This is a genomic window from Enterobacter sp. BIDMC 30 (genome assembly GCF_000534355.1).
GTDB lineage: Bacteria > Pseudomonadota > Gammaproteobacteria > Enterobacterales > Enterobacteriaceae > Enterobacter > Enterobacter ludwigii.
The window spans coordinates 4,166,242-4,223,912 of the sequence record NZ_KI973169.1 but is presented as its reverse complement, the minus strand read 5'-3'; the positions used below and the strand labels follow the sequence as shown (position 1 = coordinate 4,223,912).

At 54.8% G+C, this 57,671-nt stretch carries 52 protein-coding genes (2 of these 52 only partly in view); 26 read left to right on the top strand and 26 right to left on the bottom strand.

The features are described from left to right. From murG to mutT, 10 genes are all read left to right on the top strand, one after another. On the top strand, positions 1-379 hold the end of the coding sequence (gene murG / locus L466_RS02565) for an undecaprenyldiphospho-muramoylpentapeptide beta-N-acetylglucosaminyltransferase (RefSeq protein WP_032681667.1). It extends 686 nt beyond the left edge of the window; 379 of the gene's 1,065 nt are visible here — the last part of the coding sequence; its start codon lies beyond the left edge, outside the window; it ends in the stop codon at positions 377-379. Positions 380-437: 58 nt separating this feature from the next. Next, positions 438-1,913 (top strand): UDP-N-acetylmuramate--L-alanine ligase, encoded by a 1,476-nt coding sequence (gene murC / locus L466_RS02570; RefSeq protein WP_014168630.1) that lies wholly within the window; start codon positions 438-440, stop codon positions 1,911-1,913. Beyond that, positions 1,906-2,826 carry a D-alanine--D-alanine ligase gene (locus L466_RS02575; RefSeq protein WP_020882578.1) on the top strand — a complete coding sequence of 307 codons (921 nt, stop codon included), beginning with the start codon at positions 1,906-1,908 and terminating at the stop codon, positions 2,824-2,826. The genes murC and L466_RS02575 overlap by 8 nt, the downstream gene beginning before the upstream one ends. Before the next feature lies 1 nt (position 2,827). Next, positions 2,828-3,670, top strand: a complete 843-nt coding sequence (gene ftsQ / locus L466_RS02580) for a cell division protein FtsQ (protein ID WP_014168632.1) — start codon at positions 2,828-2,830, stop codon at positions 3,668-3,670. Beyond that, entirely contained in the window at positions 3,667-4,923 is a 1,257-nt protein-coding gene (gene ftsA / locus L466_RS02585) for a cell division protein FtsA (RefSeq protein WP_006173845.1), read from the top strand. The genes ftsQ and ftsA overlap by 4 nt, the downstream gene beginning before the upstream one ends. Positions 4,924-4,985: 62 nt before the next feature. Beyond that, positions 4,986-6,137: a cell division protein FtsZ gene (gene ftsZ / locus L466_RS02590; protein ID WP_008501978.1), complete on the top strand. Its 1,152-nt coding sequence runs from the start codon at positions 4,986-4,988 to the stop codon at positions 6,135-6,137. Between the two features lie 101 nt (positions 6,138-6,238). Beyond that, complete coding sequence (lpxC, locus tag L466_RS02595) at positions 6,239-7,156, top strand: UDP-3-O-acyl-N-acetylglucosamine deacetylase (protein WP_014168633.1); 918 nt, start codon at positions 6,239-6,241, stop codon at positions 7,154-7,156. Positions 7,157-7,439: 283 nt separating this feature from the next. Beyond that, positions 7,440-7,943 (top strand): secA translation cis-regulator SecM, encoded by a 504-nt coding sequence (gene secM, locus L466_RS02600; RefSeq protein ID WP_072126512.1) that lies wholly within the window; start codon positions 7,440-7,442, stop codon positions 7,941-7,943. 60 nt (positions 7,944-8,003) lie between these two features. Continuing rightward, positions 8,004-10,709: a preprotein translocase subunit SecA gene (gene secA / locus L466_RS02605; protein ID WP_014168636.1), complete on the top strand. Its 2,706-nt coding sequence runs from the start codon at positions 8,004-8,006 to the stop codon at positions 10,707-10,709. 57 nt (positions 10,710-10,766) lie between these two features. Beyond that, positions 10,767-11,159 carry an 8-oxo-dGTP diphosphatase MutT gene (gene mutT, locus L466_RS02610; RefSeq protein ID WP_014168637.1) on the top strand — a complete coding sequence of 131 codons (393 nt, stop codon included), beginning with the start codon at positions 10,767-10,769 and terminating at the stop codon, positions 11,157-11,159. Position 11,160: 1 nt separating this feature from the next. Here the strand turns inward: mutT and yacG are convergent, their stop codons facing one another. The 3 genes from yacG to coaE are packed head-to-tail and all read right to left on the bottom strand — an operon-like array spanning position 11,161 to position 12,728. Beyond that, positions 11,161-11,355, bottom strand: coding sequence for a DNA gyrase inhibitor YacG (gene yacG, locus L466_RS02615; protein WP_020882580.1), 195 nt, complete (start codon positions 11,353-11,355; stop codon positions 11,161-11,163). A gap of 9 nt (positions 11,356-11,364) precedes the next feature. After that, a complete protein-coding gene (zapD, locus tag L466_RS02620; protein ID WP_014168639.1) occupies positions 11,365-12,108 on the bottom strand; it encodes a cell division protein ZapD in 744 nt (247 codons plus the stop codon). After that, positions 12,108-12,728, bottom strand: a complete 621-nt coding sequence (coaE, locus tag L466_RS02625; protein ID WP_032681665.1) for a dephospho-CoA kinase — start codon at positions 12,726-12,728, stop codon at positions 12,108-12,110. The genes zapD and coaE overlap by 1 nt, the downstream gene beginning before the upstream one ends. A gap of 228 nt (positions 12,729-12,956) precedes the next feature. Between coaE and L466_RS02630 the strand changes: the two genes are divergently transcribed. Further along, positions 12,957-14,000 (top strand): GMP reductase, encoded by a 1,044-nt coding sequence (locus L466_RS02630; protein WP_014168641.1) that lies wholly within the window; start codon positions 12,957-12,959, stop codon positions 13,998-14,000. A gap of 33 nt (positions 14,001-14,033) precedes the next feature. Here the strand turns inward: L466_RS02630 and hofC are convergent, their stop codons facing one another. From hofC to nadC, 4 genes are all read right to left on the bottom strand, one after another. Next, on the bottom strand, positions 14,034-15,218 hold the full coding sequence (gene hofC / locus L466_RS02635; RefSeq protein ID WP_032681663.1) for a protein transport protein HofC: 1,185 nt from the start codon (positions 15,216-15,218) through the stop codon (positions 14,034-14,036). Continuing rightward, complete coding sequence (gene gspE, locus L466_RS02640) at positions 15,208-16,590, bottom strand: type II secretion system protein GspE (RefSeq protein WP_032681661.1); 1,383 nt, start codon at positions 16,588-16,590, stop codon at positions 15,208-15,210. Before gspE ends, hofC begins: the two co-directional genes overlap by 11 nt. 10 nt (positions 16,591-16,600) lie before the next feature. After that, the gene (gene ppdD, locus L466_RS02645) at positions 16,601-17,038 is read right to left on the bottom strand and encodes a prepilin peptidase-dependent pilin (protein ID WP_032681660.1); all 438 of its coding nucleotides are present in this window, start codon (positions 17,036-17,038) and stop codon (positions 16,601-16,603) included. Between the two features lie 173 nt (positions 17,039-17,211). Next, positions 17,212-18,105 (bottom strand): carboxylating nicotinate-nucleotide diphosphorylase, encoded by an 894-nt coding sequence (gene nadC / locus L466_RS02650; RefSeq protein WP_032681658.1) that lies wholly within the window; start codon positions 18,103-18,105, stop codon positions 17,212-17,214. An 87-nt stretch (positions 18,106-18,192) separates the two neighbouring features. Here nadC and ampD point away from each other — a divergent pair, with 87 nt between their 5' ends. After that, positions 18,193-18,744, top strand: coding sequence for a 1,6-anhydro-N-acetylmuramyl-L-alanine amidase AmpD (gene ampD, locus L466_RS02655; RefSeq protein ID WP_032681656.1), 552 nt, complete (start codon positions 18,193-18,195; stop codon positions 18,742-18,744). A gap of 9 nt (positions 18,745-18,753) precedes the next feature. Beyond that, positions 18,754-19,608 (top strand): beta-lactamase regulator AmpE, encoded by an 855-nt coding sequence (gene ampE, locus L466_RS02660; protein WP_025205391.1) that lies wholly within the window; start codon positions 18,754-18,756, stop codon positions 19,606-19,608. Between the two features lie 18 nt (positions 19,609-19,626). Here ampE and L466_RS02665 read toward each other — a convergent pair whose 3' ends face one another. From L466_RS02665 to aroP, 3 genes are all read right to left on the bottom strand, one after another. Beyond that, a complete protein-coding gene (locus tag L466_RS02665; protein ID WP_032681654.1) occupies positions 19,627-20,577 on the bottom strand; it encodes a glycoside hydrolase family 43 protein in 951 nt (316 codons plus the stop codon). A gap of 10 nt (positions 20,578-20,587) precedes the next feature. After that, a complete protein-coding gene (locus tag L466_RS02670) occupies positions 20,588-21,985 on the bottom strand; it encodes a glycoside-pentoside-hexuronide (GPH):cation symporter (protein WP_014168649.1) in 1,398 nt (465 codons plus the stop codon). A gap of 164 nt (positions 21,986-22,149) precedes the next feature. Then, on the bottom strand, positions 22,150-23,520 hold the full coding sequence (gene aroP, locus L466_RS02675; RefSeq protein WP_014168651.1) for an aromatic amino acid transporter AroP: 1,371 nt from the start codon (positions 23,518-23,520) through the stop codon (positions 22,150-22,152). A 537-nt stretch (positions 23,521-24,057) separates the two neighbouring features. Between aroP and pdhR the strand changes: the two genes are divergently transcribed. The 4 genes from pdhR (at position 24,058) to lpdA (ending at position 31,142) form a co-directional block, all read left to right on the top strand. After that, positions 24,058-24,822, top strand: a complete 765-nt coding sequence (pdhR, locus tag L466_RS02680) for a pyruvate dehydrogenase complex transcriptional repressor PdhR (RefSeq protein WP_013095596.1) — start codon at positions 24,058-24,060, stop codon at positions 24,820-24,822. A 123-nt stretch (positions 24,823-24,945) separates the two neighbouring features. After that, the gene (gene aceE / locus L466_RS02685; protein ID WP_014168653.1) at positions 24,946-27,609 is read left to right on the top strand and encodes a pyruvate dehydrogenase (acetyl-transferring), homodimeric type; all 2,664 of its coding nucleotides are present in this window, start codon (positions 24,946-24,948) and stop codon (positions 27,607-27,609) included. 14 nt (positions 27,610-27,623) lie between these two features. Beyond that, entirely contained in the window at positions 27,624-29,519 is a 1,896-nt protein-coding gene (gene aceF, locus L466_RS02690) for a pyruvate dehydrogenase complex dihydrolipoyllysine-residue acetyltransferase (protein WP_014168654.1), read from the top strand. A 198-nt stretch (positions 29,520-29,717) separates the two neighbouring features. Beyond that, positions 29,718-31,142, top strand: a complete 1,425-nt coding sequence (gene lpdA, locus L466_RS02695) for a dihydrolipoyl dehydrogenase (RefSeq protein ID WP_020882589.1) — start codon at positions 29,718-29,720, stop codon at positions 31,140-31,142. Positions 31,143-31,194: 52 nt separating this feature from the next. Here lpdA and L466_RS02700 read toward each other — a convergent pair whose 3' ends face one another. Both L466_RS02700 and L466_RS02705 read right to left on the bottom strand, forming a co-directional pair. Further along, positions 31,195-31,986: a DUF2950 family protein gene (locus L466_RS02700; protein WP_020882590.1), complete on the bottom strand. Its 792-nt coding sequence runs from the start codon at positions 31,984-31,986 to the stop codon at positions 31,195-31,197. A gap of 10 nt (positions 31,987-31,996) precedes the next feature. After that, positions 31,997-33,526, bottom strand: a complete 1,530-nt coding sequence (locus tag L466_RS02705; RefSeq protein ID WP_032681650.1) for a DUF3300 domain-containing protein — start codon at positions 33,524-33,526, stop codon at positions 31,997-31,999. Between the two features lie 413 nt (positions 33,527-33,939). Between L466_RS02705 and acnB the strand changes: the two genes are divergently transcribed. Next, entirely contained in the window at positions 33,940-36,537 is a 2,598-nt protein-coding gene (acnB, locus tag L466_RS02710) for a bifunctional aconitate hydratase 2/2-methylisocitrate dehydratase (protein WP_020882592.1), read from the top strand. A 188-nt stretch (positions 36,538-36,725) separates the two neighbouring features. Beyond that, a complete protein-coding gene (yacL, locus tag L466_RS02715) occupies positions 36,726-37,088 on the top strand; it encodes a protein YacL (protein ID WP_014168659.1) in 363 nt (120 codons plus the stop codon). Positions 37,089-37,119: 31 nt separating this feature from the next. Here yacL and speD read toward each other — a convergent pair whose 3' ends face one another. The 3 genes from speD to L466_RS02730 form a co-directional block, all read right to left on the bottom strand. Next, positions 37,120-37,914, bottom strand: coding sequence for an adenosylmethionine decarboxylase (gene speD / locus L466_RS02720; protein WP_014168660.1), 795 nt, complete (start codon positions 37,912-37,914; stop codon positions 37,120-37,122). Next, positions 37,915-38,784 carry a polyamine aminopropyltransferase gene (gene speE / locus L466_RS02725; protein WP_014168661.1) on the bottom strand — a complete coding sequence of 290 codons (870 nt, stop codon included), beginning with the start codon at positions 38,782-38,784 and terminating at the stop codon, positions 37,915-37,917. A gap of 116 nt (positions 38,785-38,900) precedes the next feature. Next, complete coding sequence (locus tag L466_RS02730; protein ID WP_014882582.1) at positions 38,901-39,248, bottom strand: YacC family pilotin-like protein; 348 nt, start codon at positions 39,246-39,248, stop codon at positions 38,901-38,903. Between the two features lie 145 nt (positions 39,249-39,393). On the opposite strand from L466_RS02730, the gene cueO reads away from it, so the two are divergent. Beyond that, positions 39,394-40,953 carry a multicopper oxidase CueO gene (cueO, locus tag L466_RS02735; protein ID WP_032681649.1) on the top strand — a complete coding sequence of 520 codons (1,560 nt, stop codon included), beginning with the start codon at positions 39,394-39,396 and terminating at the stop codon, positions 40,951-40,953. Between the two features lie 96 nt (positions 40,954-41,049). Here cueO and L466_RS02740 read toward each other — a convergent pair whose 3' ends face one another. After that, positions 41,050-43,440: a glucose/quinate/shikimate family membrane-bound PQQ-dependent dehydrogenase gene (locus L466_RS02740; protein WP_032681647.1), complete on the bottom strand. Its 2,391-nt coding sequence runs from the start codon at positions 43,438-43,440 to the stop codon at positions 41,050-41,052. A gap of 207 nt (positions 43,441-43,647) precedes the next feature. Between L466_RS02740 and hpt the strand changes: the two genes are divergently transcribed. Beyond that, positions 43,648-44,184 (top strand): hypoxanthine phosphoribosyltransferase, encoded by a 537-nt coding sequence (gene hpt, locus L466_RS02745; RefSeq protein ID WP_025205381.1) that lies wholly within the window; start codon positions 43,648-43,650, stop codon positions 44,182-44,184. Positions 44,185-44,285: 101 nt separating this feature from the next. On the opposite strand, the gene can is transcribed toward hpt, so the two are convergent. After that, positions 44,286-44,948 carry a carbonate dehydratase gene (gene can / locus L466_RS02750; protein ID WP_020882596.1) on the bottom strand — a complete coding sequence of 221 codons (663 nt, stop codon included), beginning with the start codon at positions 44,946-44,948 and terminating at the stop codon, positions 44,286-44,288. 107 nt (positions 44,949-45,055) lie between these two features. Here can and L466_RS02755 point away from each other — a divergent pair, with 107 nt between their 5' ends. The 4 genes from L466_RS02755 to L466_RS02770 all read left to right on the top strand — a co-directional run bounded on the left by L466_RS02755 (position 45,056) and on the right by L466_RS02770 (position 48,606). Continuing rightward, entirely contained in the window at positions 45,056-45,982 is a 927-nt protein-coding gene (locus tag L466_RS02755; RefSeq protein WP_014168668.1) for an ABC transporter ATP-binding protein, read from the top strand. Further along, on the top strand, positions 45,979-46,749 hold the full coding sequence (locus L466_RS02760; RefSeq protein ID WP_014168669.1) for an ABC transporter permease: 771 nt from the start codon (positions 45,979-45,981) through the stop codon (positions 46,747-46,749). Before L466_RS02755 ends, L466_RS02760 begins: the two co-directional genes overlap by 4 nt. A gap of 105 nt (positions 46,750-46,854) precedes the next feature. Then, complete coding sequence (locus L466_RS02765) at positions 46,855-47,295, top strand: PTS sugar transporter subunit IIA (protein ID WP_020882597.1); 441 nt, start codon at positions 46,855-46,857, stop codon at positions 47,293-47,295. 63 nt (positions 47,296-47,358) lie between these two features. Beyond that, the gene (locus L466_RS02770) at positions 47,359-48,606 is read left to right on the top strand and encodes a polysaccharide deacetylase family protein (protein WP_014168671.1); all 1,248 of its coding nucleotides are present in this window, start codon (positions 47,359-47,361) and stop codon (positions 48,604-48,606) included. A gap of 40 nt (positions 48,607-48,646) precedes the next feature. Here the strand turns inward: L466_RS02770 and panD are convergent, their stop codons facing one another. The 9 genes from panD to thpR form a co-directional block, all read right to left on the bottom strand. Beyond that, on the bottom strand, positions 48,647-49,027 hold the full coding sequence (gene panD, locus L466_RS02775; RefSeq protein WP_014168672.1) for an aspartate 1-decarboxylase: 381 nt from the start codon (positions 49,025-49,027) through the stop codon (positions 48,647-48,649). A 57-nt stretch (positions 49,028-49,084) separates the two neighbouring features. Beyond that, positions 49,085-49,936 (bottom strand): pantoate--beta-alanine ligase, encoded by an 852-nt coding sequence (gene panC, locus L466_RS02780; protein ID WP_032681645.1) that lies wholly within the window; start codon positions 49,934-49,936, stop codon positions 49,085-49,087. Positions 49,937-49,947: 11 nt separating this feature from the next. Then, entirely contained in the window at positions 49,948-50,739 is a 792-nt protein-coding gene (gene panB / locus L466_RS02785; RefSeq protein ID WP_020882599.1) for a 3-methyl-2-oxobutanoate hydroxymethyltransferase, read from the bottom strand. Positions 50,740-50,861: 122 nt separating this feature from the next. Next, positions 50,862-51,341: a 2-amino-4-hydroxy-6-hydroxymethyldihydropteridine diphosphokinase gene (folK, locus tag L466_RS02790; RefSeq protein WP_032679634.1), complete on the bottom strand. Its 480-nt coding sequence runs from the start codon at positions 51,339-51,341 to the stop codon at positions 50,862-50,864. Beyond that, on the bottom strand, positions 51,338-52,735 hold the full coding sequence (gene pcnB / locus L466_RS02795) for a polynucleotide adenylyltransferase PcnB (RefSeq protein WP_071842211.1): 1,398 nt from the start codon (positions 52,733-52,735) through the stop codon (positions 51,338-51,340). The genes folK and pcnB overlap by 4 nt, the downstream gene beginning before the upstream one ends. A gap of 42 nt (positions 52,736-52,777) precedes the next feature. Continuing rightward, positions 52,778-53,668 (bottom strand): tRNA glutamyl-Q(34) synthetase GluQRS, encoded by an 891-nt coding sequence (gene gluQRS / locus L466_RS02800; protein ID WP_032681644.1) that lies wholly within the window; start codon positions 53,666-53,668, stop codon positions 52,778-52,780. A 59-nt stretch (positions 53,669-53,727) separates the two neighbouring features. Next, positions 53,728-54,183 (bottom strand): RNA polymerase-binding protein DksA, encoded by a 456-nt coding sequence (dksA, locus tag L466_RS02805; RefSeq protein ID WP_001155232.1) that lies wholly within the window; start codon positions 54,181-54,183, stop codon positions 53,728-53,730. Positions 54,184-54,359: 176 nt separating this feature from the next. Continuing rightward, positions 54,360-55,064 carry a DNA/RNA nuclease SfsA gene (gene sfsA, locus L466_RS02810; RefSeq protein ID WP_014168679.1) on the bottom strand — a complete coding sequence of 235 codons (705 nt, stop codon included), beginning with the start codon at positions 55,062-55,064 and terminating at the stop codon, positions 54,360-54,362. Then, entirely contained in the window at positions 55,054-55,608 is a 555-nt protein-coding gene (gene thpR / locus L466_RS02815; RefSeq protein WP_014168680.1) for an RNA 2',3'-cyclic phosphodiesterase, read from the bottom strand. The genes sfsA and thpR overlap by 11 nt, the downstream gene beginning before the upstream one ends. Before the next feature lie 73 nt (positions 55,609-55,681). Between thpR and hrpB the strand changes: the two genes are divergently transcribed. Then, positions 55,682-57,671, top strand: partial view of an ATP-dependent helicase HrpB gene (gene hrpB / locus L466_RS02820; protein WP_032681642.1) — the 5' portion only. It continues 440 nt past the right edge of the window; only the first 1,990 of its 2,430 coding nucleotides appear in the window; its start codon is at positions 55,682-55,684; its stop codon lies off the right edge, out of view.

The following is a 57,671-nucleotide window of genomic DNA, read 5'->3' as shown; positions in this document are numbered from 1 at the left end:
CGCCGATGAAGGCCAGCCGCAGCATAAAGTGACGGAATTTATCGACGACATGGCCGCAGCGTATGCCTGGGCCGATGTCGTGGTCTGCCGCTCTGGCGCATTGACGGTGAGCGAAATTGCCGCCGCCGGGTTGCCGGCTCTGTTTGTGCCGTTCCAGCACAAAGACAGACAGCAGTACTGGAATGCGCTGCCGCTTGAGAAAGCCGGCGCCGCGAAAATATTTGAACAGCCACAATTTACCGCCGATGCGGTCGCCACCACCCTGGCGGGCTGGAACAGAGAGGCATTACTGGAGATGGCGCAACGCGCACGCGCGACCGCTATTCCTGATGCAACGGAACGGGTGGCAAAAGAAGTGAGCCTGGCAGCCCAGGCTTAACCCTCGCAGCGCGTGTTGCGCTGCACGAATTTTTTAAGTAGTCGATGGCGTTTAGAGAATGAATACACAACAACTGGCAAAACTGCGTTCTATCGTGCCCGAGATGCGTCGCGTCCGGCACATTCACTTTGTTGGCATCGGTGGTGCTGGCATGGGCGGTATTGCCGAAGTGTTAGCTAACGAAGGCTATCAGATCAGCGGGTCTGACCTGGCGCCAAACCCTGTTACGCAGCAGCTGGCGTCGCTTGGGGCGACTATCTATTTCAATCATCGCCCGGAAAACGTGCGCGATGCGAGTGTGGTGGTCGTGTCGAGCGCCATCTCCTCTGATAACCCGGAAATCGTGGCCGCGCACGAAGCGCGTATTCCGGTGATCCGCCGTGCGGAAATGCTGGCGGAGTTGATGCGTTTTCGTCATGGCATTGCGATTGCCGGAACCCACGGCAAAACCACCACCACGGCGATGGTCTCCAGCATTTATGCAGAAGCGGGCCTCGATCCGACGTTCGTCAATGGTGGTCTGGTAAAAGCGGCAGGCGTGCATGCGCGTCTCGGACACAGCCGTTATTTAATTGCCGAAGCGGATGAGAGCGATGCGTCGTTCCTGCATCTGCAGCCGATGGTCGCCATCGTCACCAATATCGAAGCCGACCATATGGATACTTACCAGGGTGACTTCGAGAACTTAAAGCAGACCTTTATTAATTTCCTGCACAACCTGCCGTTCTATGGACGCGCGGTAATGTGTGTAGACGATCCTGTGATTCGCGAGCTGTTGCCGCGCGTCGGACGTCAAATCACGACTTACGGCTTCAGCGAAGACGCTGATGTCCGCGTGGAAGATTACAAACAGCTGGGTGCGCAGGGGCATTTCACCCTGGCGCGTCAGGACAAAGAACTGCTGCATGTCACCCTGAATGCACCAGGGCGTCACAACGCCCTGAATGCCGCAGCGGCAGTGGCCGTGGCGACAGAAGAAGGCATTGATGACGAAGCCATTCTTCGTGCACTGGAAAGCTTCCAGGGAACCGGGCGTCGCTTCGACTTCCTCGGTGAATACCCGCTGGAGGCGGTGAACGGTAAACCCGGTACTGCCATGCTGGTTGATGACTACGGTCACCACCCGACGGAAGTGGACGCGACGATCAAAGCCGCGCGTGCAGGCTGGCCAGAAAAAAATCTGGTCATGATCTTCCAGCCGCACCGTTTCACGCGTACCCGTGACCTGTATGACGATTTCGCCAGCGTCCTGTCACAGGTGGATACGCTCCTGATGCTGGATGTTTATGCAGCGGGCGAAACTCCTATTCCTGGTGCAGACAGCCGTTCTTTATGTCGTACCATCCGCGGACGCGGTAAAGTAGACCCTATTTTGGTTTCCGATCCTGCTCAGGTGGCTGAAATTCTGGCCCCGGTACTGACCGGCAACGATTTAATTCTGATTCAGGGCGCGGGAAATATCGGCAAAATCGCCCGTACCTTAGCTGAAATCAAACTGAAGCCGCAAACTCAGGAGGATGAGCATCATGGCTGATAAGATTGCTGTCCTGTCTGGCGGCACATCCGCCGAGCGCGAGGTTTCCCTGAATTCAGGTGCCGCGGTACTGGCGGGCCTGCGTGAAGGTGGTGTGGATGCGCACCTGGTCGATCCGAAAGAGACTGACGTAACCCAGTTAAAGGCGATGGGCTTCGATAAAGTCTTTATCGCGTTACATGGCCGTGGTGGCGAAGACGGCACCCTTCAGGGGCTGCTGGAACTCACCGGCATGCCGTACACCGGCAGCGGTGTGATGGCCTCCGCCATTTCTATGGATAAACTGCGCAGCAAACTGCTGTGGCAGGGCGCGGGTTTACCCGTTGCCCCCTGGGTTGCCCTGACGCGTCGCGAATTTGAAATGGGCCTCTCCGATAGCGTTAATGCACGCATTGCTGAGCTGGGCTTACCGGTTATTGTAAAGCCCAGCCGCGAAGGGTCGAGCGTTGGCATGTCCAAAGTTGAGAAAGCTGAGGATTTATCTTCCGCTTTAGCCCTGGCATTTCAACATGATGAAGAAGTTCTGATTGAAAAATGGCTCAGCGGGCCGGAATTTACCGTCGCGATGCTTGGCGAAGAAATTTTACCGTCAATTCGTATCCAACCGGCCGGAACCTTCTATGATTATGAGGCGAAGTATCTCTCTGATGAGACGCAATATTTCTGCCCAAGTGGTCTTGAAGCTGAGCGTGAAACCGATTTACAGTCCCTGGTGGTTAAAGCCTGGCATGTTCTGGGTTGCCGTGGATGGGGCCGCATCGACGTGATGCTCGACAGTGATGGACAATTTTATCTGCTGGAAGCAAATACTTCTCCGGGAATGACCAGCCACAGCCTTGTGCCGATGGCAGCGCGTCAGGCGGGGATGAGCTTCTCGCAATTAGTCGTACGTATTCTGGACCAGGCGGGCTGATATGTCTCAGGCTGCATTGAACACGCGCAACCGCGATGACGAAGAAGAATACTCTTCTTCACGCCGGAGTAATGGAACGCGTCTTGCAGGTATTATTTTCCTGCTCGGGGTGCTGTGCACCGTGTTTATCAGCGGCTGGATGGTTCTGGGCTGGATGGAAGATGCGCAACGGTTGCCGCTTTCGAAGCTGGTGGTCACCGGTGAGCGTCATTACACCCGTAACGATGACATTCGCCAGACAATTCTGGCGCTGGGATCGCCTGGCACCTTTATGACGCAGGACGTCAATATTATCCAGAGTCAGATTGAACGTCTGCCATGGATAAAACAGGCGAGTGTCAGAAAGCAATGGCCAGATGAATTGAAGATTCATCTGGTTGAATATGTGCCCATTGCGCGTTGGAATGATCAGCACATGGTTGACGTAGACGGAAATTCCTTCAGCGTCCCGGCCGATCGTGTCAACAAGCAAAATTTACCGATGTTGTATGGCCCGGAAGGTAGCGAAAACGAAGTGTTACAAGGTTTTCGTGAAATGGGGCAGGTTCTGGCGAAGGACAGGTTTACGCTAAAAGATGCTGCAATGACGGCGCGCCGCTCCTGGCAACTGACGTTAACGAACGGCATTAAGCTCAACCTGGGTCGCGGGGACACAATGAAACGTCTGGCGCGATTTGTAGAACTTTACCCGGTTTTACAGCAGCAGGCACAGACTGACGGCAAACGGATAAGCTACGTTGATTTGCGCTATGACTCAGGCGCAGCAGTCGGTTGGGAACCGGCTCCGGTCGAGGAACCTAATCAGCAACAGAATCAGGCACAGGTACAGGCAGAACAACAATGATCAAGGCGACGGACAGAAAACTGGTAGTTGGACTGGAGATTGGCACCGCGAAGGTTGCCGCTTTAGTAGGGGAAGTTCTGCCCGACGGTATGGTCAATATCATTGGCGTGGGCAGTTGCCCGTCCCGTGGTATGGATAAAGGTGGGGTTAACGATCTTGAGTCGGTGGTGAAGTGCGTACAGCGCGCCATCGATCAGGCTGAATTGATGGCAGATTGCCAGATTTCCTCTGTTTATCTGGCGCTTTCGGGTAAGCACATTAGCTGCCAGAACGAAATCGGCATGGTGCCGATTTCCGAAGAAGAAGTGACGCAGGAAGACGTTGAAAACGTTGTGCATACGGCGAAATCCGTGCGCGTTCGCGATGAGCATCGCGTGCTGCACGTGATCCCGCAGGAGTATGCGATTGACTACCAGGAAGGGATCAAAAACCCGGTCGGTCTTTCCGGCGTACGTATGCAGGCAAAAGTGCACTTGATCACATGTCACAACGATATGGCGAAGAACATTGTAAAAGCCGTTGAACGTTGTGGCCTGAAAGTTGACCAACTCATTTTCGCCGGTCTTGCAGCGAGCTATTCCGTGCTGACCGAAGATGAACGTGAACTGGGTGTCTGTGTGGTCGATATTGGTGGTGGTACAATGGACATGGCCGTGTATACCGGCGGTGCGCTGCGCCACACCAAAGTGATCCCGTATGCCGGGAACGTTGTGACCAGCGATATTGCTTACGCTTTTGGTACGCCACCGAGTGATGCAGAAGCGATTAAAGTACGCCACGGCTGTGCGCTGGGGTCTATCGTTGGCAAAGATGAGAGCGTTGAAGTGCCGAGCGTGGGCGGACGTCCACCGCGCAGCCTGCAGCGCCAGACGTTGGCAGAGGTCATTGAGCCGCGTTATACCGAGCTGCTTAACCTGGTCAACGAAGAGATTTTGCAGCTACAGGAACAGCTTCGCCAGCAGGGCGTGAAACATCATCTTGCAGCGGGGATTGTATTAACCGGCGGGGCAGCGCAAATTGAAGGTCTTGCGGCCTGCGCTCAGCGCGTGTTCCATACGCAAGTGCGTATCGGTGCTCCGCTGAATATCACCGGTTTAACGGATTATGCTCAGGAGCCGTACTATTCAACGGCCGTGGGCCTGCTCCACTACGGGAAAGAATCTCATCTCAGTGGTGAAGCAGAAGTGGAAAAACGCGTCTCAGTTGGGTCGTGGGTCAAACGACTGAACAACTGGTTGCGAAAAGAGTTTTAATTTTTTAAGAGACCGGAGAGAATTAGCGGTCTCGGGCGACAGGCACAACGGAGAGAGAAATTATGTTTGAACCTATGGAACTGACCAACGACGCGGTGATTAAAGTCATCGGCGTCGGTGGCGGCGGCGGTAACGCCGTAGAGCATATGGTGCGTGAACGCATTGAAGGTGTTGAGTTCTTTGCAGTTAACACCGATGCACAGGCACTGCGTAAGACGGCTGTAGGCCAGACTATCCAGATCGGCGGTGGCATCACCAAAGGGCTGGGCGCTGGGGCTAACCCGGAAGTCGGTCGTAATGCGGCTGAAGAAGATCGTGAGGCCCTGCGCGCTGCACTGGAAGGTGCGGACATGGTCTTTATCGCAGCGGGTATGGGTGGCGGTACGGGTACCGGCGCAGCACCTGTTGTGGCTGAAGTAGCGAAAGATTTAGGTATCCTGACCGTTGCTGTCGTGACCAAGCCTTTCAACTTTGAAGGCAAGAAGCGTATGGCTTTCGCGGAGCAGGGTATCACTGAACTGTCCAAGCACGTGGACTCGTTGATTACCATCCCGAACGACAAACTGTTGAAAGTTCTGGGTCGCGGTATCTCTCTGCTGGACGCTTTTGGCGCAGCCAACGACGTGCTGAAAGGCGCGGTGCAGGGTATCGCTGAACTGATTACCCGTCCTGGTCTAATGAACGTTGACTTTGCAGACGTTCGTACCGTGATGTCCGAAATGGGCTACGCGATGATGGGCTCTGGCGTGGCAAGTGGTGAAGACCGTGCAGAAGAAGCGGCTGAAATGGCTATCTCTTCTCCACTGCTGGAAGATATCGACCTGTCTGGTGCGCGCGGCGTGCTGGTCAACATTACCGCTGGCTTCGACCTGCGTCTGGATGAGTTTGAAACCGTGGGTAACACTATCCGTGCGTTCGCCTCTGACAACGCTACCGTGGTAATCGGTACTTCCCTTGACCCGGAAATGAACGACGAGCTGCGTGTTACTGTTGTTGCTACCGGTATCGGTATGGACAAGCGTCCTGAGATCACCCTGGTGACCAACAAACAGACTCAGCAGCCGGTTATGGATCGTTACCAGCAGCACGGTATGTCTCCTCTGACTCAGGAGCAGAAACCGGCCGCGAAAGTGGTTAACGACCCCACTCCGCAAACGGCGAAAGAGCCAGATTATCTGGATATCCCGGCGTTCCTGCGCAAGCAAGCTGACTAAGAATTGGCTGGAATTTGGGGATTTTCGCTCTTTGTGCTAAACTGGCCCACCGTCAGTGATATACACTTTCGGTTGGATAGTTAATTTGGCGAGATTATACGATGATCAAACAAAGGACACTTAAACGTATCGTTCAGGCGACTGGTGTCGGTTTACATACCGGCAAGAAAGTCACACTGACGTTACGCCCTGCGCCGGCCAATACCGGGGTCATCTATCGTCGCACCGACTTGAATCCACCGGTAGACTTTCCGGCCGATGCCAAATCTGTGCGTGATACTATGCTCTGTACTTGTCTGGTGAACGAGCATGACGTGCGGATTTCTACCGTAGAGCACCTGAACGCCGCCCTGGCGGGTCTGGGTATCGACAACATTATGGTTGAAGTCGATGCGCCAGAAATCCCGATCATGGATGGTAGTGCTGCTCCGTTCGTCTATCTGTTGCTGGATGCCGGCATCGAAGAACTGAACTGCGCGAAAAAATTTGTTCGTATCAAAGAGACCGTTCGCGTCGAAGATGGCGACAAATGGGCTGAATTCAAACCGTACAATGGTTTCTCGTTGGACTTTACCATCGATTTTAACCATCCGGCGATTGATGCCAGCACCCAACGCTATGCGATGAACTTCTCTGCTGATGCGTTTATGCGCCAGATCAGCCGTGCCCGTACGTTTGGCTTCATGCGTGATATCGAATATCTGCAGTCCCGCGGCCTGTGCCTGGGCGGCAGCTTCGATTGTGCCATCGTTGTTGACGATTATCGCGTACTGAACGAAGACGGTCTGCGTTTTGAAGATGAATTCGTTCGTCACAAAATGCTGGATGCTATCGGCGACCTGTTTATGTGTGGTCACAACATCATTGGTGCATTTACTGCGTTTAAATCCGGTCATGCACTGAACAACAAACTGTTGCAGGCAGTCCTGGCAAAACAGGAAGCCTGGGAATATGTGACCTTTGAAGACGAAGCTGAGCTGCCGCTGGCCTTCAAAGCACCAAACACGGTACTGGCGTAACGGTTAAAGCCGTTTCGTAAAAAATCGACTGGTTAACCTGGTACTCTCTCCGACCAGGGAGACCAGTCGTTTTTATTTTTACCCCTCTTCATTTATTTGCCCCAGCGTCACTTCTCGTTTACCCGGTGCAGAAAATCTGTGCGTTAGCTGCATTCTTGACCGTTTTTCCCCGCAGCAATACGTCATTCCTGCTGCTGTGTATTGGCTTTAGTGGTAATATCTGGGCGCTTAAAAGAATAATTGAATTCAGCCTGTTGAAGGCTGGCTTAATGTGGTGGAGCAAGTGAGCGGAATACTGACGCGCTGGCGACAATTTGGCAGACGTTACTTCTGGCCGCATCTCTTATTGGGGATGGTCGCGGCGAGTTTCGGCTTGCCTGCGCTCAGCAACAGTGCGGAAGCGGCGACGCCGACGAAGACCTCCACAACCAAACACGATCTCAACACGCGGGTTAATTTTACTAACCTGGCGTGGCTTGAAGCCAATCGCCGCCCGAATTTCTCGGTGGATTACTGGCACCAGCATGCGATCCGTACCGTTATTCGCCATCTGTCATTTGCGATGGCTCCGCAGGCACTGCCTGTTGCTGAAGAGACGCTGCCGGTACAGGCGCAGCATCTTGCTCTGCTGGACACGCTTAACGCGCTGCTTACGCAGGACAGTCAGCCACCCGTCATGGTGCGTCAGACCACGCAAATCGCGCACGTTCCTCCTGCGACCTTCTCCGTTTCGACATGGATTAGCCAGGCCCACGGCATCCGCGCCGGGCCTCAACGCCTCAGCTAAATTAACCTTTTTTCAATACCTTAATTTATCTGCCCAACCTGGGGCGTTTGAGAATTTATTATGCTAATCAAATTGTTAACAAAAGTTTTTGGTAGTCGTAACGATCGTACCCTGCGCCGTATGCGCAAAGCTGTTACCGTCATCAATGGCATGGAGCCGGCGATGGAGAAGCTCTCTGATGACGAGCTGAAAGCGAAAACCGTAGAATTCCGCGCGCGTCTTGAAAAAGGCGAAACGCTGGAAAGCCTGATCCCTGAAGCCTTCGCCGTTGTGCGTGAGGCCAGTAAACGTGTGTTTGGCATGCGTCACTTCGACGTTCAGCTGCTGGGTGGTATGGTGCTTAACGAGCGCTGCATCGCGGAAATGCGTACCGGTGAAGGTAAAACCCTGACCGCAACGCTGCCCGCCTACCTGAACGCACTGACCGGTAAAGGCGTTCACGTCGTTACCGTCAACGACTATCTGGCACAGCGTGATGCCGAAAACAACCGTCCCCTGTTCGAATTCCTGGGCATGACCGTTGGCATCAACATGTCCGGTCTGCCGGCACCCGCCAAACGTGAAGCCTATAACGCGGATATCACCTACGGTACCAACAACGAATACGGCTTCGACTACCTGCGTGACAACATGGCGTTTAGCCCTGAAGAGCGCGTCCAGCGTAAACTGCACTATGCGCTGGTGGATGAGGTGGACTCCATCCTGATCGATGAAGCGCGTACCCCGCTGATCATCTCCGGCCCGGCCGAAGACAGCTCCGAGATGTACCGTAAAGTCGATAAAATCATTCCGCACCTGCTGCGTCAGGAGAAAGAAGATTCCGACACCTTCCAGGGTGAAGGTCACTTCTCTGTCGATGAAAAAGCGCGCCAGGTGAACCTGACCGAACGCGGTCTGGTGAAAATTGAAGAGCTGCTGGTGGCTGAAGGCATCATGGAAGAGGGCGAGTCTCTGTACTCTCCGACGAACATTATGCTGATGCATCACGTCACTGCCGCGCTGCGTGCCCACGCGCTGTTCACCCGCGATGTCGACTACATCGTGAAAGATGGTGAAGTTATCATCGTTGATGAGCACACCGGCCGTACCATGCAGGGACGTCGCTGGTCTGACGGTCTGCATCAGGCCGTTGAGGCCAAAGAAGGCGTTGATATTCAAAATGAAAACCAGACGCTGGCCTCTATTACCTTCCAGAACTACTTCCGTTTGTACGAGAAGCTGGCGGGGATGACCGGTACTGCAGATACCGAAGCATTTGAATTCAGCTCCATCTACAAACTGGATACTGTGGTCGTTCCAACCAACCGTCCAATGATCCGTAAGGATATGCCGGACCTGGTGTACATGACTGAAGCGGAAAAAATTCAGGCGATCATTGAAGATATTCGCGATCGTACCGCTAATGGCCAGCCGGTGCTGGTGGGGACAATCTCCATCGAGAAATCCGAAGTGGTTTCCAATGAGTTGACCAAAGCGGGCATCAAACACAACGTTCTTAACGCCAAATTCCACGCCAAAGAGGCGGATATCGTTGCGCAGGCGGGTTACCCGGCAGCGGTAACAATCGCCACCAACATGGCGGGTCGTGGTACCGACATTATGCTGGGTGGTAGCTGGCAGGCAGAGATTGCCGAGCTGGAAAACCCAACGCCGGAGCAGATTGCTCAGATTAAAGCGGACTGGCAGGTACGCCATGACGCGGTGCTGGCATCCGGTGGTTTGCATATCATTGGTACCGAACGTCACGAATCTCGTCGTATCGATAACCAGCTGCGCGGCCGTGCGGGTCGTCAGGGCGATGCCGGTTCTTCCCGCTTCTACCTGTCTATGGAAGATGCGCTGATGCGTATTTTCGCCTCCGACCGTGTTTCCGGCATGATGCGTAAACTGGGTATGAAACCTGGCGAAGCCATTGAACACCCGTGGGTCACTAAAGCGATTGCTAACGCTCAGCGTAAAGTGGAAAGCCGCAACTTCGATATTCGTAAGCAGCTGCTGGAATATGATGATGTGGCCAACGACCAGCGTCGTGCCATCTATACCCAGCGTAACGAACTGCTGGACGTGTCCGACGTGAGCGACACCATCAACAGCATTCGCGAAGACGTATTCAAAGCGACTATCGACGCGCATATTCCACCGCAGTCTCTGGAAGAAATGTGGGATATCGAAGGTCTGCAGGAACGCCTGAAAAACGACTTCGACCTCGAACTGCCAATCAAAGAGTGGCTGGACAAAGAGCCTGAGCTGCACGAAGAGACCCTGCGTGAACGTATTTTCGAAACCGCGCTGGACGTATACAAGCGTAAGGAAGAAGTCGTTGGCGCTGAGATGATGCGTCACTTCGAAAAAGGCGTGATGCTGCAAACGCTGGACTCCCTGTGGAAAGAGCACCTGGCGGCGATGGACTACCTGCGTCAGGGTATCCACCTGCGTGGTTACGCGCAGAAAGATCCGAAGCAGGAGTACAAGCGTGAATCCTTCGCCATGTTTGCGTCCATGCTGGAGTCACTGAAGTATGAAGTGATCAGCACCCTGAGCAAAGTTCAGGTACGCATGCCGGAAGAAGTGGAAGCAATGGAGCAACAGCGCCGTGAAGAAGCTGAGCGTCTGGCACAGATGCAACAGCTGAGCCACCAGACTGACGAGAGCGAAGCTGCGGCAGCGATCGCGGCCCAGACTGGCGATCGTAAAGTTGGCCGCAACGATCCGTGCCCGTGTGGTTCCGGTAAAAAATACAAGGCGTGCCACGGTCGTCTGAGCTAAATTCATAACAAAACAAAAAGGCGCAGAAATCTGCGCCTTTTTTATGGAAGCGACAATATGAAAATACTGCAAATTGCCGTCGGGATTATTCGCAACCCGCAAAACCAGTTCTTTATCACCCAGCGCGCCGCCGACGCCCATATGGCGAACAAATGGGAGTTTCCGGGCGGGAAAATCGAGTCAGGCGAAACGCCGGAACAGGCGCTGATCCGTGAGCTTCAGGAAGAAGTGGGGATCACCCCGCTTGGCGCAACGCTGTTTGACAAGCTCGAATACCAGTTTCCCGACCGTCACATTACGCTTTGGTTCTGGCTGGTGGAAAACTGGGAGGGGGATCCCTGGGGCAAAGAGGGGCAACCGGGTAACTGGGTTGAACTGCAGGCAAGCGATGCCGACAAATTCCCGCCGGCAAATGAGCCTGTGATTACCCGGTTAGTGCAGGGCGTTTAATTTACTGCTGTTCTTCACTCCAGTCATCGCTGTCCGAAAGAGTGCCTTCACTCGGAATGCGTTTCTCTTCCGCCGCCCATTCGCCCAGGTCAATTAACTGACAGCGTTTACAGCAGAATGGGCGGTATGGGCTCACTTCGCCCCAGACAACACTTTTGCCACAGGTTGGGCAGTTTACGATGGTTACGTCAGACATTGGCACTCCTTAACAACAGGCCAGTTCAAAATCGAGGCGTTCCGGCACGGTGCCATTTTCACTGTCCAGCGGCATAAAGCGAATCGCAAAACGGCTCTTATGCCCGGAAATTTGCGGGTAAAGCTGCACGTCGAGCGAAAGGTTCAGTCGCAGCAGATCGGCATCGTCCCCGTTATCCTGGTAAAAACCGTTCAGGCTGGTCTGCTTGCGGAACGGCGCAGAGTTACGGATAAGATCGAGGATCAGCGATAACGTCCGGTGCATCGGCTCCAGGCTTTCCAGCCAGATATTCACCTGCGCATCACGCTGCGTTTGCGGCATGTGCAGCCACATATGAAGCGTCGGCAGGTCAAAGCTGCAGCATCCACCGGGAATACTCAGGCGCTGGCGTACCAGGGCAATCAAGCGATCTTCACGCAAAAACTGGCCAACGCGAGGGGCAGCCATTAACGTACTGCTACTGCTTTTTAACTGCTGACGCAGGGAATCGATACGGCTTTGATCAACACCCGGGACTTCCGCCCATGCCTGCAGTTTACGCTGCTGACGCTCAAGTTCTTTCAGTAATTCGGTGCGAACATCTCCACGTTCAATCACATCCAGCAGGTCGCCCACATTGCGGAAGAAGTGCAACGCAGTGGCGTGATCGTTGACAGGCAGATGTTGCGAGAGTTGTTGAATAAGAAATTCGATACGCAGCCAGGTACGCATTTTTTCGTTAAGCGGATGCTCAAAAAGGATGTGAGTCGACATTATGGTTTTTCCTGTGCAACGGCCTGCGCGGCGAAGGTCAAATACTGCGCGTGCAGACGGGCAACATCCGATGCAATGGCATCTGGTGCGCCGTTATTATCAATAACATCATCCGCAACGGCCAGGCGCTGATCGCGCGTGGCCTGAGCGGCAAGAATTTGTTCGGCATGTTCGCGCGAGACGCGATCGCGCGTCATGGTTCGCTGGATTTGCGTTTCGGGAAGGACATCAATGACCAGAACCCGATCGGCTTTCTTCTGCAGCTGATTTTCTACCAGCAACGGAACTACCCACAGCACATACGGTGAGCGGGCGGCGGCAATATGACGCTGGGTTTCCTGGTGGATAATGGGGTGGAGCAGGGCATTAAGCCAGACCTTTTCCGCAGAATCGGAAAAAATGCATTCGCGAAGCTGTCGGCGATTTAGCGTGCCGTCCGCATTAATGATGGCCGGGCCAAAATGTTCTTCAATGGCCTTTAACGCGGGTGTATTCGGTTCTACCACCTGACGGGCAATGATATCGGCATCAATAATCGCGATACCCAGGCGAGCGAAAGCGTCCGCAACGGTACTTTTGCCACTACCGATGCCGCCGGTTAATGCGACGGTATACCCCATTAAATCAAATCCTGGGAATTATTCATTATTAAAATCAGTTGGTTGAAATTCAAACGTATGCCAGCCAATGTTTAGCTCTCTTTACCGGCTTTTTACCAGGTAAATTTATAGGATTGTAGCGTAAAAAAAGAGAATTTCGCAGTCTTGCGGAGCAGGTATTAGTGCGTATGATAACGTCACTGGAGTTGTGCTTTTAACATATTTGCCTCTAACCCCAGGAATCCGCACATGCGTATCGAAGAAGATCTGAAGTTAGGTTTCAAAGACGTTCTTATCCGCCCTAAACGCTCTACACTGAAAAGTCGCTCAGACGTTGAACTCGAACGTCAATTCACCTTTAAACATTCCGGTCAGACCTGGTCTGGCGTGCCGATCATCGCTGCCAATATGGACACCGTGGGAACCTTCGAGATGGCAACCGCGCTGGCACAGTTCGACATCCTCACGGCAGTTCACAAACACTACAGCCCTGAAGAGTGGAACGCCTTTGTGGCATCCGCTTCTGCTGAGGTCGTGAAGCATGTGATGGTCTCTACCGGAACCTCAGATGCCGATTTCGAAAAGACCAAACAAATCCTCAAGAGTAACCCCGCGCTGAACTTCGTCTGTATTGATGTAGCGAATGGTTATTCCGAACACTTCGTGCAGTTCGTGAGCAAGGCGCGTGAAGCCTGGCCGAACAAAACCATCATTGCGGGTAACGTAGTGACCGGCGAGATGTGTGAGGAGCTGATCCTCTCTGGCGCAGATATCGTCAAAGTGGGCATTGGCCCGGGTTCCGTGTGCACCACGCGTGTCAAAACCGGTGTCGGTTATCCGCAGCTTTCTGCGGTTATTGAATGTGCCGATGCTGCGCACGGCCTGGGCGGCCAGATCATCAGTGACGGCGGTTGTACTACCCCGGGTGATGTCGCGAAAGCTTTCGGCGGCGGCGCAGACTTCGTGATGCTTGGCGGTATGCTGGCAGGTCACGAAGAGAGTGGCGGTACCGTGGTGGAAGAGAACGGTGAGAAATTTATGCTGTTCTACGGTATGAGCTCTGAATCGGCGATGACCCGTCACGTGGGTGGCGTTGCAAAATACCGTGCGGCAGAAGGCAAAACCGTGAAGCTGCCGCTGCGCGGCCCGGTTGAGAATACCGCGCGTGATATTCTTGGTGGCCTGCGTTCGGCCTGCACCTATGTGGGGGCATCCCGCCTGAAAGAGTTGACGAAACGCACGACCTTTATCCGCGTTCAGGAACAGGAAAACCGCGTTTTCAATAGCCTGTAATCGCGTAAGCTGGCGCACATCCGTGTGCCAGCGTTATCCCGCACTCATCGCATCCCCGAGATGGAAGATAGGCAGATACATTGCCACCACCAGCGTGCCGATAATCACACCCGTCACGATCAGCAGCACAGGCTCCAGCACTGCAGCCAGGTTATCTGCTGACTGAAAGGTTTGCTCCGTGTGGTAACGCGCCAGGTTTACCAGCATGATATCGAGCGCACCTGACGTTTCGCCGGTTCGCAATAGCTGAATACACAGCGGAGTAAAAACCGCCGCCTTTTGAAAGGATGCCCAAAGGGGATAACCCTTTTCAATGTCTTCCCGGATGGCGCGGAGTATCCCCTGCCAGTACCTGCTCTCAACCGTCTCTTCTGCACTCTCCAGACCCTTTAAAAAAGCGATGCCCGCCTGCTGCGTGAGCGACAGTACGGTAAAAATTTGCCCCAGCTTTTGTCCTTTAGCCAGCGCGCCCATGACGGGGATATGCAGCAGTACGTGTTGCCAGCGCGGATCCTGCCGCAAACCCCAGGCGATGATCATGGGAAGGAGTAGCCCCGCGAACAGCGCGAGGGCATAGGACTGTATAAACGTTGCCATTCCCATGACTATCTGTGTCAGCATCGGGAGTGGGGTATTAAACGTTTTGTAGATGGCAGCGAACTCGGGCAAGACCAGAGTGACCATGGCCAGCACCACGAGTACCGCCAGAGCCAGGATTACCATCGGGTAACGCAGTGCCTTTTTCACTTTCGCACTGAGTTGCTGCTGTGATTTTTGTTGCTGGGCAAGCTCACGGCAGCACGTCTCCAGCTTCCCGGTTAGCTCGCCGGTCTTCACCATCGACACATACAGTGGGCTAAATACCGCGGGCCAGCGCTTCAGCGCCTCAGAAAAAGGGCATCCTTCACTCAGCTCATCGGCAAGGCTTTGCAGGAGTGCCTGCCAGGGCGTTATCGGATGCTGGTCCGCCAGCATCTGCAGGCTGTCAGACAGTGTCAGGCCCGCCTGCAAAAGCGTGGCGAGCTGGTGAAATACCTCGTAGCGGTGATATGGTCGCCAGCGATACCTCTGCGTGCAGCGGGTGATTGTCAGAGGATGTAGCGCTTTGCGCATCAGCCTGTCGAAAGCCGCATTCCGGTCAGTTGCCCACAGAGCCCCGCTTCGGGGCTCCCCTTCAACGGATAGCGCACGCCAGCGCCAGAGGTGATTAGCAGCCATCGGGCATTCCCAGGATACGCAGCAACTCTTCGAGCGTGGTCAGTCCCTGTTCAACAGCCATACAGCCATGTTCGAAAAGGGATGTCATTCCTGCCTGACGGGCGCTGGCCTCAATCACCTCTGACCCCGCTCCGCTGGCAATGGCCTGCCGGAGTGTCTGGTCAATGACGAGCACTTCAAAAATGGCGACGCGACCATAAAAACCGTGATAACAGCGCTCACAGCCGGTGGGTTGCCAGCGCGGTAGCGGCCGGGGCCAAACGGAGCGAGGCAGTTCTGCCCGCTTGTCGGTTTCATGGCGGCAATGGGGGCATAAACGGCGCACCAGTCGCTGGGCGATGACCAGCGAGAGGGCGGAAGAGATCATCCATCGCGCCACCCCCATCTGCTGCAGGCGGATCAGGGTTTCCGCCGTCGAGTTGGTGTGTAGCGTCGACAACACCAGATGCCCGGTTTGTGCGGCATTAATGGCAATCTCTGCCGTTTCGCCATCACGAATTTCGCCGACCATAATGATGTCAGGATCCTGACGTAGCAGCGCTCTCAGCACCGTCTGGAAGGTGAGGCCCGCACGCGGGTTTATCTGCGTCTGGTTTAATCCTGCAAGCGGGATCTCTATCGGGTCTTCCACGCTGCAGATGTTCACATCCGGCGTGTTTCGAGCCTGCAGCGCGCTATACAGCGTCACGGTTTTACCGCTGCCGGTGGGGCCGGTAACCAGAATCAGCCCCTGCGGCTGGTGGAGCACTTCGCTAAAGCCGGCCAGCTGTTTAGCATTCATCCCCAACGTTTCTGGCTCAAGAGATTGCTGAACCTGATGCAGCAGGCGCAGTACAATTTTTTCACCCCCGCTGCAGGGAAGCGTGGCGATGCGAAATGAGACCGGCTCGTTTGCCAGCTCAATCGTAAACTGACCGTCCTGCGGTAAGCGGCGCTCCGCAATATCGAGGTTACCCAGCACTTTTAACCGGGCGCTGAGCATGGTCGCCAGCGCGGCTGACAGTGGGGGCTGCGGGCAAAGCACGCCGTCGATGCGCAGGCGAATCTGGCAAGTCTGCTCCATCGGTTCAATATGAATATCAGAAGCGCGTTGGTTTATCGCCTGCTGCAGCGTGTGGTTAAGAATATCCACCGCTGAGTGTGTCGGCGTAACGACGGGCAGATGCGTTTGTGTGGTTAACTGCCGGTGTTTTTCCATGCGCTCGGTGCTCCAGCACTCGATATCAATCCGTTTCTGGGTAGCGAAACGCAGGGCTTCCATCAGTTCAGGGCCGGGGTTTCCCACGACGGCAATGCTAATCATGTCGCTATCGCTGCTCAGCAGAAGGGCATGGTGACGCAGACAAAGTGCGACAAGCTGATCGGTATTCATCATCCGCTCCTCAGTGGGTGTCGAAGCGGAAAACGTCTTCACAGGCCTGCTTGAGCGCGCTGTCGGTACCGATGTTGCAGTCACGCGTCCACCCCGTCATGCCGTTGCCATTATTCCATTGTGGCGTCATGACCACCTCCAGCCCGTTAAGGCTCTCCTGGCCGGTTAAGGTCACGACGCCTTTCGCCACGTTCATGCCTGAAACGTAGCGGGTAGTGGTGGGGGACGGGATGCCATTACTGCCTCCGTCACAGCTCTCCACGCCGCCGTGATCCAGGGCGCAAAGCTCAATGGCGGTGCGGTAGGGAATGAAGGTTTGCAGCATATCGGTCAACGCTGCTTTTCGCAGGTAGTTCTGGTACGCGGGAACGCCGATGGCGCTCAGAATGGCAATAATGCCGATCACCACCATCAGCTCAATGAGTGTGAATCCTTGTTGTCTGTCCATGTCTGCTCCTTACGTTAAGTAGGGCTACTCTGGCAGTGAGACAGCGCAGAAACGAGGGGCAAAAAAAGGAACGTGAAGGGGCTTTCAGGGAATTCGTGGCGTGTTGCAGGGTAGGGCAATGCTTTTGCGAGCGGGAGTGAATTTCCCCTCTCCGCAACGAGAGGGGAGAGTCATTATTTGAAACGCATCGAGAGGTCGAGGGCGCGAACGTGCTTGGTCAGCGCCCCAACGGAGATGAAATCAACGCCGGTCTCGGCGAATTCACGGATCGTATCAAACGTCACGTTGCCGGATACTTCAAGCTGGGCTTTGCCGTTGGTCAGTTTTACCGCCTCGCGCATCTGCCCGGTTTCGAAGTTATCAAGCATGATGATATCGGCGCCGGCCTTGATAGCCTGCTCCAGCTCCTCCAGGTTTTCGACTTCCACTTCGACGGGCACATCCGGATGCAGCCAGAAGGCTTTTTCGACCGCCTGACGCACGGATCCTGAGGCAATGATATGGTTCTCTTTAATCAGGAACGCGTCAGACAACCCCAAACGATGGTTTGCACCGCCGCCACAGAGCACCGCGTATTTCAACGCAGTGCGCAGACCCGGTAGCGTTTTGCGGGTATCCAGCAACTGCGTGCGGGTACCCGCCAGCAGGTCAACGTAGCGACGCACTTCGCTTGCCACACCGGACAACGTCTGCACGAAGTTCAGCGCGGTTCGTTCGCCGGTCAGCAGTACGCGGGAAGGTCCATCAAGTTCGAACAGCGGCTGATTTGCCGTAATCGCATCACCGTCGTCGACATGCCAGGTGATCTGCACCTCATCGCCTGCCAGTTGGGTAAAGACCTCTTCAACCCAACGCTTACCGCAAAAAATACCCTCTTCGCGCGTAATAATGACCGCATGTGAGCGAGTCTCTTTTGGCAATAATTGTGCGGTAATATCCCTGTCGGCGCTGACGTCACCGCCCAGATCTTCTTTCAGGGCATGGGCAACGCTTGCCGGAATATCCATACTAATACGTTCCAGAAGCGCTTCACGTCGGTTGTCGGGGTTGTAACGGCGAGGCGGCATGATAAAACTCCAAATTGGTAACGAATCATAATATTGAAACATGCTACTCTGAACCGAGTAACAGCACCATACATAAGGAGTTCCAGCATGTTGTTAGAAAACGGATGGCTGGTGGATGCGCGGCATGTGCCCTCGCCGCACCACGACTGCCGCCCGGAGGATGAAAAGCCCACACTGCTGGTTGTTCATAATATCAGTCTCCCGCCGGGTGAGTTTGGCGGCCCGTGGATCGACGCGTTATTCACGGGGACCCTGGATCCTGATGCCCATCCTTTCTTTGCTGAGATTGCGCATCTGCGCGTGTCGGCTCACTGTCTGATCCGTCGCGACGGCGAAGTGGTTCAGTACGTCCCTTTTGATAAGCGCGCCTGGCATGCCGGCGTGTCGATGTACCAGGGACGCGAACGCTGCAATGATTTTTCCATCGGGATTGAGCTGGAAGGCACTGACACCACCCCCTACACCGATTCACAGTATCAACAGTTGGTGGCTGTAACCCAAACGCTGATCGGGCTCTATCCCGCGATAGCCGGGAATATTACGGGACACAGCGATATTGCCCCGGCGAGAAAAACCGATCCCGGCCCGGCTTTTGACTGGCCCCGGTTTCGCGCCTTGCTTACCGCGTCGTCAGAATAAGGAGATAACATGACGTTGTTTACCATGCTGCTGGTTATCATCGCTGAACGCCTGTTCAAACTCGGTGAGCACTGGCATCTGGATCACCGGCTGGAGGTGCTTTTCCGCCGGATTAAACATTTTTCCATGCTGCGCACGCTGCTGATGACCGCTGGCGTGATGGTTATAACGTTTTTACTGCTGCGTTCGCTTTACGGCCTCTTTTTCAACGTGCCGCTGCTGGTGGTGTGGATCCTGCTTGGCGTGCTCTGTATTGGCGCGGGCAAGGTGCGTATGCACTACCACGCCTATCTGAAAGCCGCATCCCGTGACGATGCCCATGCGCGGGGCGCCATGGCGAGCGAGCTGACGATGATCCACGGCGTGCCGCCGGATTGCGATGAGCGTGAATTTTTGCGCGAACTGCAAAATGCGCTGCTGTGGATCAACTTCCGTTACTACCTGGCACCGCTGTTCTGGTTTGTGGTGGGTGGTCCGTGGGGACCGGTACTGCTGATGGGCTATGCGTTTCTGCGCGCCTGGCAGACCTGGCTTGCCCGTTACCTTACCCCGCATGAACGTTTATTGTCGGGTATCGATGCCATTCTGCATGTGCTGGACTGGCTCCCGGTACGTCTGGTGGGCGTCGTTTATGCGTTAATTGGCCACGGTGAAAAAGCGCTGCCGGCATGGTTTGCTTCGCTTGCCGACCGTCACACGTCTCAGTATCAGGTGTTAACACGTCTGGCGCAGTTCTCGCTGGCGCGTGAGCCGCATACCGACAAGATTGAAACGCCGAAAGCGGCTGTCTCCATGGCGAAGAAAACGTCGTTTGTGGTGGTCGTGGTCGTGGCGTTGCTGACCATTTACGGCACGCTGGTCTAAGCCAGCGCGCCGTACCGGTCAGAGCGTATCAGCAGGCGGGATGCCAAAGTCAGGCATCCCGTTTTCGTCCCAGCGCACGTGTTTCAGACGCGTGTGACGATTCGGGTCATAGAGCGGGTCGCCTTCAATCTCGGTGTAGTTTCGCGCGTGGTAGACCAGCACGTCCTCTCCCTCCGGCGTTTGTGTGAAGCTGTTATGCCCGGGCCCAAACTGACGATTCTCGACGCTGGTTCGGAAAACCGGACGCGATGCTTTATGCCAGTTCGCCGGATTTTGCGGATCGGCGTTCATGTCTATCCACAGTAACCCCATGCAATAGTTCTCATCCGTAGCGCTGGCGGAGTAGCTGATAAACAGCTTATCTTCGTGAAACAGCACTGCCGGACCTTCGTTGACCCAAAATCCGCGGCATTCCCAGTCATACTCCGGTTTACTGAGCATCACCGGCTCGCCTTTGAGCGTCCACGGATTCGCCATTTCGCACAGATAGAGGTTGGAGTTTCCGGAGATATCCGGGGCTTTTTGTGCCCACAAATACCAGCGTTTTCCCTGATGGACGAACGTGGTGGCGTCCAGTGCGAAGGTGTCGAACGGGGTGGTAATCTGGCCTTTCTCGATCCACGTCCCGGTGAGGGGATCGTGGTCCGCACACTCCAGCGCAAACATACGGTGCTGGAACATCCCGAGGCTGTCCAGCGCCTGGGTATGGGTGGCTGCAAAATAGATATACCACTTACCGTCAATGTGGTGCAGTTCCGGTGCCCAGATCAGCTGGCTCATCGGCCCGGTCTCCGGTTTACGCCAGACCACGACCTCTTCGGCATCGCGTAGTCCTTCCAGCGAGTCGGCGCGACGGATCTCGAGCCTGTCGTACTGCGGCACGGAGGCGATAAAGTAGTACAGCCCCTCGTGGTGCAGAATATAGGGGTCGGCACGTTGTTCAATAAACGGGTTTGGCCAGGTGTGCATTCGGCTTTCCTTATTTCGTCTCAGCGGCTTTGAGTTCCTGATAATTATTCAGCTCGCGATAATTGTTGCGACGCTTCTCGAGGTCTTCCTGGATCTGCTTCATCGTTTCGCGGTCAACCTTCAGCAGACGTACCACGCCTGCGGTAATGAGATACCCGACGCCCGGAATCACGGTAAACAGCAATACAATACCGTTGATGGCATCCGGACTTTGCGCTTTCGCCCCCGCGTCATAACCGTACCAGGAGAGCAGGAAACCAACCATCGCACCGGCAATCGCCAGCCCCAGTTTGAGGAAGAAGATGTTACCGGAGAAGCTGATTCCGGTGATGCGCTTACCGGTTTTCCACTCACCGTAGTCATCGACGTCGGCCATCAGCGACCAGTGCAGCGGAGATGGGATCTGGTGCAGGATGTTCAGCAGGAAGTAGAGCACCACAATGGTGACCGTGGCTTTCGGATCGAAGAAATAGAAGGCGCAGGAGAAAATAGCCAGCACGATGTTGGTCCAGAAGAACACTTTCAGCTTACACCAGCGGTCGGTGAGGACTTTCGCCAGCATACTGCCGAGCATCATGCCAACCACGCCCAGGCTGATAAACAGCGTGGCGAAATGGGTACTCTGGCCCATAACCCAGGTCACGTAGTACATCGTGGCCGCCATGCGGATAAAGCCAGGGCACACGTTGCACAGGGTCAGCAGCAGAATGCGCACCCACTGGTCGTTCTTCCACACGTCTTTCAGGTCGTTTTTCAGCTCGTCATGAGTCTGTACCGCCGGGCGTACACGCTCGCGAACGGTATAGAAGCAGAACAGGAACATACCGGTACCAATCAGCGCCAGCACGGTCATTGCCATCTGGTAGCCTTTGGCTTTGTTGTCACCACCAAACCAGTCGGCCATCGGTAACAGCGTCAGCGACAGCAGCAGCGTGGCGATACCTACCAGCACAAAGCGATAGGACTGGCAGGCAACACGTTCCTGCGGATCGTTGGTAATCACGCCGCCTAACGAGCAGTAAGGAATGTTGATTGCCGTATAGGTTAAAGAGAGCAGGAAATAGGTGACGAAGGCATAGATAACTTTGCTGTTGTAGCTCCACTCTGGCGTGGTGAACATCAGGATGCTGAACAGCGCATAGGGAAAGGCAATCCACAGCAGCCATGGACGAAACCGGCCATATTTACTGCGGGTACGGTCGGCGATGGCCCCCATAATCGGATCCGTTACGGCATCAATTACGCGGACAGACAGCAGCAGTACGCCGACCAGTGCAGGTGCCAGGCCAAAAATATCGGTATAAAAATAATTAACAAACAACATGATGGCGCCAAAGATGATGTTGCAACCTGCATCGCCCATCCCATAGCCGATCTTTTCTTTTACTGACAGTTTAGCGTTATCCATAGACTGCTCTCCGGGTTACGGTATGGAGAGAATTATTTGCTGGCAAACGAATATATGCGTTGCAGTATCAGGGCGGTGATATGGATAAATGCGCTGTTGGCGTGAAATTGTGAGGGAGGTAACAACACGCGGTACCTGCAAAACGCAGATACCGCGGGGGAGACTTAGTGAGCTTTCAGGGCGTTGCGGCTTTTCTGGCTAAACAGATAGCCGATACCAAGAACGGCAACCCAGACTGGGATCAGGTACACCGAGATTGCCATACCCGGGGTTAGCAGCATGATGACCAGCACTCCCGCCATAAACAGCAGGCAGATCCAGTTGCCCAGCGGATAGAGCAGGGCAGGGAAGCGAGTCTTCACACCCTGCTGATGCTTGGCACGGCGGAACTTGATGTGTGCCAGGCTGATCATCGCCCAGTTGATAACCAGGGCAGAGACCACCAGCGCCATCAGCAGGCCAAACGCCGATTCCGGTGCCAGATAGTTAATCAGGACACACAGCGCCGTTACGATCGCCGAAACGATGATGGTGTTCACCGGAACGCCACGCTTGTCGACGTTGAGCAGCATCTTCGGCGCGTTACCCTGCTGGGCCAGGCCGAACAGCATACGGCTGTTGCAGTATACGCAGCTGTTATAGACCGACAGCGCCGCCGTCAGCACCACGATGTTGAGCGCATTCGCCACGACGGTATCGCCCAGTTCGTGGAAAATCAGGACAAACGGGCTGGTGTCGGCAGTAACGCGCGTCCACGGCAGCAGAGAGAGCAGAACGGCCAGTGAGCCCACATAGAAAATCAGAATACGGTAGATAACCTGGTTGGTCGCTTTCGGGATGCTCTGCTCCGGGTTGTCAGCTTCAGCTGCGGTGATGCCGACCAGCTCCAGACCACCAAAGGAGAACATAATGATTGCCATCATCATCACGAGGCCCGTCATGCCGTGAGGCAGGAAGCCGCCCTGTTCCCAGAGGTTGCGTACCGTGGCCTGCGGGCCACCGTTGCCGCTAAACAGCAGCCAGCCGCCAAAGATGATCATCGCAACGACGGCAACCACTTTGATGATGGCAAACCAGAACTCCATCTCACCGAAGACTTTAACGTTGGTGAGGTTGATGGCGTTAATGATGACGAAGAAGGCCGCAGCAGAAGCCCAGGTGGGGATCTCCGGGTACCAGAATTGAATGTATTTCCCGACGGCGGTCAGTTCAGCCATGGCAACCAGAACGTACAACACCCAGTAGTTCCAGCCTGACGCGAAACCGGCGAAACTCCCCCAGTACTTATAGGCAAAGTGGCTGAAAGAGCCCGCAACCGGCTCTTCAACGACCATTTCACCTAACTGGCGCATAATCAGAAAAGCGATAAAACCGGCAATGGCGTAACCCAAAATAATGCCGGGACCGGCAGACTGGATAACGGATGCACTTCCCAGAAACAGTCCAGTGCCAATAGCACCGCCCAGTGCGATTAGCTGTATATGGCGGTTCTTCAGACCGCGCTTTAGCTGATCGCCGTGCTGTTGAGCTTCCATTTGAAACCTCGTGTGTGGTTGTTATGTTCACGCGACGCGTGTGTAATTATGAATATCCGTTTTCTGTATTTATTTCTTTACAGTCAATGAGACCGAAAAAAGCGGAGATGTCTTCCGTAAGCGCCAGAATAGTGGTAAGTGCCAGCGAATGCACCTGCTTTATGACGGGGCGATGACGAGTTGAATAAAAAGAAAGCATTTGTAAATCACCCCGCTAACCCTTCTTACCCCAACCTTTAGAATAGAAATGCTCCGTAAGTGGGCAAAATTTCATATTTTGCGTTGTTGAATCGCTTCAGATTGCAAAAACCCTCGTTTCATTAAGGTTAAAACTCCCACTAAGGGAGTAACTAACTCATTTGTGCGAAGTTACATTTCTGAAACGTTATTTCTGTAAGGTTGTTAAAATGTGCAGGGTTTACTGATTTCAATCAAAACCAATATGGACAGAAGGTGAATACTTTGTTACTTTAGCGATACGAACTTGAAATTGGTAAGACCAATTGACTCCGGGCAAAAAGGCGTAAGACAGGGAATATGGCCTACAGCAAAATTCGCCAACCAAAACTATCTGATGTGATTGAGCAGCAGCTGGAGTTTTTAATCCTCGAAGGGACACTGCGCCCGGGTGAGAAACTTCCGCCAGAACGCGAGCTGGCAAAACAGTTCGACGTTTCACGTCCCTCTCTGCGTGAGGCGATTCAACGTCTCGAAGCAAAGGGCTTGCTGCTTCGTCGCCAGGGCGGCGGAACCTTTGTGCAAAACAGCCTGTGGCAGAGCTTCAGCGATCCGCTGGTAGAACTTCTCTCTGACCACCCAGAATCCCAGTTTGATCTGCTTGAGACCCGTCACGCGCTAGAAGGTATCGCGGCCTATTACGCCGCACTTCGTAGCACTGATGAAGATCGCGTGCGTATCCGCGAACTTCATCAGGCCATTGAACGGGCACAGCAATCCGGCGATTTAGACGCCGAGTCCAATGCCGTTGTCCAGTATCAAATCGCCGTCACCGAAGCTGCACACAATGTTGTGCTCCTCCATCTGCTACGCTGCATGGAGCCGATGCTGGCCCAGAACGTTCGTCAGAATTTTGAATTGTTGTATGCCCGTCGGGACATGCTCCCATTGGTAAGCAACCATCGCACCCGAGTATTCGAGGCGATAATGGCCGGGGAACCGGAGCAGGCGCGCGAAGCGTCGCACCGACATCTGGCTTTCATTGAGGAAATCTTGCTGGACCGCAGCCGTGAACAATCGCGTCGCGAACGTTCATTACGCCGCATACAGCAACGAAAGGATTAAGCGCCAGGGTTTTTTAGAGCGCGGCAACTAAACGCAGAACCTGTCTTATTGTGTTCTTGCCCAAGAGCACAATGGGACAGGTTCCAGACAAATCAACGTATTAGATAGATAAGGAATACCCCCATGTCAGAACGTCTCCAAAATGACGTGGATCCGATCGAAACTCGCGACTGGCTACAGGCGATCGAATCGGTCATCCGTGAAGAAGGTGTTGAGCGTGCTCAGTATCTGATTGATCAGCTGCTTTCTGAAGCCCGCAAAGGCGGTGTGAAGGTTGCTTCAGGTGCAGGGGCTAGCAACTACGTAAACACGATTGCCGTTGAAGACGAACCGGAATACCCGGGCAATCTGGATCTGGAACGCCGTATCCGTTCTGCAATCCGCTGGAACGCCATCATGACCGTTCTGCGCGCGTCCAAGAAAGACCTGGAGCTGGGTGGCCACATGGCGTCCTTCCAGTCTTCTGCGACCGTTTACGAAGTGTGTTTCAACCACTTCTTCCGTGCAGCTAACGAGAAAGACGGCGGCGATCTGGTGTACTTCCAGGGCCACATCTCTCCGGGCATCTATGCACGTGCATTCCTGGAAGGTCGTCTGACTGAAGAGCAGATGAACAACTTCCGTCAGGAAGTTCACGGTAAAGGTCTGTCTTCTTACCCACACCCTAAACTGATGCCAGAATTCTGGCAGTTCCCGACAGTATCCATGGGTCTGGGCCCAATCGGTGCTATCTATCAGGCTAAATTCCTGAAATATCTGGAACACCGTGGTCTGAAAGACACCTCTGAACAGACCGTCTACGCCTTCCTGGGCGATGGCGAGATGGATGAGCCAGAATCGAAAGGCGCAATCACCATTGCGACCCGTGAGAAACTGGACAACCTGTGCTTCATCATCAACTGTAACCTGCAGCGTCTGGATGGTCCGGTAACCGGTAACGGCAAGATCATCAACGAACTGGAAGGCATCTTCGCCGGTGCTGGCTGGAACGTGATCAAAGTGATGTGGGGTTCCCGTTGGGACGAACTGCTGCGTAAAGACACCAGCGGTAAACTGATCCAGCTGATGAACGAAACCGTTGACGGTGACTACCAGACCTTCAAATCCAAAGACGGTGCCTACGTTCGTGAGCACTTCTTCGGTAAATATCCTGAAACCGCAGCACTGGTTGCAGACTGGACTGACGAACAGATCTGGGCTCTGAACCGTGGCGGCCACGATCCGAAGAAAATTTACGCTGCACTGAAAAAAGCACGTGAAACCAAAGGTAAAGCGACTGTAATCCTGGCCCATACCATCAAAGGTTACGGCATGGGTGATACCGCAGAAGGTAAAAACATCGCTCACCAGGTTAAGAAAATGAACATGGACGGCGTGCGTTATATCCGCGACCGTTTCAACGTTCCAGTGACCGATGAGCAGGTAGAAAACCTGTCTTACATCACCTTCCCTGAAGGTTCTGAAGAGCATAAGTACCTGCACGAACGTCGTCAGGCGCTGAAAGGCTACCTGCCAGCTCGTCAGCCTAACTTCACCGAGAAGCTGGAACTGCCAGCGCTGGAAGATTTCTCTCAGCTGCTGGAAGAGCAGAACAAAGAGATCTCTACCACTATCGCTTTCGTTCGTGCCCTGAACGTGATGCTGAAGAACAAGTCGATCAAAGATCGTCTGGTTCCAATCATTGCCGACGAAGCGCGTACTTTCGGTATGGAAGGTCTGTTCCGTCAGATCGGTATTTACAGCCCGAACGGCCAGCAGTACACCCCGCAGGACCGTGAGCAGGTTGCTTACTACAAAGAAGACGAGAAAGGTCAGATCCTGCAGGAAGGTATCAACGAGCTGGGCGCAGGCGCATCCTGGCTGGCTGCTGCGACCTCTTACAGCACCAACAACCTGCCGATGATCCCGTTCTACATTTACTACTCCATGTTCGGGTTCCAGCGTATCGGTGACCTGTGCTGGCAGGCAGGCGACCAGCAGGCTCGCGGCTTCCTGATCGGTGGTACTTCTGGTCGTACGACCCTGAACGGTGAAGGTCTGCAGCACGAAGATGGTCACAGCCATATTCAGTCTCTGACTATCCCTAACTGTATCTCTTACGACCCGTCTTACGCGTACGAAGTGGCAGTCATCATGCATGACGGTCTGCAGCGCATGTACGGTGAAGCGCAAGAGAACATTTACTACTACATCACCACGCTGAACGAAAACTACCACATGCCGGCCATGCCAGCAGGTGCCGAGGAAGGTATCCGTAAAGGTATCTACAAACTCGAAACCGTTGCAGGTAGCAAAGGTAAAGTTCAGCTGCTGGGCTCCGGTTCTATCCTGCGTCACGTACGTGAAGCGGCACAGATCCTGGCGAACGACTACGGCGTTGGCTCTGACGTGTACAGCGTAACGTCCTTCACTGAACTGGCGCGTGATGGCCAGGATTGTGAGCGCTGGAACATGCTGCACCCAATGGAAACGCCACGCGTTCCATACATCGCTCAGGTGATGAACGACGCGCCTGCGGTTGCGTCTACTGACTATATGAAACTGTTCGCTGAGCAGGTTCGTACTTACGTACCGGCTGATGATTACCGCGTACTGGGTACTGACGGCTTCGGTCGTTCTGACAGCCGCGAAAACCTGCGTCACCACTTCGAAGTGGATGCATCTTACGTGGTTGTAGCAGCACTGGGCGAACTGGCTAAACGTGGCGAAATCGATAAGAAAGTGGTTGCGGACGCAATCACCAAATTCAACATCGATGCAGATAAAGTTAACCCGCGTCTGGCGTAAGAGGTAAAAGAAGAATGGCTATCGAAATCAAAGTACCGGACATCGGGGCTGATGAAGTTGAAATCACCGAGATCCTGGTCAAAGTGGGCGACAAAGTTGAAGCTGAACAGTCGCTGATCACTGTAGAAGGCGATAAAGCCTCTATGGAAGTTCCGTCTCCTCAGGCTGGCATCGTTAAAGAGATCAAAGTCTCTGTTGGCGATAAAACCGAGACTGGCAAACTGATCATGATTTTCGATTCCGCCGACGGTGCAGCAGCTGCTGCACCTGCGCAGGAAGAGAAGAAAGAAGCTGCTCCTGCGGCGGCTGCACCAGCAGCTGCTGCGGCAAAAGAAGTCAACGTGCCTGACATCGGCGGTGACGAAGTAGAAGTCACTGAAATCCTGGTGAAAGTGGGCGATAGCGTTACGGCTGAGCAGTCCCTGATCACCGTAGAAGGCGACAAAGCCTCTATGGAAGTGCCGGCGCCATTCGCGGGTACGGTTAAAGAGATCAAGATCAACACCGGTGACAAAGTTTCTACCGGCTCTCTGATCATGATCTTCGAAGTGGCAGGTGCTGCACCTGCTGCCGCGCCTGCTCAGGCTGCTGCGCCGGCACCGGCCGCTGCACCTGCTGCTGGCGGTGCGAAAGATGTCAACGTACCTGACATCGGTGGTGACGAAGTTGAAGTCACCGAAGTGATGGTAAAAGTGGGCGACAAAGTTGCTGCTGAACAGTCACTGATCACCGTTGAAGGCGACAAAGCGTCTATGGAAGTACCCGCGCCATTCGCGGGTACCGTTAAAGAGATCAAAATCAGCACCGGCGACAAAGTGTCTACGGGCTCTCTGATCATGGTCTTCGAAGTGGAAGGCGCTGCGCCAGCTGCTGCTCCGGCTGCCGCTGCTGCACCAGCACCTGCCGCTGCACCGGCTCAGGCGGCTAAACCTGCTGCTGCCCCTGCTGCAAAAGCAGAAGGTAAATCTGAGTTCGCTGAGAACGACGCTTACGTTCACGCTACGCCACTGATTCGTCGCCTGGCGCGCGAATTCGGTGTAAACCTGGCGAAAGTGAAAGGGACTGGCCGTAAAGGTCGTATCCTGCGCGAAGACGTTCAGGCCTATGTGAAAGACGCGGTGAAACGCGCTGAAGCTGCCCCTGCTGCTGCCGCTGGCGGCGGTATTCCGGGCATGCTGCCATGGCCGAAAGTGGACTTCAGCAAGTTCGGTGAAATCGAAGAAGTGGAACTGGGTCGTATCCAGAAAATCTCTGGTGCCAACCTGAGCCGTAACTGGGTGATGATCCCGCACGTTACGCACTTCGACAAAACGGATATCACCGATCTGGAAGCGTTCCGTAAACAGCAGAATGCCGAAGCTGAGAAGCGTAAACTGGACGTGAAATTCACCCCAGTCGTCTTCATCATGAAAGCCGTTGCTGCGGCGCTTGAGCAGATGCCACGCTTCAACAGCTCCCTGTCCGAAGATGGCCAGAAGCTGACGCTGAAGAAATACATCAACATCGGTGTTGCGGTTGATACGCCAAATGGTCTGGTTGTTCCGGTCTTTAAAGACGTGAACAAGAAGAGCATCACTGAGCTGTCCCGTGAACTGACCACCATCTCCAAAAAAGCGCGTGATGGTAAGCTGACTGCCGGCGAAATGCAGGGCGGCTGCTTTACTATCTCCAGCATCGGCGGCCTGGGTACTACCCACTTCGCACCGATTGTTAACGCGCCGGAAGTGGCTATCCTCGGTGTGTCCAAGTCCGCGATGGAACCGGTATGGAATGGCAAAGAGTTCGTGCCGCGTCTGATGATGCCAATCTCTCTGTCCTTCGACCACCGCGTGATCGACGGTGCTGATGGTGCGCGTTTCATCACCATCATCAACAACACCCTGAGCGACATTCGCCGCCTGGTGATGTAATCGAAAAGCCGGCCAGTCGGCCGGCTTTTTTCTGTTAATCTCATGTGGTCTGTGAGGTTATTGGCGAAAAGCGACAATTCGTGAGCCGTTTGTTGTTTCAAAATTGTTAACAATTTTGTAAACTGCGGGCGGATAGAACGTCCCGGTGGATGAAGGGCGACAAGTACCTGGACCGCCGGAAATCAATAAGAGGTCATGATGAGTACTGAAATCAAAACTCAGGTCGTGGTACTTGGGGCAGGCCCGGCGGGTTACTCTGCTGCCTTCCGTTGCGCTGATTTAGGTCTGGAAACCGTAATCGTAGAACGCTACAACACCCTCGGTGGTGTTTGCCTGAACGTAGGCTGTATCCCTTCTAAAGCTCTGCTGCACGTTGCGAAAGTTATCGAAGAAGCCAAAGCACTGGCTGAACACGGTATCGTCTTCGGCGAGCCGAAAACCGATATCGACAAGATTCGTACCTGGAAAGAGAAAGTTATCACTCAGCTGACCGGTGGTCTGGCAGGTATGGCCAAAGGCCGTAAAGTGAAAGTGGTAAACGGTCTGGGTAAATTCACCGGCGCGAACACCCTGGAAGTGGAAGGCGAAAACGGCAAAACCGTTATCAACTTCGACAACGCGATCATCGCTGCGGGCTCCCGTCCAATTCAGCTGCCATTCATTCCACATGAAGATCCACGCGTGTGGGATTCCACCGATGCGCTGGAGCTGAAATCCGTACCTAAGCGTATGCTGGTTATGGGTGGCGGTATCATCGGTCTGGAAATGGGTACCGTGTACCATGCGCTGGGTTCAGAGATCGACGTGGTTGAAATGTTCGACCAGGTTATCCCGGCTGCCGATAAAGACATCGTTAAAGTCTTCACCAAACGTATCAGCAAGAAATTCAACCTGATGCTGGAAACCAAAGTGACTGCCGTTGAAGCGAAAGAAGACGGTATTTACGTTTCCATGGAAGGCAAAAAAGCCCCTGCCGAACCACAGCGTTACGACGCCGTGCTGGTGGCTATCGGCCGTGTGCCGAACGGTAAAAACCTCGACGCGGGCAAAGCAGGCGTGGAAGTGGACGACCGTGGCTTCATCCGCGTTGACAAACAGCTGCGCACCAACGTGCCGCACATCTTTGCTATCGGCGATATCGTCGGTCAGCCAATGCTGGCGCACAAAGGTGTTCACGAAGGTCACGTTGCCGCTGAAGTTATCGCCGGCATGAAACACTACTTCGATCCGAAAGTGATCCCATCTATCGCTTACACCGAGCCAGAAGTGGCATGGGTGGGTCTGACTGAGAAAGAAGCGAAAGAGAAAGGCATCAGCTACGAAACCGCCACCTTCCCGTGGGCTGCTTCTGGCCGTGCTATCGCTTCCGACTGCGCAGACGGTATGACCAAACTGATCTTCGACAAAGAGACTCACCGTGTGATCGGTGGTGCGATTGTCGGTACCAACGGCGGCGAGCTGCTGGGTGAAATCGGTCTGGCTATCGAAATGGGTTGTGACGCTGAAGACATCGCGCTGACTATCCACGCTCACCCGACTCTGCACGAGTCTGTTGGCCTGGCGGCAGAAGTGTTCGAAGGTAGCATCACCGACCTGCCTAACGCGAAAGCGAAGAAGAAATAAGTTTCTTCATGATTGCGAAACGCCTCCTCCGGAGGCGTTTTTTTTGCCTGCGTTATGGGGCGACCGGTTGCCAGGTGTGATCCAGGTGATAAGCAGGTAACGCCTGCGCTTTCTTCTCTGACTCGCTGCCGAGGTCCGACTGGTACACCTTGTCGGTCTGGTTTATTACAAAGCTCATCACGCCCGTCTGGCCGTAGCTGACTGGCCAGGCCACCATGGCAAAACCGTTTTTATCCGGTAGGATGCGAAAACGGTAGCCATGATAGCCAGTGCCGGGTTCTTTCGGGCTGAAGGCCGGACCGAGTGGGCTGGGGGCTTCGCCGGGCGAGGCCGGCCAGTATAAGCCGTCTTTTTTGCCGGCTGAGCTGACAATCTTCTGCGCATATTTCTGGTTCAGCGCAAAATAGCTTTGCTGTGCATCCACATACGCGTGCAGCGCCTCGATGGCGGCGAGCTCGTTGCGGCCAATCTCGCGGGTCAGGATCTCTTCAGCCCCTTCTTTGATATCAAATTGCCAGCCAGAGGCGGTTTTGATCACCGGAATCGGTAGCTGCCAGTCGCTGTCACCGACCACAAGATGTGCCTTATTCCCGTCAACGACCGTATTGTGCCGCACTTTCCAGTCGCGCAGGAAGCGATCCACGGCATCAGGATCCACCCCTTCCGGCGGCAGAAAATCACGCCAGTTCTCACCGAGCAGGGTGTTCATCGCGCTTTCATTTTGCTCACTGATGGCGCTGGCCAGCGCATCGGTTGCCTGGTCTGGCGTGCTGAAAGATTGCTGCGCCATTGCGGCGGCCGACAGCATGAATAACGCGATCCCACTGAGTAATTTGCTTTTCATGTCGGCTTCCTTAACGGTGACGGAATTCACGGTGTTCAGCACGCCCGGTAGACGTCTGGCGCGGTTGCTGATGGCGGGCAGCCTGTTGCCGGCTCTGGGCACCTCGCTGCTGCTGGGCTTGCCAGTTGGCAGAACGACTGTCGTTACCGCTGAGCGCATTGGCGCGCGGCTGGCTACTCCGCGCAGTCTGCGAAACCCGTTTCTCTTGCCTTTGGGGGGTGGTCGGGCGGCTGTCTCGCGTCTTAGCGGCTGTCCGCTGTGCCGTTTGCGGTTTGGTGTCGTAGCCCCGGTAGTTGTTGCGCTGGGAAATTTGCTTCAGCTGGGCGGTTGACGCCTGACGCTGTGCATCTTTGGTGCCCGGACGCGCGGTTTGCGGGAAGGTTTTTCCCGTCGATTTCTCCATCTGGCTCAGCGCAGCCTGCCGTTGGCTGTCCCGGTTGACCGGTTTTTGCTGCGTCGCGCTTAGCCCCGTTGCCGTGTTCGTTGAGTGGAAGCGATTGTTGAGCGTGTTGGTGGGATAGGGCACTCCTTCACGATAGGCCGGGTTATGCTGCCAGGTGCGGTTGGCGTCTGTCAGGCGCTGGCCACTGATTTTATTAAAGTTCTCAACGTTGATATTGATGTTGTTATCACCGTTGCGGTTATAGCCGCCGTGATGATCCCAGTCGTCATCATGGTGGTGATCCCAGTCATCGTCATCATCCCAGTCGATGTTGCTGAAAATAGCGTAGGTGGTCGCCACACCCAGGCTGAACCCTAAGCCTTTGACCAGGCTGTCCGTAAACTGCTCTCCCGGAGAGGGCGGTAAATAGACGGGCGGATAAGCGGTGTTCGGCCAGGTGCCATACACGGTATTCGGGTTGTAGGTGGGCACGTAAACCACCTGCGGGTCGGCGGACTCAATTTTAATGACCGTCGGGGATGACGTCGTGGCGGTGCTTGTTGTCTGGCCGGTGGCCGTTTTCGCCGGGGCCGGTTTTGTCTCGGTGGTGACCGTTTGCTGCGGTGTTGATTGCAATGCACCGGTTTGCTGCGCCAGCAAACGCAGACGTTGCACGGAATCCATCACATCTTTCGGCTGTGCGAGAAACGCGTCGCCCAGGCTCTGCACCCAGGGTGGATTTTCGCCCATCAGGGACATCAGCTGAGGAAACGCCACCAGTGATTTCACGCTCGGATCCCAGGGTTGATTCGCTACGGCCTGAATGGCGGCATCGCCCTGCAGTTTAGGGTTGTCTTTTGACCACTGTGCTGCCTGGATGACGTTGGCTGGATAAGTCGAAGCCATCAAAATTTGCGATAGCAGGGCATCCGGGTAGAGCGCGATGGGGGCGACCCACTGATCAATTTGCGCGGGCGTGTAGGCTGGCGCGACGACCGGTGCTGGCTGAGCGGCAGGCGGCGCAGCCGGTTGTTGTGCGACGGGGGCAGGAGCCACAGGCTCCGTTGCGCGGCTTTTAACGAACATGACGCCTGAGGCGGCAAACAGCCCGGCACTGCAAAGAAGGACAAGCAGTTGTGGCTTAAAGGGCAACTTCATAAAATGACTCCAACGAGACAAGCGCTGTGCCGTGAGGCGTTACGGTTGGCGTGAGTATCAATCACCCGTCTTTTACTGTTTTGACTTTTGTGGGGAATCATCCGGTACGTCCGGATAAAGAGTGTGAGTATTTATTACACAATTATATCGGATGGCTGAAATGCCGCCGGAATATTCAGAAGGTCGCACTCACGGTTTTTTGCAGTCAGAATTCGTTGCACCTGCCCGCTACACCATGCTTAACGATTCAGCAAATTTTTTAATGTTGCTTTTTTGTAAACGGATTAACACTGTGCAGAAATCCTGCTATGCTGCCCGACGCGGTATCGGGCATTTACCCTACAAACTGCTGTCTCACAGGAGCGTGAAGAGAACGCCCGCCGCATATGACAATGAGAGCGAGGAGAACCGTCGTGCTAGAAGAATACCGTAAGCACGTAGCAGAACGTGCCGCCGAGGGAATTGTACCCAAACCTTTAGATGCAACCCAAATGGCCGCGCTCGTCGAGCTGCTGAAGAACCCGCCTAAGGGCGAAGAAGAATTCCTGTTAGATCTGTTGATCAACCGTGTACCGCCTGGCGTAGATGAAGCTGCCTACGTAAAAGCCGGATTCCTTGCCGCCGTCGCCAAAGGCGAAGCAACCTCCCCACTGGTTACTCCTGAAAAAGCTATTGAACTGCTCGGTACCATGCAGGGTGGCTACAACATTCATCCGCTGATTGACGCACTGGATAACGACACGCTGGCACCGATTGCCGCCAAAGCGCTCTCCTCAACGCTGCTGATGTTCGATAACTTCTACGATGTGGAAGAAAAAGCCAAAGCCGGCAACGCCTACGCGAAACAGGTTATGCAATCCTGGGCCGATGCCGAATGGTTCCTGAACCGTCCTGCACTGGCTGAAAAAATCACCGTTACCGTCTTCAAAGTGACCGGTGAAACTAACACCGATGACCTCTCTCCGGCTCCGGATGCGTGGTCTCGTCCTGATATTCCTCTGCACGCGCTGGCGATGCTGAAAAATGCCCGTGAAGGTATTGAGCCGGATCAGCCGGGCAGCGTTGGCCCGATCAAACAGATCGAAGCTCTGCAGGAAAAAGGTTTCCCGCTGGCATACGTCGGTGACGTAGTGGGTACCGGTTCGTCCCGTAAGTCCGCGACCAACTCCGTACTGTGGTTCATGGGCGATGACATCCCTCATGTGCCTAACAAACGTGGCGGCGGCCTGGTGCTGGGCGGCAAAATTGCGCCAATCTTCTTCAACACCATGGAAGATGCGGGCGCACTGCCGATCGAAGTGGATGTCTCTAACCTGAATATGGGCGACGTGATTGACGTTTACCCGTTCAAAGGTGAAGTGCGCAACCACGAAACCAACGAACTGCTGGCGAGTTTTGAGCTGAAAACCGACGTGCTGATTGACGAAGTGCGTGCCGGTGGCCGCATTCCGCTGATCATCGGTCGTGGCCTGACGACCAAAGCGCGTGAAGCGCTGGGTCTGCCGCACAGCGACGTGTTCCGTCATGCGAAAGATGTGGCGGAAAGCAATCGTGGTTACTCCCTGGCGCAGAAAATGGTGGGTCGCGCCTGCGGCGTCGCCGGTGTCCGTCCTGGCGCGTACTGCGAACCGAAGATGACCTCCGTGGGGTCTCAGGACACCACTGGCCCAATGACCCGTGATGAACTGAAAGACCTGGCGTGCCTGGGCTTCTCTTCTGACCTGGTGATGCAGAGCTTCTGTCACACTGCCGCGTATCCGAAGCCGGTTGACGTGACCACGCACCACACGCTGCCTGACTTCATCATGAACCGTGGCGGTGTGTCGCTGCGTCCGGGTGACGGTGTTATTCACTCCTGGCTGAACCGTATGCTGCTGCCTGATACCGTCGGTACCGGTGGTGATTCCCATACGCGTTTCCCAATCGGTATCTCGTTCCCGGCGGGCTCGGGGCTGGTGGCGTTTGCTGCTGCGACCGGCGTGATGCCGCTGGATATGCCAGAATCGGTTCTGGTGCGCTTCAAGGGTAAAATGCAGCCGGGTATCACCCTGCGTGACCTCGTGCATGCTATCCCTCTGTATGCCATCAAACAGGGTCTGCTGACCGTTGAGAAGAAAGGGAAGAAAAACATCTTCTCTGGCCGTATTCTGGAAATTGAAGGTCTGCCGGATCTGAAAGTCGAGCAGGCATTCGAACTGACCGATGCGTCCGCGGAGCGTTCTGCTGCTGGCTGTACCATCAAGCTGAACAAAGAACCGATTATTGAGTATCTGACCTCTAACATCGTGCTGCTGAAGTGGATGATTGCAGAAGGCTACGGCGACCGTCGTACGCTGGAGCGCCGTATCCAGGGCATGGAAAAATGGCTGGCGGATCCACAGCTGCTGGAAGCCGATGCTGACGCAGAATACGCGGCAGTGATCGACATCGATCTGGCGGATATCAAAGAGCCAATCCTGTGTGCGCCAAACGATCCGGACGACGCGCGTCTGCTTTCCGACGTTCAGGGCGACAAGATCGACGAAGTGTTCATCGGATCCTGTATGACCAACATCGGCCACTTCCGTGCTGCCGGTAAGCTGCTGGATACCCACAAAGGCCAGCTGCCAACGCGTCTGTGGGTGGCTCCGCCAACCCGTATGGATGCGGCTCAGCTGACCGAAGAGGGCTACTACAGCGTGTTCGGTAAGAGCGGTGCGCGTATCGAAATTCCTGGCTGTTCCCTGTGTATGGGTAACCAGGCACGCGTGGCTGACGGTGCGACGGTGGTTTCCACCTCTACCCGTAACTTCCCGAACCGTTTAGGCACCGGTGCTAACGTCTACCTGGCCTCTGCGGAGCTGGCGGCGGTTGCGGCACTGATTGGTAAACTGCCAACGCCGGAAGAGTACCAGACCTTTGTGGCTCAGGTGGATAAGACGGCGGTAGATACCTATCGCTATCTGAACTTCGACCAGCTCTCTCAGTACACCGAGAAGGCTGACGGGGTTATCTTCCAGACGGCGGTATAAACAGCTAAACCGTCTCCACGGAGGCGGTTTTGTGTTTGCACCCTCTCCTGTGGAGAGGGACAGGGTGAGGGCATCAGACCGCAAGGTCTTGCTCTCACCTTTTTATTTTCATTCCTCCTGCCTCCCACGCTTTTTTTCTTCCTCTCTGCTGCGATAATTAGCGTAATGGCTTTGCAGAGGAAAATACTATGGATTACGAATTTCTGCGCGACATCACCGGAGTGGTGAAAGTGCGTATGTCGATGGGCCACGAAGCTGTTGGACACTGGTTCAACGAAGAGGTGAAAGAGAATCTCGCCCTTCTGGACGAAGTTGAACAGGCGGCAAATACGGTGAAAGGCAGTGAACGCTCCTGGCAACGTGCCGGGCACGAATACACGCTGTGGATGGATGGCGAAGAGGTGATGGTGCGTGCCAACCAGCTTGAATTCTCCGGTGATGAGATGGAAGAGGGGATGAGCTACTACGATGAAGAGAGTCTGTCGCTGTGCGGCGTAGAAGACTTTTTACAAGTCGTGACGGCGTACCGGGCGTTCATGAAACAGAAATAGCACACCGGAGCGTCCTTGCTCCCAGCGCGGCTTACACGGTCGGAATATTGCGGCCGTAGTAGATTTCGCGCATCTCTTTCCAGAGCAGGTCAGTAATGGCCTTGCGCTCTTCTTCGCTTAAATCTTCTGGTCGGGTATGGAACATGTAGTGCTTAAGGTCGAACTCCTTAAGTAACATCTTGGTATGGAAGATATTTTCCTGATACACGTTCACATCCATCATGTCATACAGCGACTTCATGTCGTCGGACATAAAGTTCTGAATGGAATTGATCTCGTGATCGATAAAGTGCTTCATGCCGTTAATGTCACGGGTAAAGCCTCGCACGCGATAATCAATCGTCACGATATCGGATTCCAGCTGGTGGATTAAATAGTTCAGCGCGTTCAGCGGGGAGATCACGCCGCAGGTCGACACTTCGATATCGGCACGGAAGGTACACAGCCCGCCTTCAGGATGGCTTTCCGGGTAGGTGTGCACGCAGATGTGGCTTTTATCGAGATGGGCGACGACCACTTCCGGCAGCGGGCCCGGATGTTCTGTTTTATCGATAAGTTGAGGGTCGACCGGCTCTTCGCTGACCAGAATCGTGACGCTGGCACCCTGAGGTTCATAATCCTGACGGGCGATATTCAGGATATTCGCGCCGATAATCGAACAGGTTTCTGACAGGATCTCGGTCAGGCGGTTGGCATTGTAGAGTTCATCGATATAGGCGATGTAACCATCGCGTTCTTCCGCTGTTTTGGCATAGCAGATATCGTAAATACAAAAACTCAGGCTTTTGGTCAGGTTGTTAAAGCCATGCAGTTTAAGCTTTTTCAATTAGCTCACCCCCTTAGTGGATAATGCGTCTTGCAGGTACTGCGGTAAGGCAAACGCTGCGGTATGAACTGCCGGATTGTAGTAACGGCACGTAAGACCGGCCTGGTGGAAGCGGGCCTGAATAATTTCGGTGGAAAGATGGCGCAGTACGTCGTTATCTGTCGCCCAGGCAAAGGTCATGATCCCGCCGTAGTACGTCGGAATAGCGGCCTGATAGAAGCTGACATCGCCAAAATAGGTGCTCAGTTTGCGGTGGCTGTCGAGGGCTTCATCCTGCTGCAGGAAGCAGACGCCGTTTTGTGCCACGAAAATCCCGCCCGGCTTCAGGCAGCGCTTGCAGCCTTCGTAGAAATCGGAGGTAAACAGCGATGCGCCGGGACCGATCGGGTCGGTACAGTCGGAGATAATAACGTCGAAGGTCTGGGTCGTCTGATTAACGAAGTTAACCCCATCATCAATGACCAGACTGAAGCGCGGATCGTCATAGCTACCGGCGTTATGGTTCGGCAGGTACTGACGACAGAAAGAGACCACGCCGGCATCAATTTCCACCATCGTAATGGTTTCGATGGATTGATGGCGGGAGACTTCACGCAGCATTGCGCCATCACCACCACCGATAATCAGAACATGCTTCGCATGCCCGTGTGCCAGCAGCGGAACGTGGGTCATCATCTCATGATAGATAAACTCGTCGCGCTCGGTCGTTTGCACGACACCATCCAGCGCCATCACGCGGCCAAAGGCGGCATTCTCGAAGATGATCAGATCCTGGTGATCGGTTTTCTCATGATAGAGCACGTTATCAACGGCAAAGTACTGACCAAACTGGTCATGCAGTGTTTCATGCCACAACGTGTGGTCGGCCATACGCGGACTCCTCCTTTGTTAACATCCGTTACGCTCACAAAAAATGAGCGAAACATGATAGCTAACTATAACCGTGGTTGCACGGCTATAGGCTCAACAAGGGGGCGTCGGGAAGGTTATTTCACGTAGGCGAGCAGGCTGAGTGAATCGCGAGCCAGCGCTTTGCATTTTTTGGCGGTAGGGATACCAATACCGCTTAAATCGCGGTAGCTGTCTTCGCCGAGCGCCTTCATGTCGAAGCTATCGTAGTTGCTGAGATCCCATTGGTTTTGCTGGGCAAAAAAGACCAGTGCGCGACGAATCTGCCCGTTGGGCAAATTCTGGTAACCACAATCGTTTTTCAGAAAGACAAAAACTGCCGTCAGATCGGCCATATCTTCCGCTTCATTTTCACTCAGCGCGTAACTGTTCGCACACATCGCCATCAGGCTACCGAACAAAATTGTTCTGAAAAACGTCTTCATTGCTTCTACCACTGCATCACGGAAAATTAACGTTAGCATACTTGATGCCAGGCCGACGATCTTTATTATTACCGCTTCACTTGACCTTCCGGTAAGGGGAGGGTTTATGCTCAAAAGATCGCCTGCTGGAAATAAGGAAATGAACATGCAACGCCGTGATTTTTTAAAATATTCCGTTGCGCTTGGCGTAGCCAGCGCTTTACCGCTGTGGAGCCGCGCGGCTTTTGCGGCCGACAGACCTGCCTTACCGATCCCTGATTTACTCACCGCGGATGCCCGAAGCCGCATCCAGCTTATTGTCCAGTCCGGTAAAACGACCTTTGGCGCACACAGTGCGACAACGTGGGGTTATAACGGCAATCTTCTCGGCCCGGCACTTCAGTTACGTAAAGGGAAAGCGGTGACGGTGGATATCCATAACACGCTGGCTGAGGAGACCACGTTGCACTGGCACGGACTGGAAGTGCCGGGCGAGGTGGATGGGGGGCCGCAGGGCATCATAAAACCGGGCGGTAAGCGAAGCGTGACCTTTACCCCGGACCAGCGCGCCGCGACCTGCTGGTTCCACCCCCATCAGCATGGCAAAACGGGCCATCAGGTGGCGATGGGGCTGGCGGGACTGGTGCTGATTGAAGATGACGAAAGCCGTTTGCTGCGCCTGCCCAAACAGTGGGGCATCGACGATGTGCCGGTCATTGTGCAGGACAAAAAATTCACCGCTGACGGGCAAATTGATTACCAGCTGGACGTCATGAGCGCGGCGGTAGGCTGGTTTGGCGACACCCTGCTGACCAACGGTGCCATTTACCCGCAGCATGCGGCACCGAAAGGCTGGCTGCGCTTACGCCTGCTCAACGGCTGTAACGCCCGCTCACTGAATTTCGCCACCAGCGATAAACGCCCTCTGTACGTGGTCGCAAGCGACGGGGGGCTGCTGCCTGAACCGGTGAAGGTGGATACGCTACCGATGCTGATGGGGGAGCGTTTTGAGGTGCTGGTGGATATCAGCGACGGCAAACCGTTTGACCTGGTCACGCTACCGGTCAGTCAGATGGGAATGGCGGTTGCACCCTTTGATAAGCCGCACCCGGTGCTGCAGATCCAGCCGCTGCAGGTCACGGCCTCGGGCATGCTGCCGGATACCCTGACCACGCTCCCGGCGCTACCTTCTCTCGAGGGCCTGACCCAGCGCAAGCTGCAACTGTCCATGAACCCGATGCTCGACATGATGGGCATGCAGGCACTGATGGCGAAATATGGCAATCAGGCGATGGCGGGTATGCACCACGGAGAGATGATGGGCCATATGAATATGGACCACGGTAAAATGGGCGGCATGGGGCACGGTGGCCATGATTTCGATTTCCACAATGCCAATATGATCAACGGCAAAGCGTTCGACATGAACACGCCAATGTTTGCTGCCACAAAAGGGCAGTTTGAACGCTGGGTGATTTCAGGCGAAGGCGACATGATGCTGCACCCATTCCATATTCACGGCACCCAGTTCCGCATCCTTTCTGAAAACGGTAACGCGCCACAGGCGCATCGCGCGGGATGGAAAGACACCGTCAGGGTTGAAGGTGGCGTCAGTGAGGTGCTGGTGAAATTTGACCACGAGGCACCGAAGGCGTTTGCCTATATGGCGCACTGCCATCTGCTGGAGCATGAAGATACGGGCATGATGCTGGGGTTCACGGTTTAATATCGTGTGGCCTGATGCCCAGACCCCGGTCCAGAGGGGATAAACAATAAAAACGGCAACCGAAGTTGCCGTTTTTTTTACCGTTGGCGGTGTTAATTATTTAGCGTCGTCGGGTAAAGCATAAGCCACAATGTAGTCGCCCATCTTCGTACCAAACGAACCATGACCACCCGCAGAGATGACAACGTACTGCTTGCCATTCACTTCATAGGTCATCGGCGTTGCCTGTCCACCTGCTGGCAGACGGCCTTGCCACAGTTTTTCACCGTTGGTCATGTTGTACGCGCGCAGGTAGTTATCGGCGGTTGCCGCGATGAACAGCACGTTACCGGCGGTAGAAATTGGACCACCCAGCATTGGCATACCCATATTGAACGGGACAGGAACCGGCATCGGGAACGGCATGCTGTCCTGAGGCGTACCAATACGTTTTTTCCAGACGATCTGGTTAGTTTTCAGATCCAGGCCGGAGATATAACCCCAGGCAGGCTGTTTACACGGCAGACCAAACGGCGACAGGAACGGGTTCAGCGTGACACCGTATGGCACGCCATACTGCGGCTGAATACCCGCTTCAGTACCGCTGCCTTTAGCATCTTTAGGCTGCTCCATTGGGTTGCCTGGACCGCGTGGAATGAGCTTAGAAACAAACGGCAGGGCCATCGGGTTGGCAATCGCCACCTGACGGTTAGGGTCAACGGAGATCCCACCCCATTCGAACATGCCCAGGTTACCCGGGAAGACCAGCGTGCCCTGCTCAGAAGGTGGCGTGAAGATACCTTCATAGCGCAGCTGATGGAACATCACGCGGCACACCAGCTGGTCAAACATTGTGGCACCCCACATGTCTGCACCGCTGAGATCTTTCTTCGGACGGAAGCTCAGGTCAGAGAACGGCTGTGTTTTGGTGACATAGTCGCCTTTAGCAGCGCCCTGCGGAACGGGTTTTTCGGGTGCCGGGACAACCAGCTTACCGTTGCTGCGATCCAGCACAAAGATGTTGCCCGTTTTCGCGGGTGCATAAATCACCGGAACGGTTTTGCCGTTAACGGTAATGTCAGCCAGCGTCGGCTGGGACGGCATGTCCATATCCCACAGGTCGTGGTGAACAGTCTGGTAGCTCCAGGCCAGTTTACCGGTGGTCGCGTTCAGCGCCACGATAGAGCTGGCATAACGCTCTTGCTCAGGCGTACGGTTACCCCCCCAGATATCTGGCGTGGTGACGCCCATCGGCAGGTAGACCAGGTCCAGCTTCGCGTCATACGCCGCCGGTGCCCAGGAGTTAGGTGAGTTAAAGGTAAAGGTGTGTTCGTCCGATGGGATCGAATTTGGATCTTTCGCGCCCGGGTCGAAGGCCCACAGCAGTTTACCGGTGTTCACGTCAAAACCACGGATAACGCCAGAGGTTTCGCGGGTGGAGAAGTTATCGGTTACCGAGCCGGCAATCACGATAGTTTTATCGGTGATGATCGGCGGTGAGGTTGGCTCATACAGACCCGGCGTGGTGTCCGGCATGTTGGTCTGCAGATTCAGGATACCTTTGTTGGCAAAGGTCTCACACAGCTTACCGGTTTCGGCATTGATCGCGAACAGGCGGCCATCGTTTACCGGCAGCATGATGCGGCGAGGACAGTCGGCAATGACTTCAGGGCTCGCATTATCAGCACGCGCTTCGTGGTAAGAGACGCCACGGCAGGTGATGTGCTGGAACGACGGGTTGGAGTTCAGCTGTGGATCGAAGTGCCATTTCTCTTTACCGGTGGCCGCATCAAGCGCGAACAGACGCTGGTGCGCGGTGCACAGATAAAGCATGTTACCGACTTTAATCGGCGTCACTTCGTTGGTCAGTTCACCCGGATCGTTTGGCATCTTCAGGTCGCCGGTACGGAATACCCAGGCTTCCTTCAGGTTCTTAACGTTGTCCGCGTTGATCTGCTTGAGCGGGGAGTAGCGCTGACCTTCCTGATTACGGCCATAAGCTGGCCAGTCGCCATCCGCGACCTGCGAGATAGCCGCAGCTGGGGTGGATTCGGCATTCAGCGTACCGTTAATCTCCTGCGGGTCGTTAAAACCGGCCCAGGTGAGAATACCGCCGCTGATCAGCAGGGCAACCACCAGCGCCGCAACGGCACCGCTTGAAGGAATAATCAGGCGACGCCACACGAACGGCAGGATCAGCCAGATACCAAAGAAGACCAGGATGTCACTGCGCGGCGTCAGTGCCCAGAAGTCGAAACCGACTTCCCAGACGCCCCAGATCATGGTTGCGAGGAGTAAAGCAGCATAAAGCCATAGCGCGGATTGTTTTCTACGCCACAACAGGACGGTTACGCCAAGCATAACCAGACCCGCAATAGGGTAGTACCAGGAGCCGCCAATTGCGGCCAGCCAGACGCCACCGATTAACAGATACAGGCCGCAAAAGGCGGCGAATAGCGCTGTTAATGTCACCAGTAGACGTGGCTGTTGAGTTTTTATTTCAGCCATAGAAAGTGTACTCGTCAGTTTTGTTAATTATTTGCTAGCAACTAATTATAGGTATTAACAAGTGTGATCGGAATCACAATATTTGCTTTTTATAACTCATGCGCCAGGTGTATCCATTTACTGATATAATGGCTGGCTTGCGTATCGATGCCGGAGTAACATTCATCCGCATTGAGAGATTTTCATTAAAATCATATGGTTAGTAATATGAAACATACTGTTGAAGTGATGATCCCGGAAGCCGAGATCAAAGCGCGTATCGCCGAACTGGGTCGTCAAATCACCGAACATTACAAGGACAGCGGCAGCGAAATGGTGCTGGTCGGTCTTTTACGTGGCTCTTTCATGTTCATGGCAGACCTGTGCCGTGAAGTGCAGGTGTCCCATGAGGTCGATTTTATGACCGCCTCCAGCTACGGCAGCGGCATGTCCACAACCCGTGATGTGAAAATCCTGAAAGATCTGGATGAAGATATTCGTGGCAAAGATGTGTTGATCGTTGAGGACATCATCGACTCCGGCAACACGCTCTCTAAAGTGCGCGAGATCCTGAGCCTGCGTGAGCCAAAATCCCTGGCGATCTGCACCCTGCTGGATAAACCCAGCCGCCGTGAAGTGCAGGTGCCGGTAGAGTTTGTCGGCTTCTCTATCCCTGACGAGTTCGTCGTGGGCTATGGCATTGACTACGCGCAGCGTTACCGTCATCTGCCGTATGTGGGTAAAGTGATCCTGCTCGACGAGTAAGGTTTGTGACGTGCGGCCTGTTGCCCTCTGACGAGGGGACACACAGTAAAAACGGCAACCCGGGTTGCCGTTTTGTTTTTATCTGAACCGCTTACAGGCAGCTATTTATGGTTGACGTGCTTAAGCTTCAGGTTAGCTATCCCGGAACGATAGCGCTGCTCCAGCGTTTCACGGTTGGTGGCGGTCACTTCCAGGTTACGAAGCAGACCATCGTGAATACCGTACGCCCAGCCGTGGATCGAGACTTTTTGCCCGCGTTTCCACGCCGATTGCATGATGGTGGAATGGCCAAGGTTATAAACCTGCTCCATCACGTTCAGCTCGCAAAGGGTATCGAGACGACGCTCCTGCGGCATTTCACCCAACAGTGAGCTATGTTTGAACCAGATATCGCGGATATGCAGCAGCCAGTTATCGATTAACCCGAGTTCGGTATTTTCAATCGCGGCCTGCACACCGCCGCAGCCATAGTGGCCACAAATAATGATGTGCTCGACCTCCAGAACGTCAACGGCGTACTGAACAACCGAAAGGCAGTTGAGGTCGGTATGGATCACCAGGTTGGCAACATTACGGTGCACAAACAGTTCGCCAGGCTCGAGGCCTGTCAGGCGCTCTGCCGGAACGCGGCTGTCGGAACATCCAATCCAGAGAAAGCGTGGGTTTTGCGCCTGCGCGAGCTTTCCAAAAAATCCGGGGTCTTCCTCCACCAGCATTTTTGACCATAGTGCATTGTTGCTGATGAGTGTATCTATGTCGTTCATGGAGGTTAGCGACCTGTAACCGAGTGATTGCGTTGCGCTAATATAGGGTAACTCGACTTTTAATGAAACCACACAACGTGTGTCAGAACCTAAGGTAAGTTTAATTCATGGCGATTGCACTGGAGCTTGAGCAGCTCAAAAAAACCTATCCAGGCGGCGTTCAGGCGCTGCGTGGGATAGATCTCAAAGTGGAAGCGGGGGATTTCTACGCGCTTCTGGGGCCGAATGGGGCGGGGAAATCTACCACCATTGGCATTATCAGTTCGCTGGTCAACAAAACGTCCGGCCGGGTGAGCGTGTTTGGTTACGACCTGCAAAAAGATGTGGTGAATGCCAAGCGCCAGCTCGGACTGGTACCGCAGGAGTTCAACTTCAACCCGTTCGAGACAGTGCAGCAAATCGTGGTTAATCAGGCGGGTTACTACGGTGTTGAGCGCAAAGAAGCGGTGGAGCGCAGCGAAAAGTACCTCAAACAGCTCGATCTGTGGGAAAAACGCAATGAACGTGCGCGCATGTTGTCTGGCGGGATGAAGCGCCGTCTGATGATTGCCCGTGCGCTGATGCATGAGCCAAAGCTGCTGATCCTTGATGAGCCCACCGCGGGCGTGGATATCGAACTGCGTCGTTCAATGTGGGGCTTCCTGAAGGACCTCAACGACAAAGGCACGACCATTATTTTGACCACGCACTACCTCGAAGAGGCGGAGATGCTGTGTCGCAATATCGGCATCATTCAGAACGGTGAGCTGGTGGAAAACACCTCAATGAAGAGCCTGCTCGCCAAGCTAAAATCCGAAACCTTCATTCTCGACCTGGCGGCGAAAAGCCCGCTGCCGACGCTGGAAGGCTATAACTATCGTCTGGTGGATACCTCAACGCTGGAAGTGGAAGTGCTGCGCGAGCAGGGCATCAACAGCGTGTTCTCACAGCTGAGCGCGCAGGGTGTTCAGGTATTAAGTATGCGTAACAAAGCGAACCGACTGGAAGAGCTGTTTGTCTCTCTGGTGCAGGATAAACAAGGAGACAAGGCATGACGCATCTTTACTGGGTCGCGCTGAAAAGCATCTGGGCGAAAGAGATTAACCGCTTTATGCGTATCTGGGTGCAAACCCTGGTACCGCCGGTGATCACCATGACGCTCTACTTCATCATCTTCGGTAACCTCATCGGTTCCCGCATTGGTGAAATGCACGGCTTTACCTATATGCAGTTTATTGTGCCGGGCCTGATCATGATGGCAGTGATCACCAACGCCTATGCTAACGTGGCATCATCATTCTTTAGCGCCAAGTTCCAGCGTAACATTGAAGAGCTGCTGGTCGCGCCGGTACCAACGCATGTGATCATTGCGGGTTATGTGGGCGGCGGCGTGGCGCGCGGTCTCTGCGTGGGGATTCTGGTGACGGCGATCTCCCTGTTCTTTGTGCCGTTCCAGGTGCATTCATGGCTGTTCGTGGCGCTCACGTTACTGTTGACGGCAATCTTGTTCTCGCTGGCCGGTCTGCTGAACGCGGTGTTTGCTAAAACGTTTGATGATATCAGCCTGATCCCGACCTTTGTGCTGACGCCACTGACCTATCTTGGCGGGGTGTTCTACTCCCTGACGCTGCTGCCGCCGTTCTGGCAGGCGCTGTCACACCTGAACCCGATTGTTTATATGATCAGCGGCTTCCGCTTTGGTTTCCTCGGCATTACGGATGTGCCACTGATTACCACGGTTGCGGTGCTGGTGGTGTTTATTATCGCCTTCTACCTGCTGTGCTGGTCTCTGATTCAGCGTGGACGCGGTCTGCGCAGCTAATCTCCCGCCCGGCGACATTCTGTTTGCCGGGCGCTTTTCTTTGATTGTTATCACCGTACGCTAACCTTCACTCCGCTAAACTACTTGCCTGCTAAGGAGAGAGTGATGCTGGGATGGGTGATCGCCTGCCATGATGAACAGGCGCAGGATATGCTGGATAAACTGGAGGCCAGATTTGGTCCGCTGGCGCAATGCCGTGCGGTTAACTACTGGCGCGGATTGAGCACCAACATGCTCAGCCGAATGATGTGCGATGCCCTGCATGAAACCGACACCGGTGACGGCGTCATCTTCCTGACCGATAAATCCGGCGCGGCACCTTATCGCTCTGCGGCATTGTTGAGCCACAAGCACGACAACTGTGAAGTGATATCAGGCATTAACTCTTTGCTGCTGGAATCCATGTATCCCTTCCGGGAAACCTTAAGCAGCGCTGAATTCCGTCATGCAATCGTCGACAAAAAAGTGGCCGGCGTCAGCAGCCTGTGGCATCAGCAGCAAAAAAATCCTCCCTTTGTCTTGCTCCATGATTTGTATAAGAATTAAACATTGGTATTGATGCTGCTTTTGTTACAATGGTGGCTGATTTTCCGTGTCGATTAATATTCCATGTTCATGCGCGTTGTGTTCCTTCTGTTGCTGCTGGTTTCCGGCGGCGCATCTGCCAGCCTGATCGCTCAGCAAGGGCTTCCCGCCCGATATATGCAAACCACCGAAGATGCGGCTATCTGGGCGCAAGTAGGTAACAATGTGGTCAATGTCGGCAATATCCGTGCCGGGCAAATCCTGGCCGTTGTCCCCACATCCGCTGATTACTACGAGTTTCGTTTTGGCTTCGGCACGGGCTTTATTGATAAAGAGCACCTGGAAGACGTGCAGGGCAAACAGCGCGTGGAAGACAGCCTTGGCGATTTGAATAAACCGCTGAGTAACCAGAACCTGATAACCTGGAAAGACACGCCTGTCTTTAACGCTCCCAGCAGCGGAAGCGCCCCATTCGGCACGATGAGTGCTAACCTTCGCTACCCCATTCTGAATAAACTTAAAGACCGTCTGAACCAGACCTGGTATCAGATCCGCATCGGCAATCGTCTGGCGTGGATCAGCAGCCTGGATGCGCAGGAAGATAACGGCATCCCGGTCCTGACCTATCACCATATCCTGCGTGATGAGGAGAACACCCGTTTCCGGCATACCTCCACGACCACCAGCGTGCGTGCGTTCAGCAACCAGATGACCTGGCTTCGCGATCAGGGCTATACCACGCTGACGATGGCTCAGCTTGAAGGGTATGTGCGTAACAAAATGAACCTGCCGGCGAAGTCTGTGGTGATCACCTTTGATGACGGGCTGAAGTCGGTGAGCCGCTATGCGTATCCCGTCCTCAAAGCGTATGGATTCAAGGCGACGGCGTTTATCATCTCGTCGCGTATAAAACGTCATCCGCAGAAGTGGGCGCCGAAATACCTGCAGTTTATGAGTGTCTCTGAGCTTGAGCAGATCCAGGATGTGTTTGATATCCAGTCTCATACCCACTTCTTGCATCGGGTGGACGGCAATAAACACCCGATCTTACTGAGCCGTAGCCATCACGTGATTTTGTTCGATTTCGCGCGTTCACGCCGGGCGCTGGCGCAATTTAACCCGCACGTGCTCTATCTCTCTTATCCGTTTGGCGCCTATGATGACAAAGCGGTAAAAGCAGCGAATGACGCAGGGTTCCACCTGGCGGTGACAACGGTAAAAGGCAAAGTGAAGCCCGGGGACAATCCGTTCCTGCTTAAGCGACTGTATATTCTAAGGACGGATTCGCTGGAGACGATGTCGCGGCTTATCAGTAATCAGCCGCAGGGATGAGGTGAGAGAAGGCTGTGAACGGTTCACAGCCTTCAGGATATCAGGCAACCTGGACCGGAATGGCTTTCGCGGTGCGTTTCATTTCGTTGTCGCCTTCGAAGTACGCCACTTTTGGCTGCCAGCGACGGGCTTCTTCGTCAGACATCATCACGAAGCTGGCGATGATAACGATATCACCGACGTCGGCACAGTGAGCGGCAGCGCCATTCACGGAGATAATTCTGGAGCCGCGTTCCGCCGCGATCGCATAGGTAGAGAAGCGCTTACCGTTATTCACGTTCCAGATATCAATGGCTTCGTTTTCAAGGATGCCCGCTGCATCAAGAAAATCCTGATCAATGGCGCAGGAGCCTTCATAGTGCAGGTCGGCCTGAGTGACTTTCACACGGTGAAGCTTACCTTGCAGCATTTTGCGAATCATTACGTTTACCTTTAATCATCATGCGTTAACCCCCCGCGAACGAGGGGAGGTAGAGAGTTATGCCAGCTCAACCACTTTATTGTCGATAAGGCGTGCCTGACCGAGCCATGCAGCCACCAGAAGCACCGCGCGCTTGCTGGTATCGGTCAGCTCAAGCAGCGTATCGGCATCACGGATTTGGATATCGTCAGCGCGGAAGCCTTTGTCGTTCAGCGCCTGTTCGGCGAGGGCAACGATCTCTTCTGCACTCAGCTCTTTAGCCACAAGCTGTTCCGCCATGGTATTCATGACCTTGCTCAATCCCGGCGCGATTTTACGCTCATCCGCGGTAAGGTACCCGTTACGGGAACTGAGCGCCAGACCGTCTTTGGCACGCACAATCGGCACGCCCACGATCTCAATATCATAACCCATGTCGGCGACCATCTTACGGATCAACGCCAGCTGCTGGAAGTCCTTCTCACCGAAGCAGGCAACGTCGGGCTGCACCAGGTTAAACAGCTTGCTGACGATGGTTGAAACGCCGCGGAAATGGCCCGGACGGCTGGCGCCTTCCAGCATGGTTGAAATGCCCGGCACGTCCACGTAGGTCACGTCCTCGGTCCCCTGCGGGTAGACGTCTGCAGGTGCCGGAGAGAAGACAATGTCCGCGTGGCGTTTTTTGAGTTTTTCGCAATCTTCCTGCAGGGTGCGCGGATAGCGCGCCAGGTCGTCGGCACGGTCAAATTGCATGGGGTTCACGAAGATACTGACCACCACGATATCTGCACGCGCTCTGGCTTCATCGACAAGCTTCATATGGCCGTCATGCAGGTTACCCATCGTGGGAACCAGTGCGATACGTTTACCTTCCTGACGTGCACGACGGATATGCTGGCGAAGCAGCGGCAGGGTTTCAATGATTAGCACAACAAGACTCCTTAATGGAAACTGTGTTCTTCACCCGGGTAAACACCGGATTCAACGTCGGCAATATACTGCCGCACAGCAGCACGCATGTCGCCTGCTTCTGCCAGGAAATTTTTGGCGAATTTAGGGATATGACCGCCGGTAATACCAAAGGCGTCGTGCATCACTAAAATCTGACCGTCGGTAACGTTGCCTGCGCCAATACCAATCACCGGAATCGACAGCGCTTCGGTGATGCGTTTTGCCAGTTCAACCGGCACACACTCCAGCACCAGCAGCTGTGCGCCAGCGGCTTCCAGCGCCAGGGCATCCTCAAACAGTGTCTGTGCCGCGTCACCGCGGCCCTGCACCTTATAGCCGCCAAAAATATTGACGGATTGCGGCGTCAGACCCAGATGACCGCAGACCGGCACGGCACGTTCGGTGAGCATTTTCACGGTCTCTGCAAGCCAGGCTCCGCCTTCGATTTTGACCATATTGGCCCCGGCACGCATGACGGTTGCTGCATTGTCGAACGCCTGCTCTGGCGTCGCGTAGGCCATAAAAGGCAGATCGGAAAGCAGCAGACAGGCAGGTGCTCCGCGGCGCACGGCACGGGTATGGTAGGCAATATCTTCGACCGTCACCGGCAGGGTGGAATCATGGCCTTGTACCGTCATCCCTAACGAATCTCCGACCAGCATGACAGTGATACCCTCTTCGGCAAAAAGCTTAGCGAAGCTGTAGTCATACGCAGTAATGGTGGCGAAGCGTCTCTTTTCCTGTTTGCATTTCTGCAGTAAGGAGATGGTGGTTGGTTTCATACTGTTTCCTGATAGCCCAAAAGCGAATCTTTGCGCATTCTAACAGTAACATTTGAGGGAACAATGATTTTAGGCAACCGATTAACCACAATTCAGTGAGGGTTAACCGGTAAAAACGCGGATCACCAGCGGGCAGGTTTTTCTGCGTCGAGGCTATCCAGCACTGCCTTCAGTGAGAGGCCATCAGGGAAGGTGAGGTCAGGGGCAACATCGAACAGCGGCCAGAGCATAAAGCCGCGATTTTTCATGTCGTAGTGCGGAACGGTGAGACGGGGGGTGTTAATCACCTCATGGCCAAACAGCATAATGTCGAGATCGAGGGTGCGCGGCCCCCAGCGTTCGGCTTTGCGTACGCGGCCCTGCTGCAGTTCGATTCGCTGAGTATTATCCAGCAGCGTGTCGGCATCCAGCGCAGTGTCCAGCACCACGGCGGCGTTCAGGTAATCAGGCTGATCCTGTGGCCCCAGCGGCGGTGTCCGGTAGAAAGAAGAGACCGCCACAATACGGCTTTGTGGGATTTCACCCAGCGCCTGAACGGCAGCATTAACCTGCTCCAGCGGAGAGGCCAGATTGCTGCCGATGGCAATGTACGCCAGGGTCATGCCGTACCTTCACGGCGCGGCGCACGTTTGCGCGGACGACGGTGGCGACGACGCGGCGTCGGTTCGTCATCGAGGTCGACGAGCATATCTTTCTGCTCTGGCGGTGCGGAAACCTGGAATTCTCCCCACCACTGCGCCAGACGCTGCAGTTCCTGGTTCCGTTCAATTTCAGCACGCAGCGACAGTAAATCGAACGCAGCGCGGAATTTAGGATGCTCCATCAGCTTCCAGGCGCGTTTACCCTGACGACGAGACATGCGCAGCTGAAGCTGCCAGATATCACGCACCAGCGTCGTAATACGTTTTGGAATGGCGAGCGTGCGGCAGGCTTCATCCAGCACGTCATTTGCGGCCAGCGCAAACGCATCGTAGTAGGCCAGACCGCTTTCCTGCGCAATTCTCTGCGCTGCTTCCAGCAGCGGATACCAGAACATCGCGGCAAACAGGAACGCCGGGTTCACACGCATATCGTTGTGAATGCGGGTATCGGTATTCTTCAGCACCTGCGCAATCATGCGTTCCATTGGGCTGTCACCGTTTTCGGTAAAGCAGCGCGTAATGGTCGGGAACAGGGGCTGGAAAAGGCTGTATTCGCGTAGCAGCTTGTAGGTTTCGTAGCCGTAACCGGCCTGCAGCAGCTTCAGCGCCTCTTCAAACAGACGGGCTGGCGGCACGTCGTTAATCAGCGTCGCCAGACGCGGTATCGGCTCTGCGGTTTCCGGGCTGATGCGCATTGACAGTTTGGCGGCGAAACGTACGGCGCGCAGCATACGCACCGGGTCTTCACGATAACGCGTTTCCGGCGTGCCGATCAGGCGAATCAGACCCTCTTTCAGGTCCTGCATGCCGCCGACGTAATCACGGACGGTGAAATCTGCCACGCTGTAGTAAAGGCTGTTGATCGTGAAATCGCGACGCTGGGCATCTTCTTCGATAGAACCGAAGATATTGTCCCGCAGCAGCATGCCGTTCTGGCCGCGCTGGGAGGTGGTGCGATCGGATTCGCCCGCTTCGTGGTGACCGCGGAAGGTCGCCACTTCAATAATTTCCGGCCCAAACATGACGTGAGCAAGACGAAAACGACGGCCAACAAGGCGGCAGTTACGGAATAATTTGCGCACCTGCTCTGGCGTGGCGCTGGTCGTCACGTCGAAATCTTTTGGTTTTTTGCCCAGCAGTAAATCACGCACCCCACCGCCAACGAGATAGGCCTCGTAGCCTGCTTTATTCAGACGATAGAGCACCTTGAGGGCATTTTCACTGATATCTTTGCGGGAAATATTGTGCTGCTCACGTGGAATAACCGACATGCGGTTTTGCGCAATAGCGTCGTTCGCCATGCTCTCTTCGCGGCTTAGCACTTTACGGCAAAAATTAGCGACTCGGGTAAAAATAGTACACCTCGTAGTGTGTTTTGTTATGAAAAAAGCGGCTAATCATAGCTCAGCGCAACGCATTTGAGAATGCTGGATTTTTGGCACGGTCGTCAGCGTCCAGTTGGCGATCGCCATTTTCAGCAGTTCGTCAATTCGCAAATCCTGCCATTCGTTGGTTACATTCTGGTTGAGAAATCGCAGCGCGTCGATCAAAACAGGGCGCGGATCGCCGTCTGGCAGGGCGGGCGCATGATTTTGTTTTGACAGTTTAAAGCCCTGTTCATTGACCGCCAGCGGCAGATGAATGTAATCCGGCGCGTTCCAGCCAAACTGGTGATAGAGCGATATTTGTCGCACGGTAGGTTCAACCAGGTCAGCCCCGCGCACAATTTCCGTCACGCCCTGGAAATGGTCATCAACCACTACCGCCAGGTTATAGGCGAACAGGCCGTCACGGCGGTGGATAATAAAATCTTCGCGTGCAAGACGTTCATCCGCATGGATTTCGCCGGAGAGTAAATCAGTAAAGTGCGTCACCGGGGCCTGCTGTTTTATGCGCACGGCAGCCAGTTCTGGGCCGTTATTGCGCGTGCGGCAGTGGCCGTCATAGACGCCATCCACGCTCTGAATACGCGCGCGGGTGCAGGTGCAGTAGTAGGAGAGCCCTTGTGCGTGGAGCCACGCCAGGCGTTCCCGGTAGGCATCATGTCGCCTTGACTGCCAGAGGACGTCGCCGTCCCAGTGAAGACCGTAATGTTCCAGCTGACGCAGAATGGTATCTGCTGCACCGGGAACTTCACGCGGAGGATCAATATCTTCAATGCGGACCAGCCATTTACCGTGACGGGCGCGAGCCTGCAGGTAGCTGCCGAGGGCGGCAATTAATGAGCCGAAGTGTAATTCACCAGAAGGGGATGGCGCGAAGCGCCCAATATAGTGTGATTCAGACATATCAACAGTAACAAGGCGGGAGAAACTCCCGCCTTTAGAGTGTGTAAACAGCGCTGGTATTAACCGGCCATCTGTTTTTCGCGGATTTCTGCCAGCGTTTTACAGTCGATGCACAGATCGGCGGTTGGACGCGCTTCCAGGCGACGAATTCCGATTTCAACACCGCAGGATTCGCAGTAGCCAAAATCTTCGTCTTCGACTTTTTTCAGCGTTTTTTCGATCTTTTTGATCAGTTTGCGTTCGCGGTCACGGTTACGCAGTTCGAGGCTGAACTCTTCTTCCTGAGCGGCACGGTCTACCGGGTCCGGGAAGTTAGCAGCTTCATCCTGCATATGAGTAACGGTGCGATCGACTTCATCCCTGAGTTGATTACGCCATGCTTCAAGAATACGCTTGAAGTGCGACAGCTGGGCTTCGTTCATATACTCTTCGCCCGGCTTCTCTTGATACGGCTCCACCCCAGCGATGGCGAGAATACTCAGGGACGATGTTTTACGGTTTTGCCCTTCTTGCATGTTGCTTCTCCTTAACACGCACTATCGATCCCCGTGTTGGGGGAAAAATCAGGTCGCTATAAATAGCAGATGCTTTTCCGTATGGCAATTATCTAAACGTAACACTTGACAAGCCTGTGAGGAAAAGCGTATTTGCGCACGCGGCCAGAACACTTAATAGTCAATCGTCTAATCCCTTATAAGACAATGGGAAGAGAGGATCTCAGAGTCATATTATCGGCAGAAAGTTCCGCTTTATAAGCCAAAACCTCCACCCCCTGCTTTTGTGCCTCATTCAACAATTGCGCGTATTTGAGATCAATATGGCGGGCTGGAGAAAATCGTTCAATGGCTGAATGTAAAACCGCAAACAGCAATACGGCGCGTTTGCCCGCCGCCGCAACACTCATCAGCTCCCGCAGATGCTTCTGCCCCCGTAGCGTGACCGCATCCGGGAAGTAGCCGTTTTCCTGTTCCGCTAACGTCACTGATTTTACTTCAATATAGCACTCGGGCCGGTCTTCCGCCTGTAACATGAAGTCAATTCTGCTGCTTTCATCGCCATATTTAACTTCACTTTTATGCGTACCATATCCCACCAGTTCGGGCAGGGTGCCAAGGGTCAATGCTTCCTTAACTAATTGATTGGCGCGCAGGGTATTCACGCAAATAAATGCCCCGTTTTGCGTCTCGGTCATTTCCCAGGTATGGGCATATTTGCGTTTAGTATTTTCTGAAGTGGAATACCAGACCGTGTCACCCGGCGTAGCACAGCCGGTCATGGCACCGGTGTTCGGGCAGTGCAGCGTGAGCTGTTCACCTTCGGGGGTGATCACGTCAGCGAGAAAGCGTTTGTAGCGTTGAACCAGCGTGGCGTGCTGCAGGGCAGGACTAAACTTCATCAGAATTCCTTAGGGTATCGCCCAGCGACCAGCGCTGTAGCGGCGTGTAACGGGTGCGTCCTTGGGTAAAGACCGATTCGTAAAGCGCGAAGGTATTGACCTCAACGTCCCAGTGAAAGCCGGGTGGCGGAATGGCAACGGCCTGACCGGCATCGCGTAGCAGGGTGATATGCGGATGAAACGGCTGCGGACTCTGGTAACACCCGCTGCGAGCCGCCTGGGCGCGCAACATACTCGCAAGCTGTAAAAGCCCGCGGGGCGGCTGGCGCGTGCCCAGCCAGACCACGCGTGAGCGCAACCACTGGCCCGCGTCGTCGAGGTGCAGCGTAAACGCTGGCTGAGAAATGCGGCCAGCCATTGCTGCCAGCGCGCGCTGTTTTTCGGCGCTGACATCGCCCAGAAAGGCCAGCGTGAGGTGCAGGTTTGCCGCCGCGATCGGACGGCCTGCGTCCTGGGGAAAATGGCTGGCTCGCCAGCGAACGATTTTTCGCTGCAGCGTGGAGGGCAATTCTATGGCAAAAAACAGCCGTTTCGACTCAGACATACAGGGGACTCGGTAATGGTATGCGCCGATGCTACAATGTACGCCGACTAATGTTAACCCTCTGGAGTTGTTAGTGTCCTCATTGCCGGTCGCCGTCGTCCTTCCTGAGCTTCTTGCTGCCTTACACCATGCCCCGCAGGTTTTACTTAACGCCCCGACGGGCGCAGGTAAATCCACCTGGCTGCCGCTGCAGATCCTCAAAGAGGGCACTGTCCGCGGGAAAATTATCCTGCTGGAGCCGCGCAGGCTGGCCGCACGGAACGTGGCGCAGCGCCTGGCGGAACTGCTTGGTGAAAAGCCGGGCGAGACGGTGGGTTACCGTATGCGCGCCGAAACCTGTGTTGGCCCGTCCACGCGCCTTGAGGTGGTGACCGAAGGGATCCTGACCCGCATGCTGCAAAACGATCCGGAGTTAAACGGCGTCGGGCTGGTGATTCTGGATGAATTCCACGAGCGTAGCCTGCAGGCAGATCTGGCACTGGCGCTGTTACTTGATGTTCAGCAAGGGCTACGCGACGACCTCCGGTTGCTTATCATGTCCGCTACGCTGGATAACGAGCGACTGCAGCAGACGTTGCCCGACGCGCCGGTTATCGCCTCCGAAGGCAGAGCATTTCCCGTTGAGCGTCGCTATCAACCATTGCCTGCCCATCAGCGTTTTGACGACGCGGTAGCCATCGCAACCGCCGAATTGCTCCGCCAGGAATCGGGATCGCTACTGCTGTTTTTGCCAGGCGTAGGCGAGATCCAGCGCGTGCAGGACCAACTGGCTTCCCGGGTGGGAAGTGACGTGCTGCTTTGCCCGCTCTACGGCGCGCTGTCACTGGCGGATCAGCGTAAAGCAATCCTGCCCGCGCCCGCGGGGCAGCGTAAAGTGGTGCTGGCAACCAATATTGCCGAAACCAGTTTAACCATTGAAGGCATTCGCCTGGTGGTGGACAGTGCGCAGGAGAGGGTGGCGAGCTTTGACGCGCGCACCGGGCTGACTAAACTGCTGACGCAGCGCATAAGCCAGGCGTCGATGGTCCAGCGTGCAGGCCGTGCGGGACGTCTTGAGCCCGGTATCTGCCTGCATTTGACCAGCGCAGAGCAGGCTGAGCGCGCTGCACAGCAAAGCACGCCGGAAATTTTACACAGCGATCTGGCGGGGCTGGTGATGGATCTTTTGCAGTGGGGATGCCCGGATCCGGCACAGCTGACCTGGCTTAATCCTCCACCCGCCGCGAACCTTGCTGCTGCCCGGGCCTTACTGAACCGCCTGGGGGCGCTTGATGGTGAGCGATTGTCATCCCGCGGGCAAAAAATGGCCGCGCTGGGCAATGACCCTCGCCTGGCGGCGATGCTGGTGGCCGCGCAGGGGGAGGATGAAATTGCTACGGCGGCGAAACTGGCGGCTATTCTTGAGGAGCCACCACGCGGTGGCAGCAGCGATCTGGCGCAGGCCTTTTCCCGCAATCAGGGGAACTGGCAGCAGCGGGCACAGCAGCTTTGCCGGCGACTTAACGGCAAAGCCGGGTCGCCAGACAGCGCGGCTATCGCGCCTCTGTTAGCGCAGGCGTTTCCCGACAGGATCGCGCGTCGTCGCGGTCTGGACGGGCGATATCAACTGGCCAATGGCATGGGTGCGATGCTGGACAGCGATGACGCCATGACGCGTCACGAATGGCTGATTGCGCCGTTACTGTTACAGGGTAGCCACTCCCCGGACGCGCGTATTTTACAGGCTATCGCGGTGGATATTGATGCCCTGACGCGTGCCTGTCCGCAGTTGGTCCAGCAATCCGATACCGTGGAATGGGATGAGGCTCAGGGCACGCTGAAGGCGTTTCGTCGCAGCCAGACAGGTAAATTGATCCTCGGCACCACGCCGCTGGCAAAACCGTCGGAAGAGGTGCTGCATCTGGCCATGCTGAACGGCATCCGGGACAAAGGGTTAGGGGTGTTGAACTGGACGCCAGAGGCGGAACAGTACCGTATTCGTCTTCACTGTGCCGCGCGCTGGCTACCAGAGTATGACTGGCCCGCGGTCGATGATGAGACATTGCTGGCCTCGCTGGAACGCT

Coding starts and splice junctions, on each gene's coding strand:
- murC (WP_014168630.1), top strand. CDS start 438: ATGAATACACAACAACTGGCAAAACTGCGTTCTATCGTGCCCGAGATG.
- L466_RS02575 (WP_020882578.1), top strand. CDS start 1,906: ATGGCTGATAAGATTGCTGTCCTGTCTGGCGGCACATCCGCCGAGCGC.
- ftsQ (WP_014168632.1), top strand. CDS start 2,828: ATGTCTCAGGCTGCATTGAACACGCGCAACCGCGATGACGAAGAAGAA.
- ftsA (WP_006173845.1), top strand. CDS start 3,667: ATGATCAAGGCGACGGACAGAAAACTGGTAGTTGGACTGGAGATTGGC.
- ftsZ (WP_008501978.1), top strand. CDS start 4,986: ATGTTTGAACCTATGGAACTGACCAACGACGCGGTGATTAAAGTCATC.
- lpxC (WP_014168633.1), top strand. CDS start 6,239: ATGATCAAACAAAGGACACTTAAACGTATCGTTCAGGCGACTGGTGTC.
- secA (WP_014168636.1), top strand. CDS start 8,004: ATGCTAATCAAATTGTTAACAAAAGTTTTTGGTAGTCGTAACGATCGT.
- mutT (WP_014168637.1), top strand. CDS start 10,767: ATGAAAATACTGCAAATTGCCGTCGGGATTATTCGCAACCCGCAAAAC.
- yacG (WP_020882580.1), bottom strand. CDS start 11,355: ATGTCTGACGTAACCATCGTAAACTGCCCAACCTGTGGCAAAAGTGTT.
- zapD (WP_014168639.1), bottom strand. CDS start 12,108: ATGTCGACTCACATCCTTTTTGAGCATCCGCTTAACGAAAAAATGCGT.
- coaE (WP_032681665.1), bottom strand. CDS start 12,728: ATGGGGTATACCGTCGCATTAACCGGCGGCATCGGTAGTGGCAAAAGT.
- L466_RS02630 (WP_014168641.1), top strand. CDS start 12,957: ATGCGTATCGAAGAAGATCTGAAGTTAGGTTTCAAAGACGTTCTTATC.
- hofC (WP_032681663.1), bottom strand. CDS start 15,218: ATGGCTGCTAATCACCTCTGGCGCTGGCGTGCGCTATCCGTTGAAGGG.
- gspE (WP_032681661.1), bottom strand. CDS start 16,590: ATGAATACCGATCAGCTTGTCGCACTTTGTCTGCGTCACCATGCCCTT.
- ppdD (WP_032681660.1), bottom strand. CDS start 17,038: ATGGACAGACAACAAGGATTCACACTCATTGAGCTGATGGTGGTGATC.
- nadC (WP_032681658.1), bottom strand. CDS start 18,105: ATGCCGCCTCGCCGTTACAACCCCGACAACCGACGTGAAGCGCTTCTG.
- ampD (WP_032681656.1), top strand. CDS start 18,193: ATGTTGTTAGAAAACGGATGGCTGGTGGATGCGCGGCATGTGCCCTCG.
- ampE (WP_025205391.1), top strand. CDS start 18,754: ATGACGTTGTTTACCATGCTGCTGGTTATCATCGCTGAACGCCTGTTC.
- L466_RS02665 (WP_032681654.1), bottom strand. CDS start 20,577: ATGCACACCTGGCCAAACCCGTTTATTGAACAACGTGCCGACCCCTAT.
- L466_RS02670 (WP_014168649.1), bottom strand. CDS start 21,985: ATGGATAACGCTAAACTGTCAGTAAAAGAAAAGATCGGCTATGGGATG.
- aroP (WP_014168651.1), bottom strand. CDS start 23,520: ATGGAAGCTCAACAGCACGGCGATCAGCTAAAGCGCGGTCTGAAGAAC.
- pdhR (WP_013095596.1), top strand. CDS start 24,058: ATGGCCTACAGCAAAATTCGCCAACCAAAACTATCTGATGTGATTGAG.
- aceE (WP_014168653.1), top strand. CDS start 24,946: ATGTCAGAACGTCTCCAAAATGACGTGGATCCGATCGAAACTCGCGAC.
- aceF (WP_014168654.1), top strand. CDS start 27,624: ATGGCTATCGAAATCAAAGTACCGGACATCGGGGCTGATGAAGTTGAA.
- lpdA (WP_020882589.1), top strand. CDS start 29,718: ATGAGTACTGAAATCAAAACTCAGGTCGTGGTACTTGGGGCAGGCCCG.
- L466_RS02700 (WP_020882590.1), bottom strand. CDS start 31,986: ATGAAAAGCAAATTACTCAGTGGGATCGCGTTATTCATGCTGTCGGCC.
- L466_RS02705 (WP_032681650.1), bottom strand. CDS start 33,526: ATGAAGTTGCCCTTTAAGCCACAACTGCTTGTCCTTCTTTGCAGTGCC.
- yacL (WP_014168659.1), top strand. CDS start 36,726: ATGGATTACGAATTTCTGCGCGACATCACCGGAGTGGTGAAAGTGCGT.
- speE (WP_014168661.1), bottom strand. CDS start 38,784: ATGGCCGACCACACGTTGTGGCATGAAACACTGCATGACCAGTTTGGT.
- L466_RS02730 (WP_014882582.1), bottom strand. CDS start 39,248: ATGAAGACGTTTTTCAGAACAATTTTGTTCGGTAGCCTGATGGCGATG.
- cueO (WP_032681649.1), top strand. CDS start 39,394: ATGCAACGCCGTGATTTTTTAAAATATTCCGTTGCGCTTGGCGTAGCC.
- L466_RS02740 (WP_032681647.1), bottom strand. CDS start 43,440: ATGGCTGAAATAAAAACTCAACAGCCACGTCTACTGGTGACATTAACA.
- hpt (WP_025205381.1), top strand. CDS start 43,648: ATGAAACATACTGTTGAAGTGATGATCCCGGAAGCCGAGATCAAAGCG.
- can (WP_020882596.1), bottom strand. CDS start 44,948: ATGAACGACATAGATACACTCATCAGCAACAATGCACTATGGTCAAAA.
- L466_RS02755 (WP_014168668.1), top strand. CDS start 45,056: ATGGCGATTGCACTGGAGCTTGAGCAGCTCAAAAAAACCTATCCAGGC.
- L466_RS02760 (WP_014168669.1), top strand. CDS start 45,979: ATGACGCATCTTTACTGGGTCGCGCTGAAAAGCATCTGGGCGAAAGAG.
- L466_RS02765 (WP_020882597.1), top strand. CDS start 46,855: ATGCTGGGATGGGTGATCGCCTGCCATGATGAACAGGCGCAGGATATG.
- L466_RS02770 (WP_014168671.1), top strand. CDS start 47,359: ATGTTCATGCGCGTTGTGTTCCTTCTGTTGCTGCTGGTTTCCGGCGGC.
- panD (WP_014168672.1), bottom strand. CDS start 49,027: ATGATTCGCAAAATGCTGCAAGGTAAGCTTCACCGTGTGAAAGTCACT.
- panB (WP_020882599.1), bottom strand. CDS start 50,739: ATGAAACCAACCACCATCTCCTTACTGCAGAAATGCAAACAGGAAAAG.
- folK (WP_032679634.1), bottom strand. CDS start 51,341: ATGACCCTGGCGTACATTGCCATCGGCAGCAATCTGGCCTCTCCGCTG.
- gluQRS (WP_032681644.1), bottom strand. CDS start 53,668: ATGTCTGAATCACACTATATTGGGCGCTTCGCGCCATCCCCTTCTGGT.
- dksA (WP_001155232.1), bottom strand. CDS start 54,183: ATGCAAGAAGGGCAAAACCGTAAAACATCGTCCCTGAGTATTCTCGCC.
- sfsA (WP_014168679.1), bottom strand. CDS start 55,064: ATGAAGTTTAGTCCTGCCCTGCAGCACGCCACGCTGGTTCAACGCTAC.
- thpR (WP_014168680.1), bottom strand. CDS start 55,608: ATGTCTGAGTCGAAACGGCTGTTTTTTGCCATAGAATTGCCCTCCACG.